The organism is Flavobacterium lindanitolerans, assembly GCF_002846575.1.
Classification (GTDB): Bacteria; Bacteroidota; Bacteroidia; order Flavobacteriales; family Flavobacteriaceae; genus Flavobacterium; species Flavobacterium lindanitolerans.
This window is the reverse complement of the sequence record NZ_PJND01000007.1, coordinates 1,670,807-1,728,477: the sequence shown is the minus strand read 5'-3', so window position 1 is coordinate 1,728,477 and position 57,671 is coordinate 1,670,807. Positions and strand designations below refer to the sequence as shown.

The window sequence follows — 57,671 nt, the reverse complement described above, 5'->3', positions numbered from 1 at the left end:
TCCAAAGAAATTCAAAATACATTTCGGCTTCCAATACTTCTGTAAAAATCAGAGATTCCTATAATTATATGTTCTATGGCGAAAAAGGAAGTTTTACGATTAAAGGTTACGACAAAAACAAAAAGCCATTTCAAAAAAAGATTGATAGAATTGACAGAACAGGCGGGTTATGGTTTGAAAATGGAATTCCTGACAATAGCTTAGTACGTTATGATGAAACTGCAAAAAAAGTAATCTACTCAGCTATCAATAAGGACAATATAGGCTACATTGACTTTTCTTTTTTCGAAACTTCAGAAGTTGACAGCATTATGAAGGCTATGAAAAATACAAAAGGAATAGTGTTTGACCTGAGAGGATACAGTACAAACGGCGGAGTTGTAAAAACTTTCAACTATCTTTTTCCGGAACCTAAATGGTTTGGCATTCTGACAAAGCCCGATTTTAGCAAACCAGGAAGATTCTGTTGGCAGGATTACATCATCACGGAAGATTATAAATACATTGGCAAGGAAAATCCTGATTATTATAAAGGTCATGTCGTTATCCTTATTAATGAAAATACGCAGAGCCTTTTTGAAATGTGGTCTATGATTTTCAAAACAGCACCACATATTACCGTTATAGGAAGCCAGACAGCCGGAGCCGACGGTAACGAAACTACTATTCCTTTAGTGAATGGCGAAAAAATGATTTTTTCTGGCGTAGGAATCTTTTATCCGGATAGAAAAGAAACGCAGAGAATAGGAATTGTTCCTGACATTAAAGTAAAACCAAACATTTCTGACCTTCAAAATAAGCGGGACCCACTTATCGAAAAAGGCTTTGAAGTAATACTTAAAAAATAAATTGATTATCTGAAACCCTATTAAAAGTAAACTCCAGCTTTGCGTCTCTGTGCCTTTGCCAGCAACTATTTCACGCAAAGACGCGGAGCCGCAAAATTTCTAATAATAAAATATTATATAACTAATTATCAAAATGATATAACATTTCTGTGATGGTGTTATAGTAACTTTACAATACAGAAATCGCACAAAAAGAATCAAATCTTTATTTGATTTTGAGTTCATTTTTTAATCTGTAGTAATCAGGAATAATTTGGAAAATTCAGTAAAATGAATTTAAAATAAACAAATTTACCATTACATAATAAGACCAAAAAAATGATCCAAGGACTGTTTCATTAGCTTTATCAACCCGATAGCTTTTGAAACAGTCTCTTTTTTAGCCTATCCAGTTTTTAAAATCATTAACCCGTTCCCGGCTAACAATTACTTCATCTTCCTTATAGGTTGGAAGGATTAATTTCAGTCTTGAATTGCTGTATACTACAATATCCTTGATTGTTTTCATAGGAACAATGAATTTGCGGCTCACGCGGAAAAAGTCTTTAGGATCCAATTCGGTTTCAAGCTGCTCCAGAGTTCCTTCCAGAAGATAATCCCTGTTGTCTGTCGTATGCAGATAAGTACCTTTATTTTCACTGTAAAAACATTCTACCTCATCAATATTAATCATTTTCAGATGTTGTCCGGTTTTAATCGTAAAGCGTTTCTTGTAGTTTTTGGTATCCGGACTGACAAGCATTTTTTTTATCATTTCCAAATCCAGAGACATGGATTCTGCTTTTGGTTGTCGGGATTTGAATTTATTGATGGCTGCTTCCAAATCATCTTCATCAATAGGCTTCAACAGATAATCGATACTGTTTAATTTGAATGCTCTTAATGCATATTCATCATAAGCAGTTGTAAAAATAATGGCACTTTTTATATCAATAGCATCAAAAATTTCAAATGATAGTCCATCAGAAAGCTGGATATCTAAAAAAATCAAATCCGGGTGCGGGTTGTCCTGAAACCAGTTAATTGCTTCTTCTACCGAATGAAGCATCGTACTTGTTTCTATATCCAATTTTTGAAGCTTTCTCTGCAGCAATCTTGCTGACGGTTTTTCGTCTTCGATAATTAGGGTTGTCATATTCTTGATTGCGGTTAATTTTAAGTTTTTAATTAAGGGCTATTCCCATTTTGAGTTTTTTTCTCTTTCCATGATTTCGTTGATTTTCTTTTCTTCCCAATCTCCTCCTAAAAAGATGTTCTTTCCAAAAACAGAAGCAGCATGAACAGCCAACCCAAATCCCCAAAAGAAAGCTACTGAAAAAGTAGAAAACTTAAAAAACTCCTCTCCTGGTTTGAGGTCAAAATAGTGTCGCGAAATAAGAAATAAATTCACCAACACATAAGCAATCAAATGCTTATAAAATCCTAAGATTGATTTAACACGTTTCTGCGCGCGTTCCAATCTTCGTTGTTCTTGTTCAGTTAGATTTTCCATTTTCTTATTTGATATTTTGTTGGTAATAGTCCTGTTTTCTTTTTTCCTTTTCAATAATCTCTTTTATTTTTTTCTCTTCCCAATTTTTTCCCAAAAAAGGATTGTATCCGAATGCGGCCATTCCGTGGCATAAAAGCCCTGTACCCCAGCCCAACATTGAAAACCAGAACCATTGAAATTCAGGAGTAAAAACCAGATTGATGATAATCAATATAGGAATGATGATGCAATACATCGTGAGGTTGTAATAAAATCCCCTGATTTCTTTTGCTCTTTTTTTGGCTCTTTCATAAGCCATTTTTTCAGAATTAAAATTTTCCATGACCATTTGGGTTATTATTACTGCCATTTGTCTTGCTTGTCTTTTTCCATCAGTTCTCTGATTTTCTTCTCTTCCCAATCACTGCCTAAAAACGGCATATAGTTAAAAACGGTCATTCCGTGTACTGCTACTCCTATTCCCCATCCAATTGCAGGATAAAGAAACCATAGGTGGCTGGGTGATGTTATCAAATTCAACGCTGCCAATCCAATATTTACTACGATATAAGAGGTCAGGTTGCCATAAAACCCTTTAATATCTTCTACCTTTTTTTGCGCTTTACGATAAGTGCTTTCTTGTGTATTATAATCTGTTTCCATAATTGCTATTTGTTTGGTGAGCATTGGCAGTTCCACTCTGAAATGTTTTTCTGTCTGCTCAATTCTTACTTTCCTGTTGGTTATAATTGAATACCGGTCAACGATATTCTGCAGTCCTACTCCTTTTCTGTCTTGCAGGACTTCTTTTTTCTGATAATCATTTTCAATAATCAGATAATCACCTTTTTCATAAATCCTGATATGCAAAGGCTTTGTTTCACTGGCAATGTTGTGTTTTACCGTATTTTCCAGTAGAAGCTGTAACGACAGCGGAACTACTTTTGCATCCGGATTTTTAACCGATTCCGGCAGTTCATAAAACACGCTGTTTTCAAATCGCATTTTCAGGAGATTCATGTAGGTTTTGGCAAACGAAAGCTCTTCTTCCACGCTTACCAACTCCTTATCTTTTTGCTCCAAAACATAACGGTAGATTTTAGACAGCGACGTTGTGAACTTTTGTGCATTGTCCTGGTTTTCTTCAATCAGCGATGTCAATACGTTCAGGCTGTTGAACAGGAAATGCGGGTCAATCTGGTTCTTTAATGTCTCAAACTTTGCAGAGGCTGTTCCGGCAATAATCTTCTGTTCCTTAACTTTATTTTCCTGAGATTTCTTGTAGAAATAAATCAAATGGAAAGCCAGAGTCACGACCATGGTTATCATCAGACAGACAACATAGAACCTATGGTTTTCATTGGCAATAAATTCTGAATAACTCCTTTGCTCCAGAACCAATGCAATGAACAATCTTATGATAAAAATTCCAATAACAGTAAGAACAACACTTCCAAGAATACTAAGGGTAAATCTGTATCTTTTGTATTTCTTCCACTCTATTCTATTGTTCATAAAATCAAAATAGGTAGAATTGATAGCGGTTAGTACAATACCATATAGAAAGTAATACCCCATTTCCTTAAACAAAGAAGCATCTATCTTAAAACTTCTTCCAAACATGGCTTCAAGCACAAACATTATTGCTATGATGGCACAACTAACAACAAAACCTGTTACGATAGTCTTAAAAAAATATTTGATAGCTTTTTGCATGGAAGAAGTGATTGGTAATTATTATTTCTTTTTATTGCACTCTTTCTGAGCTTCTAAGGCTCTGTCTAATCCCCAGCTTGGGTGAAAAGGAGTTTCCGGTTTAAATTTAGCAAAAAGTTCTATTGCTTTGTCAATCTCCGCGCACATTGGTTTGGTGTCATTCCCGAAATAACGCGCTCCTCCAATTTCAAATTCTGCTTTTGAAAATAATGCTCTTGGGTTTTCCGGAGCTATCGCCAAAGCTTTATTATAAATTTCTACTGTCTTGGCTGAAAGTTTCATTCCGTTTGTCATTGGGTCAGACACAATCCAGGCTGTATTAATCATTGCCTGTAGTACTAACAATTCCGGATTTTCAGGATTTTTATCCAGTTCTATATTCAATGCTTCCTGAGCTTTCCCTAACAACGCAGCTACCTTATCTTTATCTTTTGTCTGAAAAGCCGCTGTCGTATTGACCATTGACACATAATAATTTGGAAGCCAGTTGTTTTTTTCTGCAGATGCTATCCTTTCAAACATAGCCGATGCTTCTGTAGTTTTTCCTTCGCCCCAAAGCGCAAAAGCTTTCTGCATTCCTTGTTCATATTGTGTTTGTGCGCCTACTAAAGAAGTCACAAAAAAAACGAGAGTAATGATACATTTTGTCATAATTGAAAAATTTTTAGGTTGGTATTATTTTTTTGATGATTGAAACGTTTATTATTCTGATACAAATTTGCTTCGGAATTTTATCTTTTAAAAAAGAGACTTACTGAGTTGTTGAATTTTAGGGATGAATTGTTTTTTTTAAGTGGCTAAGGTTCTAAAGTACTGAGGTACTAAGGTTTTGAGATGTGAAGGTAAATGTTTGGTTCTTTTCCTTAGGACCTTAGCATCTTTTAAACAAACCTTTTTTCGAAGTATTAACACCTAGCCCTCAAAAACAATCCTCAGCCACTTAGCGCCTTAGAACCTTAGCAACTTTTAAACTACTCTTTTTCAAAAGTACTCACATCTACATTCCCAAAACAAACCTCAGCAACTTAGAACCTTAGCCACTTAGCAACTCTCTATAAATTCTTCAACTGATTATCTTTCTTATTGTCACTTATCGTCCAGAAAAAGCCAACAAATATGAAGCGGTCTGCCGGTTGTCCTATAGATCTGCGTTGGAATTGGCCGCTGGCATCAGGATTGTTTGCATACTGGTATCCGAAGACATTATCTGTTCCCAAAACGTTTGAAACTGAGAAATAAAGTATTTTTTGTTGTGAAACCAAATAAGCCCAACTCAGACTCAGGTTGTTATAAGACTTTGTTTTTCCGTTCATAAAACTGGTTTCGTTAGGATTATTATAAGGTCTTCCTGAATTAAAGCTATGAGTTAATCCAATTTGAGACCTCAGGCTGTTTATCCAATATTTTGTAACTACAGAAAACGAATGGTCTGCCACGAAACTTGGAGTCACTTCTTTTGGATAATTTTTAAAATCTCTTTCCGTATCGATATAAGAATAAGAAAACCAGTACTCCAGATTCTTAAATGTTGTATTATCTCTCCAATACAGGTCGATTCCTTTTGCAAAACCTTTTCCGTTATTATTAAATTGAGAGTCAAACTGAACTGTTTGAGTATCATATTTTACCAGATCTCGGTATTGCTTAAAATAAGCTTCGGCGCGGAATATTCTCCCGGTCTTGCTGTATTCATAATTCAATATATAGTGTGCCGTTTTCTCACTTTCGAATTGGTTGGAATATTTCAGGTATTCCTGTCTTGGTGATTGTACAAAATCTCCATAAGCAAAAGACAGCTGTCCGTTATCACTTACCTTGTAACCCAAAGAAAATCTTGGTGAAAGGTTAGACTCCTGTAATAAATCGGTATACGAAAAACGGAAACCGGCTTTAGCTGCAAATCTTTTTGAGAAAAAAACATTCGTTTCTGCATAGGCCGCTGCAATATTATTGTCATATCCTGAAGAAAAGGTGCTTCCTGCATTTTGGGCATAATCTTCATCAAATTTAGTCGTGAAATAATCAGCCCCAGCGGTCAATTTTATTCTTTCGGTAATATTTTTACCAATTTTTATCTTCATATGCGTAGCATGTTCGGCATTTTTCACATCATCCAAAGCTATTCCTATCTTATTCTGCGAATAGCCATAGCTAATTCCTGTAGTCAGTTGATAGTTGCTTCCAAAATATCCTTTATAAGAAGAATTCATATAGAAATTATTATTTCGTACATCTACCCTGATTTTTTCAGGACGGTTAATATCTTCCTGGTTCAGGTCAAAATCTGCCGCATCAAAAGCCATGTAGGTCTTCAGGGTTCCATTATTAAAATGATAGCGGTAAACCAACTCTCCTGAAATGGACTGATAGGCCCTGTTCCAATCTACAGCTTGTGGAACCGCTGCCTGATAAGGTGCCAGATTAGCATAGGAAGCATTTACGCTTAAAGAACTCTTTTCCCATTTTTGCGTATTTCCCAATCCTAAACCAACAGTCATCAATGAAATTTCTGTCTTTTCCTGGTCTGGGTCTTCGATTGTATTCAACAACAAAACACTTGACAATGCTTCTCCATATTCTGCACTGTAACCTCCCGTTGAAAAGGCAATACCGCTAAAAAGAAAAGGAGAAAATCGCCCTCGTGTAGGCAGGTTGTTTGTTGTTGCGCCATAAGGTTGTGAAACGCGAAGCCCGTCAACATACGTCTGCGTCTCATCGGCCTCGCCTCCTCTTACAAAAAGACGGCCGTCTTCTCCAACAGTCTGCGCTCCCGGCAAAGTAAGCAATGCTCCAACAATATCACCAGCAGCACCTGCCGTCGTAACAATGTCCAAAGGTTTTAAAACTGAAGTTCTTGCTTTATCGCCCGACTCAAATGTTCCGGCAGTAATCACAACGGCATCAAGCGTATTAACCGATTCTTTTAATTTGACAGTTCTGTTTTTAAAATCTTCAACTACTATTTCCTGATTATAGGTTTCAAAAGTTAAAAAGGTAACCACAAGATTTTGCTTTCCGGTTACAGTAGTCTGAAAACTGAAATTCCCCTGTTCATCTGAAGAATCCCCGTCATAGGTTCCTTCAATAAAAACATTGGCTCCCGTAACAGGACGCCCCTTTTCATCAGTGACTTTTCCTGAAATAGTTTGCTGCGCAAAAGTTGCGGCAGATAAAATAAGAAACAGTAGTGTAAAAATATTTTTCATTGATTAGGTGTTTTTGATGGAGCAAAGTTGCATTTGGAAAACTTTCTTTCATAATAAAGATTACCGAATTGTAATTTTTCATGGATGAATTGCAATGCTATCACAAAAACCTTCCTCATGTAATTTTGTTTTTATACTTTTAATTAGAATTAATACCGTATCACTTATGAAAATTCCGCAGCAATATCTTCCCGTAATGCCTTATCTGATACTGAATAAGGCCAATGACTTTTTAGAATTTTCCAAAACCGTATTGGGAGCCAAAGAACAGCTTATTGTTCCCGGAAAAAACAATTCCGTTATGCATGGCGAAATCAGGATTCAGGATGCCGTTGTAATGTTTGCCCAGGCCAATGACACCTGGCATCAGAAAACATGCGGTATGTTTTTATTCATTGAAAAAATTGACGACGTTTTTAATCTCGCCATACAGAAAGGTTCCAAAATTCTTAAAAATCCGGGACAGGAAGAATACGGTTATACTGCCGGATTTGAAGACCCGTTTGGAAACCAATGGTGGATTACAGAACCTTTAAGAGAATAATCTATATGCTAAAAATCAACAAAGTACACCACATTGCTATAATCTGTTCTGATTATGAAGTATCAAAACATTTTTATACCAAAATCCTGGGTTTTGAAATCATAGCCGAAGCCTATCGCAGCGAAAGGGATTCCTACAAGCTGGATTTGGCACTGAATGGTAATTATTCAATAGAACTTTTTTCATTTCCCAACCCGCCTGGCCGTGTTTCGCGTCCGGAAGCCTGCGGATTACGGCATTTGGCTTTTGAAGTAGACGACATCCAAAAAACAAGGCATTATTTGGTTGAAAACAACCTCAACCCTGAACCACTGCGAACTGACGAATTCACCAACAAGCGTTTTACATTTATTGCAGACCCTGATAATCTGCCTATTGAATTTTATGAAGCTTAAAAAACAGTTGCTGATTTAAGGGCGTATATCAAAAATTCCAAGAAAGCAAAATCTAAAAATCGGAATTTAAATTTTACCTTTGGCGTTTCAAAAATACATTTAGATTATGGTTTATAAATTTAGGGTAATACTCGATGCGGAAGAAGATGTTTTCAGAGATATTGCCATTCAGGACAATGACACTTTAGAAGACCTGCACAATGCTATTGTCAATGCCTTTGGCTTTGACGGCATGGAAGTAGCATCATTTTATACCAGTGACGACCAATGGAATCAGGATGAAGAAATTCCGATGTTTGATACAGGAGATGTACCGGGCGAACAAAAAGTAATGTCTGATTTTGAGCTTTCTGAAGTTTTAGACGAAGAAAGAACAAAAATCATCTATGTTTATGACTTTATCAACATGTGGACTTTCTTTGTAGAGCTGGCTGCAATTGAAGAGCATGTTCCGGGACAGGTGTATCCGGATGTATTATTCTCACACGGAATAGTGCCTCTTGAAGCTCCGGACAAAGATTTTAGCGACTCAGCTGTAAATGAATTTGACTATGACGAGGACGAGTTTGACGAAGACGACCTGGATATGTTTGATGGAGGAGATAATTTTGAGGATTACGGATTTGAGGAGAATTGGAATTGATCTGAGGTGCTAAGGCACTAAGTCGCTAAGGTTCTAAGTTTTTTTTGGAGTAGATAAGGTTTTAAGGTTTTGTTTGCGGATTGAATTATATTTGAGGAAATCTTAAAATATATGCGCCATGAACACTTTTAGAAACTTACTCATCTGGCAAAAATCAATGGCTTTAGTAACCGAAATTTATAATGCTACTAAATCATTTCCAAAAGAAGAAGCATTTGGTCTCACATCGCAAATCAGAAAATGTGCCATTTCAATTCCAAGCAACATAGCGGAGGGATTTGGCAGAGATAGTAATAAAGACTATCTCCGTTTTCTAAACATTTCAATCAGTTCTCTTTTTGAACTACAAACACAATTAGAAATAGCCAAGAATATCAGCTATTTTACAACGGAACAATTTAACAAACAGTACGAAGACAGCAGGGAAGTTGAGAGAATGCTCATCGCTTTTATAAATAAAATAAAAGAACGTCAATAACCTCAGCAACTTAGCGACTTAGTACCTTTTTACCTTAGCAACTTAAAAAAATGATCAACTTATTTAACACCCACATCGAAACCCTTTCTGTTCACAGAGTTGGAAACAAAAGCCGTAACGAAGCCTTCTTTTTGTCTGAATCGCCTTATGGGCTGAACGACGAGATCATGCCTTTGCTAAAAGAGTTTTTCTTCAAATCATTTAGGGAAAAAGAAGAGAACTATTTCCAGTTTGCACACGATGTAGATTTGGAATATAACGAAATGTACAACTTTGCCAACGAGATTTTTGCCAATCCGGGTAGTGTGCATGAAGTTTCAAAAAAAATAACAAAACATCTTTTTGAGCAATCGAACCATCCGCACATCAAAAACGGAGAGGTTTATGTTGCTTACCTTACCAACCTGAGCATTGACAACAATCAGGTAGATGCAGTAGGCGTTTTCAAAAGCGAATTGCAGTCTGACTTCCTGCAATTTGAAGAGAACGGGAGCAATCTGGAAATGATATTGCAACACGGTATCAACCTGAATAAGCTGGACAAAGGATGCCTTATTTTTAACCACAAAAAAGAAGAAGGATATAAAATCCTGACGGTAGACAGCAACCGATATGATGCGCGCTACTGGTTAGAGCATTTCCTTTCTGTTGACGCTTTCCAGGATGAAAACTTCATCACTAAAAAATATTTAAAATTCTGTCAGGACTTTGCCAAAGATGTAGTATTACCGGCTGAAGACAAAAAAGAAGAAGTAATGTTCATGAACCGCTCCGTGAACTATTTCGCGAAAAACGACGATTTCGTAGAACAAAACTTCCTGAATGAGGTAATTGACAATCCGGACCTTATGTCGGAATTCAAAAACTACAAGGTCGACAAAGGAGAAAAATACAGCATTGAAGACGTGACTACCTTCCCTATTGCGAATGCGGCAGTTTCGGATGCAAGAAAAAAAATCAAGAATGTCATCAATCTGGATACAAACATCCAAATCAAATTGGATTTCATTAATCCTGAAAGTGCTGAAAAGTTTGTAGAAAAAGGATGGGATGAAGAAAAGCAGATGTACTACTATCTGGTTTATTTTAACAAAGAACAGAAATCATAAACCTATCGAAATACTTAAAAAAATCCCCTTCCGGGGATTTTTTTATTTCTTATACTTCCGGATAACAGTTTAGTTTACGCACTCTAACATCTTGTTTACAAAATACATACATTATGCATTTCATCGATTATTTTTGCCGTTAATCGGATAAATTAGTATGTTTATCGTCCCTAACAAACATAACCTACAATGAATCCAAACATCGCCCGCCACAATGTGCTTTTCGAAAAAGCCTTTTGTCGTTTTTTTGGTCATAAGTTTAAGACCACACGAAAAATAACCGACCACTTCAAAGAATTTGAATGCAAAGTGTGCCACCGCTGTGCGACCAATGACATATTAGGCAACAAAATTCATCTTTCTGAAGAAATGAAAGATATCAATAAGGCACTCAATCAGCTTTATGAAAGAAGGCAAATAGCCTTGTAAGCTTACAAAAACAAGTCCGAAAAGAGTTTTAATTTTCTTGTAACAAATTGTTGCCAGGTTCGTCTTACTATAAAACCAAACCTTTATCTATTTTGGAAACCATACTAAAAATTGAAAATCTTTATAAAAACTTCGGACTGGTCAAAGCCGTTAAAAATGTTTCCCTTGAAATCAAAAAAGGAAATGTTTATGGAATTTTAGGTCCGAATGGAAGTGGAAAATCAACCACCCTCGGAATTGTTCTCAATGTTGTCAATAAAACCTCCGGAACCTACAGCTGGTTTGGCGGAGAAATGGAAACCCATGAGGCCCTGAAAAAAGTAGGCGCCATTATCGAAAGGCCTAATTTTTATCCTTACATGACTGCCGAGCAAAACCTTAAGCTCGTTTGTAAGATTAAAGGAACTGATTATTCCAAAATAAACGAAAAACTTGAAATCGTTGGCCTTCTTGACAGGAAAGACAGCAAATTCAGAACTTTCTCGTTAGGAATGAAACAGAGATTGGCTATAGCTTCGGCTTTGCTCAATGACCCGGAAATTCTAATTCTGGACGAACCAACCAACGGTCTCGACCCGCAGGGAATTCGTCAAATCAGAGATATTATCAAAGTAATTGCAGCACAGGGAACCACCATACTTCTTGCCTCTCACCTTTTGGATGAAGTCGAAAAAGTGTGCAGTCACGTATTGGTATTGCGAAAAGGCGAAATCTTATATTCCGGAACTGTTGACGGAATGAATTCTCACGATGGTTTCTTCGAATTGCTGTCAGACAACCTTCAGGAATTAAAAACGGTGCTGGAACAACATCCGTCTATTGAAAAAGTTGAGGAAGAAGAAGGACGCATCATTGCCTATCCAAAAAATCAGCTAAATGCGGCAGAACTGAATAAATTCCTCTTTGAAAGGAATATAACGCTGAGCCATCTTGTAAAACGCAAGCATAGTCTGGAAGAGCAATTCCTGCAACTGACAAACAACAAATAACAATCCTGAAACCAATCCGAACCGGAGTCTGACATGACGCCCGGACAAAACATACAACCAATGAAACGATTACTATCTATAGAGCTCCAAAAAATTTGGCAGAATAAGGCAAGCAGAGTATTGACCCTTACTTATTTCATTCTGCTTTCGTTTATTGCCCTGATTGCTTCCATCAATTTCAGCTTTTTGGGAATTAACTTCCGTATTGCCGACCAGGGAATTTTCAATTTTCCGTATATATGGCATTTCAACACCTACATTGCCGCCATCCTTAAATTTTTCCTTGCCGTTGTAATTGTTTCAATGATGGCAAACGAATATACCTATGGAACGCTCAAACAGAATCTTATAGACGGACTGAGCAAAAAAGAATTCATACAGTCAAAATTGATAACCGTTGCACTTTTCGCATTGGGCTCTACAATTTTTATTTTCATCATGTCGATGATATTAGGGCTGTGCTTTTCTTCTTATGACGAAGCTGCCATTATCTTTTCCGACCTGGAATATTTTTTGGCCTATTTCATAAAACTTGTGGCCTTCTTCTCGTTCTGTCTTTTTCTGGGCGTATTGGTAAAACGTTCTGCTTTTGCATTAGGTTTCCTGCTTGTATGGTTTTTTGCAGAAAAAATCTTTTACGGACTTCTGAGATGGTTGGTATTTACGAGTACGGAACAGGTAGATAAAGTTGCCGCTTTCCTTCCGTTAGAATCGATGTCAAATCTTATAAAAGAACCTTTTACACGTTTCAAGGCTTATAAGGCTATTGAAAATCAGGTCTCTGGCGGTGTAGCTGCAAAAGATTACAGTGTGCACTGGTATGAAATTGTTATTGTTGTCATTTGGACGGTTATTTTTATGTTAATGTCGTATAAAATTCTTCAAAAACGAGATTTATAGTATCTTTGCCGATACTATGAAAATGACGAAAGCCCACATTTTTTTCTTATTGGCAATTTGCGTTCCTTTTTTAGCCAGAGCGCAATATATTACAGTTAATGACACTTATACAAAAGAACAATTAGTCAGGGATGTCCTCATCAACAACACCTGTGCCAGTGTTTCAAATATCTCCGTTTTAGGCGGGAATTTCGCATCCGGAGAACAAAGCTATGGTTATTTTAATGCAGGAACGAGCAGTTTCCCATTTGCAAACGGAATCATACTAAGCACAGGAAGAGCTGTGGCCGCACAAGGTCCTAACAGCAGCCTGTTAGATGACGGACGCGGAATGGACTGGCCGGGCGATTCTGATTTGGAAGCTGCCCTGGAAATAAACAACTCTGTTAACGCTACCGTACTTGAATTTGACTTTATACCTCTCGGCAACAAAATAAGCTTTGACTACATTCTTTCTTCAGAAGAATATCATGATAATGCACCATGCCGCTATTCGGACGGATTTGCATTCCTGCTTAAAGAAGTTGGCGGCACCGGAGAATATAAAAACCTGGCTGTTATTCCAGGCACTACAATACCCGTTAAGGTAACCTCTGTACGTCCGGCAATTGGCGGAAACGGAGGTTGTGATGCTCAAAACGAAGAATATTTTGGCGGATTCAACGGATATGAACACCCAACTAATTTCAACGGACAGACTGTTATCATGACAGCCCAATCGGATGTAACGCCAGGCGTTCGCTATCATATAAAATTAGTTGTGGCTGATGAAGGCAATTACAGATATGACTCGGCTATTTTCTTAGGTGGAGGAAGTTTTAAGATAGAAACGGATTTAGGTAATGACCGATTGCTGGCAAATGGAAATCCGTTGTGTAAGGACGAAACCCTAACATTGAATGCGACTAACGCCAATGCCATACGTTATGAATGGTATAAAAACAGCATATTACAACCGGAAACAACTCCTACTTATCAGGTCATTGAAGCCGGCACTTATTCTGTACGCGTTGAACTTGCGGGAGGCTGTTTCTCAAATGGTGAAATAAAAATTGAATATTCACCTGTGCCAACAGTATCCAATGCTGTTTTAGTACAATGTGACGAAGATAACGATGGTCTTGCTTTGTTTAACCTCAACCAGGCAAACGCTCAGATTGTAGCAGCCGATCCTACATTAACTGATCCGGTTTATTTCAGGACCAATGCGGAAGCAGCATCGGATTCCAACCCGATTACCAACATTACCAATTTCGAAAATACACAGCCAATTGTTTATGCCCGCGTAGAAAACCAGTACGGCTGTTATGCTATTGCAGAAGTAACATTAAATGTTTCCAATAATAATATTGCCGACCCTCAGGATTTGAAAAAATGCGACACCGATGCCAATCCTTCAGACGGTCTTTCGGTTTTTAACCTGCGTGACAGGGAAGCAGATATTCTGATTAATCTGCCGGCAGGAAATGTGAACTATTACACTTCCTATGCAGATGCGTTATCAGGACTCAATCCGATTCCTACTCCTGAAGCATTTCCTAATACGGTTCCGTTTACACAGCGTATCTATGCAAAATTAAGCTCGGGTATTGATTGTTATGGAATTGCCGAATTTAATGTACGTGTCAATTATTTCGGCAACAGCCTGGATGATGTTGAAGTTACTATTTGCAGCGGCAGTTCTGTATTGTTAAATGCGGGAAGCGGCTTTTCAAGCTACAGCTGGAACACTCCAAATCACGAAACAACGCAAACCATTAGGGTTAATGCGGCGGGAACCTATACCGTTACTGTTACCAATGCTGACGGTTGCGAAGGCACAAAAAAATTCATTGTTACGGCTTCCAGTATTGCAACAGTAGAAACCATCCGAATAAGAGATTTCCAGGGAGGAAATAACACTGCAACTGTTGTGCTTACGTCAAACAGCATTGGAACCTACCAATATTCTCTTGACGGAATTACTTTTCAGGATTCGCCAACATTTACGAATCTGGCTCCCGGCCGTTATAACGTCATTATAAAAGAAGCAGACTGTGGTACTATTACCCATGAATTTTACATCATGGATTATCCTAAATTCTTTACCCCGAATAATGACGGAACCAATGATTACTGGAGAATTCCATACCTACAATATCAGCCTAATGCTACAGTTGCCATTTTTGACCGTTATGGCAAGCTCATTTACTTTTTCAAAGGAGGGCAACCGGGTTGGGATGGCAAGCTGAACGGGCACGATTTACCGGCAAACGACTATTGGTTTAAAATAATATTGCAAGACAACAGAGAAATCAGGGGACACTTCTCACTTTTGAGATAATTTTCTATCTTTGAGAGCTAATCGGCTCAATATGAGGTCAAAATTACTGGTATTATTTCTGTTCTTATCCATAAGTTGCTTCCCCCAGGGCGAAGCATCGAACTGGTTTTTTGGCAACAGAGCCGGTATCCGGTTTAATAGTGACAATACAATAACCACCCTTTCTACTTTTCCAAATCCAATCAGAATCGTTACTGACGAAGGATGCAGTTCTTTTTCTGACCTTAACGGCAATCTCCTGTTATATACAGACGGCCGTACTGTTTGGGACAGAAACCATGTTATCATGCCAAATGGAGATTATGCAGCGGGTACAGGATTGTTTGGAGACCCTTCCAGTACGCAATCAGGCATTATAATACCCAATCCTGCCAATCCCAATCTTTATTATATTTTTACGGTAGACGAGCCGCACCATCAGAATGCGGCGGCCTATCCCAATCAATTTTCAGGAGTATATGAAGCGGGAGGAGGCACAATTCCGGATGGAGATGACGGTTTCAACAACGGTCTTAACTATTCTGTTGTTGACATGTCACTTACCGGAGCAAACGGAAGTATTGGGAATGTGACAACAAGAAACGTTCATCTGGTTACTTATAACCCCGACCCTGCCGGTGAAGAAATCAAATATAAATGTTCTGAAAAAATAACGGCTGTCCAGATACGAAACGGAGGCGGTTACTGGGTCATCACCCATTTCATAGACAAGTTTTATGCTTTTAAGATTGACCCTTCAGGTGTTAGCACCACTCCTGTGATTTCGCAACTTAACCCTGTAGTTCCTATTTCGGGTTACAGAAGAAATGCGATTGGACAAATTAAGGTTTCTCCCAACGGAAAAAAAATTGCTGTCGCCCATGTTCAGATTACTGAAACACATGTAGGTCCTCAAACCGGCGGTGCTCTTTATCTCTATGATTTTGATAACAGTACCGGAATTGTTTCTAACGGTCAGGCAATAGTAACTGATGCCAGCTGCTATGGAGTTGAATTTTCTGCCGAAACTAAAAAGCTTTACCTGTCGGCAGAAAACGGAGTAATGCAGTTCAATCTCGAAGCTGCATCCATTCCAAATTCAGGACAATTTATTTCCAGAAAAAGTTTTTCGGCACTTCAACTGGGTCCTGACAAGAAAATTTATAAAGCCAACATCAACACCGGATTTGAAGATGCTTTTCTGGACGTTATCAACAATCCGGAAGAAGACGGAATAGCCTGCAATTATCAAAATGCCGCAATTAGTCTGGACCAGGGAATATCCCGATTCGGACTACCTCCGTTCATTACTTCCGTATTCAGCACAAACATCCTTGCCAAAAATCTTTGTGCAGGTCAGGCTACAGAATTTGAAGTAAGTGCCAATGGTTTCGTTCAAAGTGTGGTATGGGATTTTGGTGACGGCAGTGCCTTTAGTACTGTTTCTGAACCATCTCATGTCTTTCCCGGTCCCGGAAATTATACTGTTTGGGCAACTGCTGTTGTAGAAGGAAGAACTATCCGAAGCAGTAAAAACATACAGATTAATCCGCTTCCAACAGCATTTCCTTCCAGCCTGACACAATGCAGCCCGACAGCAGCTGACACCAATATTCTTTTTAAACTTTCCGAAGCTTCGCAAAATATTACCGGAGGCAATACAAATTTAAGTGTCTCTTTTTTCCTGTCTTCCCAGGCGGCGAATGACAATGCCAATCCATTGCCTAATTCCTACCCTAACATCTCCAACCCGCAACGGGTTTTTGCCCGGGTAACAGACAATACGACCGGATGCTTTGTGACAACAACACTAGACCTAACTGTAAACGCTGTAATAAATGCTCCCTTGCTACTTGAAAAATGTGATGAGCTGAACGGTGAGGACGGAATTTCTGATTTCACACTCACTGATGTAGTGATTCCCGGAATTTCTCCGACAGCCACTACTTCCTACTATGCCAGTATTGATGATGCGCTGCTTGAACAAAATGCACTACCTACAGCCTATAGAAATACAGTACGTGACAGACAGACAATTTATGCCCGGATAGAAGAGAACAATGAATGCGATGGCCTTTTCCCTATTCATCTTGTCGTAAATCCGTTGCCACAACTCAGAACAGAAGACACAGACTATGTCTGTACCAACCTGCCTAATCGTTACATTACTTTAAACCCGGGTTTGTTACAGGGCACTATCTCTGATTATACTTATGAATGGTCAACTACACCAATACAAACCACACCTACAATAAGAGTTAATCAGGTGGGAACCTATACCGTTAAAGTAACAACTGCCAAAGGCTGTTCCAAAACCAGAACTATCACTGTCCTGCCATCCAATAATGCTACTATTGCGGATGTAGTAATTGTTGACCTGGTACAAAACAACACCGTAACCGTACTGCTGTCACCGGAAAGCATTGGAAGTTACCAATACAGCCTTGACCTGCCAAACGGTCCTTTTCAGGATTCTAATCATTTTGAAAATGTAAGCCCTGGTTTTCATACTGTATATGTCTATGATACGCGCGGATGCGGAATTGTCAAAAAAGACATTTCCGTACTATACATACCTAATTACTTTACTCCAAATGGCGATGGTTACAATGACACCTGGAATATTATTGGAATAAATTCCGTATTCTATTCTAATGCCAAAATTTACATCTTCGATCGATTTGGCAAACTTCTCGCAGATGTTGATCCCAAAGGTGCCGGTTGGGACGGAAATTATAACAATCATCCCGCTCTATCAACAGATTACTGGTATTTGGTACTTTTAAACAAAGAAAGAACCGTGAGGGGGCACTTTTCTTTAAAAAGATAACAATTCGTTTAAAAAATATGATAAATTTGGGCAAATATCCTTAAACGAATGATACTTAAAAAATTCCTCCTTGCGCTCCTGTTCTTTTTTACCGTAACCAAGGCCTTTTCTCAGAACGACTGTACCGATGCCATTGTGGTATGTGGAAATACGGGATTTCAAGGTCTTAGTGCTACAGGAATCGGGATTCAGGAATTGGGATTTGGAAACAACTGCAGCAGTGAGGAAAATAACAGTATCTGGTTAAAGTTGTCAATTGACACCGGAGGAACACTCGGTTTTATTCTCACTCCGGAAAACAGCAACATTAATGTAGATTTCGATTTTTTCATATTTGGCCCTAATGTTAGCTGCGGCAGTTTAGGGCAAGCCATCCGCTGTTCAACTACAAACCCGCAAGCTGCCAATGCAACAGACAATCTCACCGGTCTTAAAGATGATGAAGTTGACACTACTGAAGGACCCGGAGCACTTGGTAACAGTTTCGTACAATCTTTAACAGTTAATAATGGTGAAAGCTATTTTCTGGTTATTGACAGGCCTGTAGGTTCAAGTAATTTTTCACTAACCTGGACAGGAACGGCTACATTTAATCAACCTCCAACATTCCAAATGCCTACAGGAGTTGCCCTTGATATGGAAAATTGCGACAATGACGGTACTATTGATAATTCTACCTCTTTCAATCTCGATTTAAACACCAGCACCATTATTGGAACCCAAACCTCTGTAGCTGTTACATATCATACCAGCCTTAATGATGTATTAACGGGAGAAAGTCCAATAACACCATCCAATGATTTCAGAAATACAGTAAACCCGCAGCCTATTTTTGCCCGAATCACCAATACTGTAACCGGTTGTTTTTCAACATCGGAATTTTCGGTTGAAGTAATCAATTCGGTTGTCATTCCAAACAATCAGTTTGCAATTTGCGACGATAACCTTGATGGTGATGACCAGAATGGGCAAGCGACTTTTATTATGAGTGATGTCACGAATGGCATAATTGCCAATTCAAATCCTGTCGGAACTACAGTAGATTATTATTCCAGTTTTGCCAATGCCATGGCTAATACCGGAGCTTACGGACCTACTTATTACAACATGATTCCTAATGAGGAACCTGTATTCATCAAAGTCACTAATCCGAATGGCTGTTTCAGAATAGAGGAAATCAAACTTATCGTAAATCCGCTTCCTGCCAAAGTCAGTGGCACTTTGGTTCAATGTGATACAGGCTTAACTCCGGACGGATTGACTTTATTCAATCTCAACGAAGCAGTCCCATCCCTAACCGGGAACGATGCCAATCTTGGTGTAACATTTTTCAGGACAGGCACAACGACACCGCTTCCTACTGCCTATAACAATATATCAAATCCCGAAACCCTTGATGTAAAAATCACCAACCTCACGACCGGATGTTTTAGCTGGGGAACCCTCGATTTAAATGTAAATGTTATTAACAGAACGGTTACTATTGCTCCGCAATGTGACCTGTCAGAAACAGGTATTATGCCTTTTGACCTTGGAACAACCGACCTTGTATTGTCTCCAACCGAAACCGCGCATTTTTATCCTAACCTCAACGATGCCTTACTGGAACAGAATGAAATTACCAATACCGGCAATTATCCAAACGCCACGCCTTACAATGCTACCATTTATGTGCGTATTGAAGATTCCAACAGTTGTTCGGGGATTTCACCAATTCAATTGGTCGTTAACCGTCTGCCTCAAATCGAAGTACAGGACACTGACTATGTCTGTACCAATCTGCCTAATCGCTACACTACTTTAGATGCAGGATTATTGCAAGGCTCCGTAACTGATTATACGTATGAATGGTCAACAACTCCCATACAAACCACATCTTCCATAAGGGTTAATGAAGCAGGAACCTATACCGTCAAAGTCACAAATGCCAATGGCTGTTCCAAAACCAGAACCATAGAAGTACTGCCATCCAATAATGCTACTATTGCCGACATAGTGATAGTCGATTTAACACAGAATAATACCGTAACTGTAATCCTTGACCCTACAAGCATTGGCGGCTACCAATACAGCCTTGACCTGCCAAACGGACCTTTCCAGGATTCCAATTATTTTGAAAATGTAGCTCCTGGCGTACATACTGTTTATGTATACGACACCCATGGCTGCGGCATTGTATCAAAGAAAATTTCCGTACTGAAAATCCCGGCCTTTTTTACGCCTAACGCAGACGGCACTAATGACACGTGGGACATCATCGGTATTAGCCCGAACTTCTTTGCCAATTCCAAAATCTATATTTTTGACCGTTTTGGAAAGCTTCTTGCTGATGTGGACCCGAAAGGTACCGGATGGGATGGAAACTTTAATGGACATCCACTACCTGCCAATGATTATTGGTATCTGGTAAAACTGGAAACCGGCAGAACCATACGCGGACATTTTAGTTTATTGCGATAATAAACTATAAACTTTACTAATTTCAGACGAAAAAGGAATGAAGTCAGTCATTATAAAACCAAAAAACGAACTGCTGAAAAAATATGTTCAGTATTTTTTGTTTTTCAAAAAGTCCGACAACCAGTCCTTGAACTATACTACCTTTCCCAACAATAATTTATGTCTGGCAATTTATAAGCATAGTGCGGTCAGATACATAAATGACTCCAAAACAAACAGCTGTAGTATTACAGAAGGCAATAAAAATTTTACAAGCAGATTTTACGGATTCCATAAAATGCCTTTCAATGTCAATATAAATGGCTGTCTTGACCAGATTTGTATTATTTTCTACCCGTCTGCTTTAAGAGCTTTCACAAAAGATTCTTATGCTGACCTGATGACTTTTGATGATGCTTTTGAAGAAATTTTTACCCACAAAAATTCTTTCACTTTGGAACAGATTTTTGAACAGGACGATTTCACAAAAAGAGCCGGACAATTAGAACTTTTACTTCTCAAAAACTTAAAAAACGAGTTACCTGAAAAATTGAAAGAGGCACTACATTACATATCGAAATACAGCCACAACGAAAACTTCAACATCGAAACACTATCCAAAAAACTGGAAATAAGTGACACAACCCTATTCCGATTGTTTAAAAACCATCTGGGGCAAAACGCAAAATCCTATTTAAAAACCATACGTTTCAGGAACACATTGGACGGAATCCTAAACCAGCAAAACAATCTGACAACAATTGCCCACTTTAATCAGTATTATGACCAGGCCCATTTTATCAATGATTTCAAAACCTTTTCGGGCTATTCACCAAAACAGCTCATCGATAAGGTTTCGGTACAGCAAAACGACCTGACCTGGATATACAATAAAAAATAACAGTGAATGATTTTTACAATTTTTGAAGACACCGGTTTTATTTCTTTGTGTCAAAATATGTAGAATCATGAAAAAAACCCTATCCCTCCTTTTAATCTGCCTTTGCATTGCCTGTGCCACTAATCACAAAAACGCCATATCACATTCGGCAATTATTGAAGGTACTCCTATGTTAACCTATGAACAGCTTTTAGAAGACCACGACTCCTTAGTATCCTACATCAATCAGGTAAGCCCGATTGTCTATTTCAATGAAGAAGTAAGAGGAATCGATTTTAATCTTCATGCCAGAGAACTAAGAAAGCAAATCCAGCCCCGGACTACAATTCCGGAATACCTGCAAATTGTAGAAAAAACACTTAATTCTGCTCAGGACGGCCATTCAAACATGTTAGGAAGCTGGCACCTCGACATCCTGAAAAACAATTGGATACCAAAAGGGGTTGTAACAGGAATTGATACCAGTTCCATCCAATACGGTTATAAATATGATGATTATGTCAACAAGCAATTCTACACAAAGCTAAATCTGGAACTGGTCTATACTTCAGGTCAATATTACAATCTATTGCCGTTCTCTTATTCCGATAAAAAATATCCGGCCTCAATGAAACTCATAAGCTGCAACGGAACCGATATTCATGACTATGTAAAAACCCGTATTGAACAATCATCTCCTTTACGATGGGACCGGGAGAATGACAGGGTTTACCATGAAAAATTCTACAAACCGTCAGAAAATTATAAAAAAGGCATTTTGAAACTGGTCTTTTTAGACAAGGATAACAAGAAATACAACCTGAACATCAAAAAAAATGACACGGTCACTTTCTTACAAGAAAAGAATTCGGTGTACGGTTATAACGATGAAAAAACACCAATAATTACCCATTATTTTGAAAAAGAAAAAATCTTCTATGCTAAGCTGCCAATGATGGTCGAAGCTTATGGTGACACTCTTAGCGAGCGTTTAAGGCCAATAATTGCTAAAAATAAAGTCAATGCTATTGTACTCGATATCCGAGGAAATCCCGGAGGAAGTGACAATACTTACAGCAACTTTCTGAAAAAAGTAGTTAAAGATACCTTGGGGCAAAACGTAATGGTTGGCAGAAATTTCAGTCCTTATAACCAAAAGTATTTTAACATCAATAAAGATTCTGTGCAGAACAGGACTACGCATACTTTTAAGATAAATGCCGCTACCTTAAAAAAGCCGAAAATGTATTATATCACCTATCCAAATTTTAAATTTGTAGTTCCTGATTCTTTAAATTTTTCTTTTGAAGGCAAAATCTATGTCTTGCAGGACCGATTTATTTATTCCTCTGCCAGCAACCTTTCAAACCTGGCCAAAAACAATGAGCAGCTCATAAGTATAGGAGAAACGCCCGATTTACTTGGCGGTCTTCAAACAAATCCGACAGTGCTTCAATTGCCGCATAGTAAAATCATATTCAGAATAGAATCTCAAATTGATTTTACGGGTTGCAAAACGCCAAAAGACATCTTTCAGAACAATGTAGAATATCCTGTAAGCTATTCCATAAAAGAACTCTATTCCCGTATCACAACTAAAGAGGACATCTTTGGCAAACAGTTTTTATTAAACAACGACCCTATGTTCCAAAAAGCAGTGGAACTTGAAAAAACGCGTAGGCAAGAGTAACAACATATCATCCTATAATGAACATGCCTGGAAATATTATAATTTTTCCGGGCATGTTCCAATTATACAATTTTCTTATTCCTTTTATAGGTAATTTTATCTTTTGAAGGCAGTAGGCAAAAATCGAAAATCATCAATCAAAAATCATCAATTATCAATCAAATCACATGAAAAAAACAATCTTTCAGGCATTATTCCTGATGCTTTGCGCAATCAAGGCTTTTTCGCAAACCGACAATGTTGAATTACAAAAAATGGCCGACGACGACCAGAATTCCAGAATGAAATCCGATATCAACTGGATGATTTTAAACAAGGAAGACAGCTTGCGTCGTGTCCGCGTTTTTGAATTACTAAAAGAAAACAAAGTACAAACGGCTAAAGATTACTTCAATTCAGGAGTCGTTTTCCAGCACGGAAATGACACCATTGCTTCCGGCATGGCAGTAAAAACTTTTAAAAAAGCTTTAGAACTTGATCCGTCACTCAACAGATGGTGGTATGCCGCAGCCGTAGACAGAGATCTTATGAGAAAAGGAGAACCGCAGATTTATGGAACACAGTTTACAAAAAACAAGTCCACAAACGGCAAATGGGTACGCTATAAAATAGACCCAACCAAAGTAACCGACGAAGAACGCCAATATTACGCTGTAGAAACTTTAGCGCAACAAATCGAAAAAGAAAGGAAGATGAATTTAAAAACCATTTCCTCTTATTACAATTCCGGCAATTTGGCAGACAAGACAATTAAATTAATAAAACAGGAATTCAAAAAAGGGACAAAATCAGAATATGATATTTCTGAAGAAGCGGTCAACGAATTTGGCTACAACCTGCTCAACCAAAACAAGAACGAAGAAGCCCTGAAAGTTTTCAAACTAAACACAGAACTTTATCCAAATGGTTACAACACCTATGACAGCTATGGTGAATGCCTGATGAAATTGGGGCAAAAAGAAAAAGCCATAAAAGCTTATAAAAAATCGCTGGCACTAAATCCGGAAAACGGTAATGCAAAACAAATAATAAACGAAAATAAATAATAAAAAAGCCTGTCCGATTTGGACAGGCTTTTTTATTATTTCCAAATCTTTAGAAATGTCTCACCAGGCTGTTAGCCTGTAATGCAAACTTTAGGTAGATTCGTCTCTGATTTCAGATAAAAACCAGGAGTTTCCAAAAAGCGAAAATATATAGGATATGTAAATTCCGTTATCATACCCTACCCTTTTGTATATAATTTTAGTATCTGTCTTTTCTATCTTAAAAGTAAACCTGTCTGTTTTTTTATTCATAGCCAAAGTATCCGCAGTAAAATCAGTATACGCACTTTCCGTTTCCTTAGCATAACGCACAGATAAGTCTTCGTCTATATCTTCATAATAGGCTATTTTCAAAGGATATTTAGTTCTTTCTTTTTGAAAGACACTATCTTTAGAAAACCGTTCGAAAAAAGCATCAAAGTTCTCAATTTCAGCAGTTCCATTTTCTGCTTGCTTTTCTGTTTTTGATTCCGGAATCTTGTGGATTTCCGGTGCCTGTTTCTGCTTGCAGGAAAGAAAACCACAGATTAATAGGAGTCTTATACAAACACAACTAATCTTTTTGCCCATTTTTATACTTTAAGAAACAAAGATATTGATTTATTAATCTGGGGCTAATCCCGAAAAAACCTAATCTTCTCTTAATTTTTCAACCTCAACTATTTTCATTTGAAAAAACTTTTATCTTAGCAAATGCACTATCATGGTAGTGTATCATCATCAATCAAAAAACTTATCGAATGAAAAAAATCATCACCCTGCTTCTTGTTTTGGCAACAAGCACATCCTCCGTTTTCGCACAACAACCCGTAGAATTTAAGCTAAGCTGCTCAGAACCTTATGCCGTTTATGACTTTATTACCAAAATATCAGACAACTATCCTGATAACGAATTAAAGTCTATTTTTTCAAATTCAAAATACAATACCGAGGCGTTTAAAAAACAGATTGCAGACTTTGAACAGTTGCCAATTGATTATACCTATGCTTTTACGCAATATCCATCTCCTCTAAAAACAGGACTGATGTCACGCGATATGTTGGAAAGAAATCTGGCTATCAGTCAAACAATTGCCGATTTCAGGAACAAATCCTTAGGCCTTATACCCAACGAGTACTTATCTGTATTTTCTGAAACCCTGGAAAATTTCCTGCCCATATACCGCGAGCTTGTTTTTGAACCCAACAAAACAGCCTTTGAAGTCCAGAAAAACAACCTGCAGAACTATATCAAAAACAATCAGTTTTCCAACTTTTTCCAGACAGGACTCACTTTCTATAACACCAACTGGGACAAAAACATTCCGTTTGAACTCAACCTTCTTCCTTCTTTAGACAAAGGCAATCTGGGAGCAAGAGCTTTTATTAATGTTGCTGTTTGTGAAGCTCCTTTGGATTTAAAAGACCATGTTTCCTTTTTTAGCGTTGCCATGCACGAAATATACCATATTGTTTATGACAATCAGTCGTTGCAAATGAAAGAAAATATCCAAAAATGGTTTAACGAAACCAAATCACCTAACAGCCAATATGCCTTATTGCTAATGAATGAAGTATTGGCTACCGCATTAGGCAATGGCTATGTAATTGAGCAAATCAATAAAAAGGCAGATGATGGCGAATGGTATGCCAATAAATATGTATCTGAAATGGCAAAAGCAATTTATCCGGTACTGAAAAAATATATTGAAGACAAAAAACCAATGGATGAAGCATTTGTAAAAGCCTATGTAAACACTTATGATACTCAGTTTCCACAGTGGAATAATGAACTTTCACACCTATTTGCTTACCGTTACATTGTTGCCGATACTCCTAGCGACTGGACTTATTTCAGAAGAAATTTCCGTAAATATTCGAATAACAGAATGGGGGCTCCGGTTAGCGCCACCGAAGTGGAAAAAACAATGGCTATGCCTATAACAAAAGTAGTTGTCATTTCGCAAAACCATGAACAAAAACTCAACCTGCTAAAAGACTACTTCGACATACTTAAAAACAAAAAACTAAATCCGAAGGCTGAATTTATTGAAATTTTTAACCTTCCGGACAATACCAAACTGTTTATCATCAACCGCCATAAATCAACGGTAGAAGACATGATGAATAAACGTTTTCCAAACAAACTTATCAAATAATAATGGAGAATATTCAACTAAAAAAGGTCACCTTAAATGATATCGACCAATTGCAAAAAATTGGTCGGCAGACTTTTTTCGAAACTTTTGCCGAAAGCAATACCGAGGAAAATATGAAGGAGTATCTTGAGAAAAGTTTTTCAACCGAAAAACTACATTCGGAACTCAGCAATACCAACTCGGAATTTTATTTTGCGTTGGAAGAAGATACCGTTATCGGATATCTGAAAATTAACTTCGGAGCATCGCAAACCGAATTAAAAGATGACAAGGCACTTGAAATTGAAAGGATTTATGTGCTTAAAGAATTTCATGGAAAGAAAGTCGGCCAACTGCTCTATGAAAAAGCAATACAGATAGCAAAAGAAACAAAAGCCGATTATGTCTGGCTTGGCGTATGGGAAGAAAACCATCGGGCTCTTGCTTTCTATAAAAAGAACGGCTTTGTCGAATTTGACAAACATATTTTTAGATTAGGCAATGACGAACAGACGGATATAATGATGAAATTGCAGTTAAAGCTTTAGTTAAAAGGACATGCGAAAAATGTTTACTTTTAATCGTTTTTTCATGTGGACTTTGCGACTTAGCGTCTTTGCGGGCAATTTTCACGCAAAGACGCTAAGTCGCAGAGCAAAATTGCTTTAAAACATATTTTGATATAGCTCCCAGCATCGATAATAACTAAAATAATGGATACCATATTGCTTTATGACTCCACAAACTATCTGATTTCATTTATATAGAATTATGTTTCGGATGTCTAATGACAACAGGATAACATTAGGCAGATTTATACAGAAATTAAACATGATAAAAGGTCTTTTTGACAAAACGGATAAAATATGAAATTACAGAAACTGAGTTCTAGTTTAATAGTTGTTATCATCACAATTTTTATTTCCTCTTGTGATGGTTACAAAAATGTGAGCGGAATAATTATTGACAAACAGACTCGTGAGCCAATTGAAAAAGTCATGCTGAGAGAAATTGGTAAGCATGATACGATATACACAGATGCTAAAGGTTTTTTTGAAATTCATTACATGAGCGGTTTTGTTTTTTCTTCCAATAATACAGAATTGATAGTTCAAAAAAAGGGATACCGTACAGATACTATTAAAATAGAAAATGGAAAAAACAAAACTATAGAATTGATTCTTAATTAAAGCTTCTACAAAAATGCCATTTACTTTTTCTCATCCGGCTATAGTTTTACCAATGACATTTCTAAACAGAAAATGGTTTTCATTGACAGGGCTTGTAATTGGAAGTATGACTCCTGATTTTGAATATTTTTTAAGGATGAAAACCTCTAGCAACTACAGTCATACAATAGCAGGTGTTTTTTGGTTTGATTTGCCTTTAGGAATTATATTGAGTTTTATTTTTCATAATATTGTCCGCAATAACTTATTCGATAATTTGCCTGTTCCATTAAGATTAAGGATTTCAACTTTCAAACAGTTTGACTGGAATAAATACTTTCAGAAAAACTGGTTAATCGTAATAATTTCTATTTTGATTGGTGCCTTTTCGCATATTTTCTGGGATGGATTTACACATCAGCATGCCTATTTTGTTGAAAAAATTCCATCACTACAAAATACCATTAGGCTATTTGAAATGCAAATACCTTACTGGAAGGTTTTGCAACATTTAAGTACCTTTATTGGTGCCCTGATAATTCTTTTTGCAATACTCAGGCTACCAAAAGATACAAAAGCATTCAAACCATTAAACAGGAGATACTGGATTGTTTCAATGTGTTTGACGTTGGCAATTGTTTTTATTAGACTTTTTTGTGGATTGGATTATAAATTATACGGACATTTAATCGTGACTATTATTTCAGCTTGGTTTATTTCGTTGATATTAACTCCTATTTTAATTAGAAAACACAATTCGCCTAATATATAATTACAACTACTTAGTTTCTTATTATAAAATCCCAACCAGTAAATGAAAAAAATTACTGAAATATTAAACCAAGAAAATGAAGAAGAAATTATCCTTCAAATTGGAGAAATTATATGGCATAAATTGGATTACAATTATGAAAACATTTCCAATCTGAGTGAAGTTGAAAAAACGTTTGTATTTGTTGATATTTTGGAGGGGCAAGTAAATAATGGCGGATTTGACCAATTCTTTTTTAATAGTTCAGGCGATTACACATATGAGGTATTAAAAGCATATGAAAATATTGGTGCTTATAAAACCGCTAAATTAATCTATGAAGCAATTCGAATTTTTCCACAAAATCCAATATCAAAAGATACACAAACAAGGAGAGAAATAATGAAAAGTCTTAACGAGGGAATTTCTGAAAAATGGGACCAACTCGATGATAAGTTTTATGAATATGAAGATAATATTATAAAACTTCTTGTTGAGTATTTTAAAGAGAACAACAAACAATTTTAGTAAAATCTTCTAAAGTTATAAACAATGAGAAAACTTCTTTTTTCAATCTTACTTGTAATAAATCTAACCAACACCTTTGGACAAAACCTAAATGAAGAAAAATATAGATTTGCAAAAGAAGTCTTTAACTCAAGCAAATACAAAAAAGGCAATTATCCAAGATTTCAAGAAAACATTCAACTCGTTGCAGATAACAGTTATCAATTTGGAGAAAAAATTATAACTGTTTCAATTGAAAATAAAAGCTATGAAATACTTTTTAAAAAGGGAATATTTAATCCTGATATAATTGTTGGAAAAGAGACGGTAAAGAAAAGTAAGTCCCAACTTGATTCATTAACAAGTGACCAAAAAATAATTTATAACTTCATTCGAAATGATAGTTTATCAATTTGTTGTTTTGAAGAACTTGAAGAGTTGAATCCAAATCCTCAAACTAAACGCTTTAAATTTTGGTTAATTCAAATTGGTGTAATCAATCCTACTGAATATTATATTGAATTCCATAATAAAAAAGCAACCAAAAAAACTTCAATTGAAGAATTTATTGAAAATGCTAAAATGACGTTTTATCATAAAGGAACCATCATAATATAAACTGTTAAAGTCAAGTGCTGCGTATTATCTTCTTGCACAAACTCAAAATAATCTCTTACTTTACTTAAAAAATACAGCTCCCGATATGAAAAAAGCGGCAATCACACGGCTGAATATCCTCCAAAAAGCTTTTGAGCTGATATATGAAAAAGGATACCTGACTACCAGTATTGATGAAATTCTGGCCACAACCGCTGTCACCAAAGGAGCTTTTTACTACCATTTCAAAAACAAAGACGAAATGGGTATTGCCATCATCAACGAATTACTAAAACCATCATTTAAGGCTACTTTCCTAACTCCACTACAATCAGGCGGCGATACCATCCAGACTATCTATGACATGATGCGTGAGATACTTATGGACAATGAAATTCTTAAAGTTGAATATGGCTGTCCGGCCTCTAATCTTACCCAGGAAATGGCTCCCTGGAACGCTGAATTTACAAAAGCACTAAACGACCTGTCGTTAGAATGGAAAGATGCTATTATTGGCTGTATCGAAAATGGTAAAAAAGAAGGAAATATACGACCGGAAGTAAAAGCAGAGCAGGTTGCTATTTTTATCATGTCTGGCTATTGGGGCATCCGGAATATAGGCAAACTCAGCAATAGCAAATCGGTCTATCTTGTCTATCTACAACAGTTAAAAGACTATCTCGAAACCTTGCGTTAATTTTTTTATCTAAAAACATACTAATTAGTATGTTTTTTATTTACTTTTGTTCGCATCAAACAAAATAGTCTTTCACAGCTATGTATCAAACCCTTACTTTTCTGCATTCTACATTGCGTTGGCTTGTTTTAATCAGCCTGATAGTTGCTCTTTATAAAGCTTATCGCGGTTATTTTCTAAAAACTGCATTTACAAAAAAAGACAATGCCATCAGACACTGGACTGCTACCATAGCACATCTCCAGCTAATGATTGGGATGACATTATATTTTCAAAGTCCTATAATCAAGTACTTTCTCAAAAATTTCAGTGCTGCTAAAGAAAATTTCGATTTATTATTTTTTGGTCTCATACACAGCACTCTTATGCTAATAGCCGTAATTATTATTACCATCGGTTCGGCTATGGCAAAAAGAAAAACTCTGGATAATGAAAAATTTAAGACTATGCTTATCTGGTATGGCTTAGCCCTATTCCTGATTTTCATTGCCATACCCTGGCCATTCTCACCTTTCGCAAACCGACCTTATTTCAGATAATATGCTTACACTACTAAAAACTCCTATCGGACGCCTCCGGCTTCTTGGCTATGTCGAAGGCCTTTCCCTGCTCGTACTTCTTTTTATAGCCGTACCCTTAAAATATGCAACGGAAAATCCTTCGCTTTCAAAAATAATAGGACCCACCCACGGTGCCTTGTTCCTGCTCTTTATAATAAACACCCTAAGCGTTGGAGTCGAGCAGCAATGGCAGTTCAGAAAAACGACCTACAAAGTCCTATTGGCGTGTATTATTCCTTTTGGCACCTTTTATATAGACCGTAAAATCCTAAGAAAAATATGAAACGGATAATTATTATTGTTGGTGTATTGCTTCTAATCTATATCGGATATCGTATTTACAGAATTTACACTTTAGACAAAGGATTGGACAAGTTATTATCTGAAGGAGCCATTATTCTCGACGTACGCACAGAAAATGAATATAAGATGGGCCATATCGAAGGTTCGCTCAATATATCCTTAGGTGAAATCCGTAATCGCTATACTGAACTCGACACTGCAAAAACCTATATCACCGTATGCTCGCATGGTCTTCGCAGTGTCAAGGCCGAAAATATCCTGAAAGAAAAAGGATTTAAGAAAGTATATAACGGAGGTGCGTGGAATGATTTACAGGAAAGTGTTTTTTTTAGGCACTAAGGCATTAAGATTCTGAGGTTCTGAGTCCTAAGTTAATCTGTTTTGTCTTAAAAGTGACAGCACTAAAAGATGCTTATTTCAATTCTTTTTATTTGGGTATTGTGACTTTAAAATCTGTTCAACTACCCGAATAAGTGCTAAAAATAAAAGCTACTGGCGAAGTTAGCTGATTATAACAAATAAAAAGTCAATTCATTACTTATCTTTGTTATACCCCGACAGCAAATAAACCATAAAACGTTTTATGAAAACAAGAAAAATCTGGGCCAATCTGGGTGTTGAAGATTTAGAACGCACAACTGAATTCTATACTCAAATAGGCTTTCAACCAAATGGAGTTTCTAAAGAACTGACCAGTTTTTTGGTTGGCGATGACAATTTTATCATCCATTTCTTTTTAAAGGAAATCCTTAAATCCAATACCAAAATAGAATTAACCGACCCAAAACAGGGCAACGAAATAATATTTACCCTTTCTGCCGAAAGCAAAGAAGAAGTAAACCAATGGCAGGAAGCAGTTAAAAGTGCAGGCGGGACAATTATTTCCGAAGCAGAAGAATTTGGAAAAGGATATTATGGGTTTGTTTTCTCTGACCCTGACGAACATAAATTCAATTTGTTTTATATGTAAAGAGTCAACTGCCCATATAATCCTACAATAAATATTTATATTTGGTGCAAACATCAATCAGAATGCACATCAAAATCAAAACTCTCATTTTTTGCCTACTGGCGGTTTCTTCGCTTTACGCCCAAAAAGCCAAAATAGAATACCTGCCTGACTTGCCGTATGACAAATACGAAATCCAAAACAAAAAGGACACACTTACATTCTATCTTTCTGTAACAGCTTCAAAAGAAAAATTACCTTTGGTGGTATATGTTCAGGGCTCTGGCAAAAACTCACTGTTTGCCATGAGAAATGGAAAAGTAGTTCCTACCAACGGACACAGCTCATGGTATACAGTCGCGCAGGAAAAATTTAAGGTACTGATTATTGAAAAACCGGGTGTAAAATATCTTCAAGACGGGTCTAAAAATTTTGATAAAAAATTTTCTTTAGAAAACTGGAGCAATACTATCACAAATGCCATCAATTACGTCCTTAAGAAGGAATACATTGACAATCGCAAAATACTCATTGCCGGACATTCTGAAGGAGGCATTGTTGTTTCGAGAGTAGCTGCCCTGATGAAAGATACCGTTAGTCATGTTGCCATATTAGCCGGAGAAGGTCCGTCGCAATTGTATAGCCTGTATAAATTTGCAGAAGACGGCACTTTTTTTAATACCGAAGAACATAATATGCCGTTACCGGAACAACGTATCGATTACGTAAAAAACACATGGAACGATATACTCTCTGACCCCAACAATACCACTAAAAATTTCTGGGGATTCTCCTATCTCCGATGGTCGAGTATGTTAAAAACTTCGGTTATTGACGAACTGGAAAAATACAACGGAAAAATACTCCTGTTGCAAGGAACAGCAGACAAGGCCGTTTATCCTGAATCGGCAACAATAGCCTATACTACATTACTCTCCAAAGGAAAAAATATACGTTTGGAACTTATAAACAATGCCGACCATTCCTTTAATATATCAGACCAGCCCCAAACAGATGGCTGGAGAATGGTTATTGAAAAAACACTCCAATGGTTCAACCAATAAACAGAAAAAAATTACATACCTTTAAAACTACTCCAATCAAAACCAATAACCAATGAAAAAAGTAATTTTAGACCTGGCCGTAACACTCGACGGATTTATTGAAGGACCAAACGGAGAAATCGATTGGTGCATTATGGATGAAGATATGGATTTTGACGGCTTCCTTGACAGCATAGATACCATATTCTACGGAAGAGCGAGTTATGATGTCTGGGGCAACTATCAGCCGGAAGAAGGAGCCGGTATTGCAGAACAAAAACTATGGCAGGGTGTCCATTCAAAAAACAAATTTGTTTTCTCCGGTCAGAAACGGCAAGACCCAAACGCCACCTTTATCAGTTCTGACATAGTTGAAAAAGTAGCCGAAATCAAGCAACAGGACGGAAAAGATATCTGGCTGTATGGTGGTGCCGGACTTATCAAAACCTTCATACAGTCAGGGCTTATCGATATTTACAGGATATCCGTACATCCGGTGGCTTTAGGTAGCGGTAAACCTTTATTTGAAGACCTCAAACAACGGGTAGAATTGAAACTTCTCAAAACCAACACTTTTCAGTCTGGCGTCGTACAGCTAATCTACGAACCGGTTCGGTAGTATAAAACAATCATCATCAAAAAATCAAATGAAACGGATAACCACTATTGCAACGGCTCTATTACTGGCAACTCTTTTTTCCTGTGAACAAAAGCCAAAAACACCTATACCAACAGAAAATTCGCAAAAGACTGTTGAAAAACCGCAGGAAATAGCCGTCAATTTGCAACCAACCCTGGACAGCCTGAAAAAGATAATCGGTAACAAATGGGTAAAGCAAAATCCTGTGCTTGAACCCACCCAACCTTCTTTCTTTACGAAGGAAAATGAAAACAGTTATTTTATTTGTCCACTGCAAATTAGTGGCCTGGACATTCCTTTTGTTTGGGACGACAATTTCGCTCTGGTTGATTTCCTGCTTGCCCAAAACAGCAACACAACCTTAAAAAAAGGAGTCAAAGCCGACAAAGATTATAAAGGCACCAAAATAATATGGAATCAAACAATTGACGGACTTATCTGGCTGGACAATAGAACCTATAAGTCGGCAATAACTGACTGGTATGTGATTGAAGATACAGATTGTCCGGGAACAATCTCTTTTCCAAGCGTATCTTTTCAAAAAATCAACACTGTTACTGAAAGCAGCGTAGTTAATCCGAACGGTTTGGCCATTATTCCGTATAGGGAAAACAGCAAGATTAAAAGCAGTGAAGCAGAAATAAAGAACAAAAACGGGAAAACAATTCAGGGAACAGGTTATGACATCAATGGTGACAGTATTCCTGATATTTTCACCTATATTGAAACAGTAGAAGAAATGGCTGTTTATAAAAGATTATACATCAACGTTAACGGACAATGGAAATGCAAATGGGTTCATCTGGACGAAGAATGTATATAAGAGCAAAATACTCAAAAGGGTTAGACAACTATCATAAAAAAAGCCATTCTTTTCAGAATGGCTTTTGTATATCAGGAAAACGGATTAGAATTTAAAACGTTTTCTGTCATTTTCATTTAAGTAAATCTTTCTCAAACGTAAAGATTTTGGCGTAACCTCAACATACTCATCTTTCTGGATGTATTCAAGCGCCTCTTCTAATGAGAACTTGATAGCCGGAACGATTCTTGTCTTTTCGTCCGCTCCTGAAGAACGAACGTTAGAAAGTTTTTTCGTTTTAGTTACGTTTACAGTCATATCATCGCTACGTGTATTCTCGCCAATTACCTGACCTTCATAGATATCTTCGTTTGGATCTACAAAGAATTTACCTCGGTCCTGTAATTTATCGATAGAATAAGGAATTGCCTTACCATTTTCCATAGAAATCAATGAACCGTTATTTCTTCCCGGAATCTCTCCTTTGTATGGCTCATAACCTATGAAACGGTGTGCCATGATGGCCTCACCTGCTGTAGCTGTCAATAGCTGGTTACGCAAACCGATGATTCCACGTGAAGGAATATTAAATTTCACAACCATCCTGTCTCCTTTTCCTTCCATAGAAAGCATTTCGCCTTTACGTACAGACACAAATTCTACTGCTCTTCCTGAAAGATTTTCCGGAAGGTCGATTGTCAATTCTTCAATAGGCTCGCATTTCACACCATCAACCTCTTTAATGATTACCTGAGGCTGACCAATCTGTAATTCATAACCTTCTCTTCTCATTGTTTCAATAAGAACTGACAAGTGAAGAACTCCACGACCAAAAACCATGAACTTATCAGCAGAATCAGTCTCACCAACACGCATTGCAAGGTTTTTCTCCAACTCTTTTGTCAAACGCTCACGAATATGTCTTGAAGTTACGAACTTACCTTCTTTTCCAAAGAAAGGAGAATCGTTAATCGTAAATAACATACTCATCGTAGGTTCATCGATAGCAATAGTCTGTAATGCTTCCGGATTTTCAAAATCGGCAATGGTATCACCAATTTCAAAACCTTCAACACCAACAATTGCACAAATATCACCTGCTACTACCTGCTCCACTTTTTTACGGCCAAGTCCTTCAAAAGTGTGAAGTTCCTTGATACGTGATTTTATAACTTTACCATCTCTTTTTACCAAAGAAATAGGCATTCCTTCTTTCAATATCCCTCTTTCAAGACGTCCAATAGCAATACGTCCTGTAAAAGATGAAAAGTCTAAAGATGTAATCAACATTTGTGGTGTTCCTTCAGAAACTTTTGGAGCAGGAACATGCTGGATAACCATATCCAAAAGAGGCTCAATATTTTGAGTCTGTTGTTTCCAATCCTCAGACATCCAGTTGTTTTTTGCAGAACCATAAACCGTTGGGAAATCCAATTGCTCTTCAGTAGCACCAAGTTCAAACATCAGGTCAAAAACTTTTTCGTGTACTTCCTCAGGAGTACAGTTTTCCTTGTCTACTTTATTGATTACCACGCAAGGTTTCAATCCAAGATCGATTGCTTTTTGCAACACGAAACGCGTTTGCGGCATAGGACCTTCAAAAGCATCTACCAAAAGGCAAACACCATCGGCCATATTCAGGACACGCTCAACCTCGCCTCCAAAATCCGCGTGACCCGGAGTATCGATAATATTGATTTTTGTTCCTTTGTAAACAACAGAAACGTTTTTAGAAGTAATCGTAATACCTCTCTCACGCTCCAAATCGTTATTGTCAAGAATCAGGTCTCCCGTATTTTCGTTTTCGCGGAAAAGCTGGCAATGGTACATAATTTTATCAACCAAAGTAGTCTTACCGTGATCGACGTGGGCAATAATTGCAATGTTTCTGATAGATTCCATCTGATTTTTTTTGAAGGTGCAAATTTACACATTATTTTGACATAAAAAATGTTTTTTCCTATGGACTTAACTTATTCATAATAAGCCAGTAACTCAGGATTCCATAATTAGCACCTAACCCAATTTTTTAACATAAATAATCTGAACAAAAAGAGTTTTACCTTTATCTTTACAATGAAGAACATACCCCATGTACAAACCTTCCAATAAAATAATCTCCATCTATCTTGTGATTGGAATCCTATGGATTTTAGTCAGTGACCGCTCATTTGCCTATTTTGGTTTTAATGGCGACAGCATTCTCTTCCAAACGCTTAAAGGAATTGGTTTTATTGTAGCCTCGGGAGCTCTCTTCTGGGTAATGCTCAGGAGATATGAAAACAAAAACCAGAAATACCTCAACAGGCTAAAAAACATTACAGAAGAACTTACCCTTTCCAATAACAGATATACCGTAGTAACCAAAGCAACCAACAATATTATCTGGGACTGGGACTTTAAGAAAGGCAGGGTTATCTGGGGTGAATCGCTTACAAGAATCTTTGGCTATCCGGAACTTGAAAACCACAGTACCTGGTGGACTAACAAAATTCATCCGGAAGACAAAGAACGGGTTGCAAAAAGATTCGACAAGTTTATCGAAACTTCAAATAAAGAAAAATGGTCAGACGAATACCGCATCATTACAGAATCCGGAGACATCCGGTATATATATGACCGGGGATATATCCTATTCAACAAAAAAGGGAAACCCCTCCGCATGATAGGTTCTCTGGAAGACATTACAGAAAGGAAAATCAATGAAGAGCAACTCAAACAGCTTAATCTTCAACTTAACAAAAGAATGGAAGAGCTTGCTGTTTCCAATGCCGAGCTGGAACAATTTGCCTATATTGCTTCACACGACCTGCAGGAGCCTTTACGCATGATAACAAGATTTTTATCAGAAATCCAAAGAAAATACAATGACAAACTGGATGACAAAGGCAAAGAATACATTCATTATGCCGTTGACGGTTCTCACAGGATGCGCAATCTTATACTTGACCTTCTGGAGTATTCCAGAGTTGGGAAATTCGACCAGACCATCGAAACAATCGACCTCAATACGCTAATTGAAGAAGTTGTCAATTATCACGAAACTTTTATAAAAGAAAGCAAGGCAATTATAAAATGGAGCCATCTGCCTACTATCCAAAACCGTAAAACACCAATACAGCTTGTTTTTCAGAACCTAATCAGCAATGCCCTAAAATACCACAGCGAATCAGAGCCACCATTAATAGAAATAACATATCAGGATTTGGATAACCGCTGGCTTTTTCTGGTTAAGGATAACGGAATTGGGATAGACCCTATGTTCAGTGAAAAAATATTCGTCATTTTCCAACGGCTTCATGCCAAACATGAATATTCAGGAACCGGGATTGGTTTGGCAATCTGTAAAAAAATCATAGAAGCCCAAGGTGGAAAAATCTGGGTAGAATCAGAAGAAGGTCAGGGCAGCACATTTTATTTTACTGTAAGCAAATAAGTGAATAGTTTTATTATATTTGTTAAATTCTAATCTGTGCCCAATGGAATCAATTGTTATTTTACTGATTGAAGACAATGAAGGCGATATCCTGCTAACAAGAGAAGCCCTGGGCTATGGCAGTATACGAAAAGAAATCTCAGTCGTAAAAGATGGATGGGAGGCTATACAGTTTTTAGAAAAAAAGGGAGCTTATAAAAATGCTATAATGCCAGACCTCATCCTTCTGGATATAAACCTCCCAAAACTAAACGGCCATGAAGTTTTGGCCAGAATTAAATCGAATCCCCAAATTCAACATATACCTGTAATTATGCTAACCACATCGTCATCTGAAAGCGACATACTGAAGAGCTATCAAAACCACGTAAATTGCTTTATAACAAAACCCATCGAAGCCGATAATTTTTTGGAGACGGTAGCCGCAATTGAAGAGTTCTGGCTATCAATGGTTCAACTGCCTAAAAAATAGTAACCGATGACGTTTCAAAAAGAAGGTATTCACTTTTTAATAATCGAAGACAATCAGGGCGACCTGGTGCTGATTAAAGATTATATAAGAGAAGAATTCCGTCATCCCGTTTTTTATGAGGCCAGGAATCTCAAAGAAGCCCGGAACATTCTGAATACGGAAGAAAAAATAGATATTATTTTTCTGGACCTGATTCTTCCCGACGGAGAAGGCGAACGGCTTTTGAATGAAATCATCCCCATATCGAGAGACATTCCGATAATCATACTAACCGGATTTTCTGACAAGGAATTCAGCATCAAGTCACTTTCGTATGGAGTTTCCGACTACCTGCAGAAAGAAGACCTGAACGCTTCTTTGCTTTTCAAAACGATACTCTACAATATCGAACGCAAGAAAATAGCACAGAAGCTGAGCGATTCAGAAAAAAAATACAAAGATATTTTTCAATACAGTCCGCTGCCAAAACTAGTCTATGACATTGAAACGCTACATGTTTTGGATGCCAATGATGCCGCTATAAGAAAATACGGCTATACCAGAGAAGAATTCCTAAATCTGAAAGCTTCCACCCTTGTAGCCAAAGATGACACTGAAAAAGCCATGGCTTTAGTAAAATCACTTAGGGAAAATGGAAAATTTGTGGAAATGTCTTTCAAACATACCACAAAAAATAGCGAAACAATTGATGTCATTACCCAAGGCAATGAAATTAATTTCAATGGAAAAAGAGCCCGACTTGTATTAGTAACAGACGTTACAGAAAGACTTAAAACCGAAAAAGAGAATGAACTGAACGAACAAAGGTTCAAAGCCCTGGTTCAGGACGGTTCAGAACTGATTTCCATTCTTGACACTGATGGCGTATTTACTTATATCAGCCCGAATGTTCAGACCAATTACGGAATAAATCCGGATGATTACATCGGTCTCAATGCCTTCGACCAGCTTCACCCGGACGAAAAGGAAATTTTCAAACAGGAATTTTCCAGATTAAAAACAGAAAAACGCATTGCCACCCGGCCGTTCCGATACATTGGTATAAACGACAATTGGCGATGGCTCGAAGCCAATGTCATCGACATGAGAGACAATGCCGCAGTTAACGGAATTGTACTCAATGCGCGTGATGTAACCGAAAGGATTGAAAACGAACTTAAAATCAAGGAAAGCAACCTTCGCTATGAAGCTATCGCAAAGGCAACAAGTGATGCGATATATGAATTCGATGCTGAAACAAAGAAAATATACATTGCAGGCTCCAATTACAAAAAAATATTCGGATTTGATTTTAAAGACCAGCAGTATCTGGATTTGGATTTTTGGGTATCCCGGCTGCATCCTGACGAAAGAGAGGAAGTCAGGGAAAAAATTGCCGCTATAAAAGAAGATTCTTCAGGTTCGCACCATGAAATAGAATACCGTTTCCGCAAACAGGATGACACCTATGCCCATGTTTTGGACCGCTTTGACCTGATATGGGAAGATGGCAAACAGGTTAAAAAAATAGGTGCCCTTCAGGATATTACAACACGCAGGTTCCAGGAAACCATACTTGCATTTGAAAAAGACACCTACAGGCTTAATGCGGAACCCAACAAATCATTAAAGGACGTTTTGGAGAAAGTAATCCAAAACATCGAAACTTTGATGCCGGATGCCTTATGCTCCATTATTGAAATCAAAAACCATAAGATAAAACACTTTGTAGGCAATTCGCTTCCAAAAGGTTATATCGAATCTATAAACGATATTGATTCGAAAAAAAGTATCTTTAAAAACGAAAGTGCTTTTATTTCCGATATTGAAAAAGAACCACTCTGCAAAAATTTTGCTCCGGCTGCCATAGCCAATGGTCTAAAATCCTGTTGGTCGATCCCGATTAGAAAAACAGACGGTTCCAGTCTGGCCAGTTTCGTAACCTATTACAAAACCAACAGAGAGCCTAATCCTAATGAAATCTATCTGCTCGACCGCATTGCCAATCTGGTAGGCGTAGTGATTGAAAACAGACGGGCCGGCGAAGAATTAAAAGAAGCCATAGACCGCTATGACATTGTTGCCAAAGCAACCAGTGACACCATTTGGGATTGGAAAATTCAGGAAGATGATTTTCAATGGAACAAAGGAATCCGCAGTGTTTTTGGATACAAAAAAGAAGATGTTGGCGATACATCAAAATGGTGGTTTGACAGAATACATCCGGAAGACAGCCTTAGAGTATCGGTTAAACTATACAATTTTCTTGAGAAAAAAGTTGAAAAATGGCAGGATGAATACCGTTTCAAATGTATTGACGGTACCTACAAACACGTTTTTGACCGAGGCTTCCTGATTAAAAACAGCAATGGTAAACCAATACGAATGATTGGTTCCATGCAGGATGTCACCAAGCAGAAAGAGGAAGAACAGCGACTAAAGCTTCTGGAAACTGTTATTACACAGGCCAAAGATGCGGTCATCATTACAGACAATGATACTTCTGAAACTTCTATTCCAAAAATTATCTTTGCCAATCAGGCATTTGCAGAAATGTCCGGCTACAAGGCATCTGAAGTCATTGGAAAATCACCATTACTCTTCAGAGGTAAAAATTCTGACGAATCGGAATTGAAAAAACTGGTTACGGCTATCAAAAATGAAGAGGAAACACAGATTGAAACCATTAGCTACAAAAAGAATGGTGAAGAATACTGGGTCAGCTTTTCCATGATTCCAATTACAAACAAAGAAGGACAGCTTTCACACTGGATTTCGATACAGCGGGACATTACCCTTCTGAAAAGACAGGAAAAAGAACGGGAACAGCTCATCCGTGAATTAACACAAAACAATAAGGATTTAAAACAGTTCTCTTATATAACATCACACAATCTCAGGGCGCCGTTATCCAACCTAACCGGGCTTTTGAACCTGATTGAAGATATTCCTATAGAAAATGACGACCTGAAACTCATACTCAATGGCTTTACAAAGTCTACCCATCTTCTAAACGAAACCATAAATGACCTTGTCAAAGTTGTTATTATCAAAGACAATCCGTCTATCCAGAAAGAAGAAGTTCTTTTCAGTGAAGTATTCGAAACTGTTTTTGACCAGCTAAGCTATCTTATAAACCTGCACCAGCCAATCCTGAAAATCAATCTTGAAAACGACTCGCTTTCAAACATGAACAAGGCTTATCTGGAAAGCATCATGTTGAATTTGCTTACAAATGCCATAAAATATAGGAATCCTGCAAAAAAATTAAAAATAACTATCACTACAAAGGAGAAAGTTGATAAGACAATTCTTACCTTTGAGGACAACGGAATAGGAATCGATATTGAACGAAATAAAGACAAGATTTTCGGGCTATACCAAAGATTCCATAATTATCCGGACAGTAAAGGACTCGGGTTATATCTTGTCAAATCTCAAGTTGAAACGATGGGCGGAACAATTGATGTTCAAAGCCAGGTAAATAAAGGAACTAAGTTTACATTAACATTCAAAAAGGAATAAAATGCTACATAAAATCTTATGTGTGGATGATGATCCAATTACTCTAATGCTTTATAAGATGGTAATTGCCAAAGCGTCTTTTACAGAAGAAATAATTACTGCAAAAAATGGCCAGGAGGCTATGGACTATTATGAAAAGCTTAAAGCTAATAATGAAACCCATTGTCCTGAACTTATCTTTTTAGACCTGAACATGCCGGTTATGGGTGGTTGGGAATTTCTCGACAATTTTACTAAAAAGGAGTATCAGGAATTCAATACAAAAACAAAGGTTATTGTACTTTCATCTACTATTGACCCGACAGATATTGAAAAATCAAAGACCTATCCCATTGTAATCGACTTCTTGTCTAAGCCCATTACAAAAGAAATGCTGGAAGACCTCAAAGACAAATTATAAAAAAAGCTCTCAAAATTGAGAGCTTTTTTATTTTGGTAATTTTAAAACTTGGTCCATATCTCGTTAGTGACTCGAAATACGAATATAAAAAAAGCCCTCTGATGAGGGCATTTTATATTTTAGCGATTCAGCACCTGATTAAAGAGCAGAAACGTGTTTAGTCAATTTAGATTTTAAATTGGCAGCTTTATTATTGTGGATAATATTTTTCTTAGCCAATTTATCAATCATAGAAATAACACCTGATAGTTTTGCAGCAGCATCAGATTTATCAGTAGCCAAACGCAAAGCTTTGATCGCATTACGAGTAGTTTTGTGTTGGTATCTGTTTAATACTCTTTTCTTTTCGTTACTTCTGATTCTTTTTAGAGCTGACTTATGATTTGCCATTTTCTTCCTTTTTTTCTTTAAATGTTTTTTTGTAGTCCGTAGGGGAATCGAACCCCTGTTACCAGGATGAAAACCTGGCGTCCTAACCCCTAGACGAACGGACCTTGAATCCTTCTAAGTTAGTTTATACTTTCAATAAACTTTGAACTTGTAGCCCGTGGGGGAATCGAACCCCCCTTACCAGGATGAAAACCTGGCGTCCTAACCGATAGACGAACGGGCCTTGCTTCTCTAATGCGGATGCAAAAATACAACTATTTTTTATTCGCACAATAGCTACCTCAATTTTTTTTTATTTTTTTTAGTATGCCTTTGCGAAAAGCACTCTTCCAACAGAAGGTTTTCCAGTAAACACGCAGCTTCCGGACTCTTCTACTCTATCCAAAGCAATACACCTGATTGTTGCTTTAGTAAGGTCTTTGATTTTCTCTTCTGTCTCAGGAGTTCCATCCCAATGAGCCGCAATAAAACCTCCTTTATTCTCTAAAACATCTTTAAACTCATCAAAGGAATTTACTTCGGTGATATGTGTATCCCTGTATTCCAATGCCTTACTAAACAAACTATCCTGAATTTCTTCCAACAGGCCGTTAATATGGCTTACTATATTATCCTTTAAAACGACTTCTTTAGACAAAGTATCTCTTCTTGCCACCTCAAAAGTTCCGTTCTCCAAATCTTTCGGACCAACTGCTACCCTAACAGGAACACCTTTTAATTCCCATTCCGCAAATTTAAATCCTGGCTTCTGGGTCGTCCTGTCATCGAACTTGACAGAAATTCTTAGTTTTCGCAATTGTGACACTAATGTATTTGCAGCTTCAGTTATGGCTGCAAATTCTTCATCCGTTTTGTAGATAGGAACAATCACGACTTGAATTGGCGCCAGATTTGGAGGCAAAACCAATCCGTTATCATCAGAATGCGTCATAACCAAAGCTCCCATCAGACGTGTCGAAACACCCCAGGAAGTTCCCCAAACATGCTCTTGCTTTCCTTCTGCATTGGCAAATTTAACATCAAAAGCTTTCGCAAAATTTTGCCCTAAGAAATGGGATGTACCGGCCTGCAGGGCCTTTCCGTCCTGCATCAAGGCTTCTATACAATAGGTTTCTACTGCTCCGGCAAAGCGCTCCGTTTCCGTCTTTACTCCTTTGATTACAGGAATGGCCATAAAATTCTGTACAAAATCAGCATACACATTCATCATTTGTTCTGATTCTGCTATCGCTTCGCTTTGTGTCGCATGAGCCGTATGTCCTTCCTGCCATAAAAATTCGGCCGTCCTCAAAAACAAACGGGTTCTCATTTCCCAGCGCACTACGTTTGCCCACTGGTTAATCAGAAGTGGCAAATCTCTATAAGACTGTACCCACCCTTTATAAGTAGACCAGATAATAGCCTCGCTCGTTGGACGGACAATCAATTCCTCTTCCAGCCTGGCATTAGGATCCACCATTAATTTCCCCGGTTTATCCGGATCATTTTTTAATCTATAATGAGTAACGATTGCGCATTCTTTAGCAAAACCTTCTGCATTTTTCTCTTCAGCCTCAAACATGCTTTTGGGTACAAATAGCGGGAAATAAGCATTCTGATGTCCGGTTTCTTTGAACATTCTGTCTAACTCCGCCTGCATCTTTTCCCAGATGGCATAACCGTATGGTTTGATAACCATACAGCCTCTAACCCCTGAATTTTCGGCTAAATCTGCTTTTACTACCAGTTCATTATACCATTTGGAATAATCTTCTGATCTTTTTGTAAGGTTCTTACTCATATTGAATAGTTTGGCACAAATATTGTTTAACTTTATTTAACTAGATAATTCAGCAAAACTAATTATTTTTGTATTGTCTTTTGTATTGTCCAACAATAAAATTGCTCTAGATATGAAAACTTATTACATTTCCCCAAAATCAGCATCCCTTTATTCATTAATCGGATTGCTGGCAATTCTTATGACTTCATGTGGGTCATACCAGAATTCATCTTATTATGATTCCGATGGAGTTTACAACAATAACGAAAGAAGATCTAACACTACTGCAAACAATGAAAGTAGCAACGGCTACAGAGAATATTTCAGATCGCTTCAGGATGATCCTGAAATCTTTACCGATTCAAACAATTATGCATCACACCGGCTTATAACGATACTACTTATGTAGCTACTGCAGCATCCTATCCTGCCTGGGGAAGCAACTCTGATAATGTAACTGTAAACATTTACGACAATAGTTGGGGCTGGAATAATTGGTACGGACCAGGCTGGGGCTGGGGTCTTGGCTGGGGAGGCTGGTATGGCGGTTGGGGCTGGAATAGCTGGTACGGATCAAGTTGGGGTCTTGGCTGGGGCTGGGGCTGGAACAATTGGTACTATCCTTATTACGGCGGTTGGAACCACTGGCATGGAGGTCACTACTACAATAACTACGCTTATGCCAACGGAAGAAGAAGCTACTACGCCAACAACAGCTTTGGAAGAAACAATTATTACAGAAGCAATTCTGCAACAAGAAGCTACAGAAGCAATAATGCATACAACACTTCGAGAAGAGGGGAAGGAACTTATTATTCCAACCGAAATTCAACAAGATATAACACAACCGGAACCCGTAGCAACAGTACTACAAATTCAAGAGACTATAATTCAAGCTCAAGAGATTATAACACAACACGAAACAGTTATAATACCACAAGAAATAACAGCAACAATTACAGTACTCCAAACCGAAGCAATTCTACAAGAAGCCAAAATGTGGCACCATCAAGACCATCATACAGCAGCCCTAGCTCAAGCGGCGGCGGAAGATCATCAGGTGGAGGTTCCTATGGCGGCGGCGGAAGATCTGGCGGCGGTGGCGGCGGACGAAGAGGATAACACTTAATTTAATGATACAGAATGCCTATGTCTAAACGTAAAAGTTATAGCATAGGTATTTTTTTGAACCCCTAAGAAAAAAATTAACCCTATGAAAAAGTATTTTTTATTTATGATTGCGGGATTTGCTTTAAGTGCTCAGGCACAAGAAGTTTCCGATGCCATGAGGTATGCTCAGGACAACCTGACCGGTACGGCCCGCTTTAGAGGGATGAGTGGTGCTTTTGGTGCTCTTGGAGGCGATTTTTCGGCAATTAGCGTTAATCCAGCCGGAAGTGCAGTTTTTACGACCAATCAGATTGCCATAACACTTAGCAACTACAGCATCAGTAACAAGTCACGCTATTTTGGCACCACCACTAAAGAAAGAGACAATAGTTTTGACCTGAACCAATTGGGAGCTATCTGGGTTTTCGAAAACGAAGATGCTTCAAGCAATTGGAAAAAATTTACAGTTGCGGCGAACTATGAAAATGTTTCCAATTTCGACAATCAGTTTCATGCTGCCGGATTTAATCCTACGAACTCCGTGTCGCAGTATTTCTCAAGCCATGCCAACGGAATTCCGTTAGGTGATATTACCAATTTGCCTTTTGAAGCACTAACATACAGAGAACAGCAGGCTTATTTCGGCTATTACGGCTACCTCATCAATCCTGCTACCAATACCGACAACAATACGGTTTATACTCCAAATGCACCTGTTGGCGGCAATTATTTCCAGGAGAATTTTATTGAGACTAGCGGATATAACGGAAAGCTTTCCTTTAATGGAGGAGTGCAATACACAGACCGGTTTTATTTTGGTCTTAGCCTGAATTCACATTTCACAGACTATACCCGCGTAACCAACTTCTATGAAGATTATTTGGATACGCCTGGCAATAATCCAAATTCAGGACCTCAGGCTTTGCGTTTCCGAAATGAATTATACACTTACGGTAACGGATTTTCATTCCAGGTTGGAGCCATTGCTAAAGTAACTCCTGAATTCCGCATTGGACTTGCCTATGAATCACCTACCTGGTTTCGTCTGAATGAAGAGTTACGCCAGAATCTGGTCGTAGACTGTCCGGACTGCGGAACCCGCAACCCTGTAATTGTCGATCCGAATATAACCATGATTTATCCGTCATATCGTTTACAAACGCCTGGAAAATACACAGGAAGCTTAGCCTATGTTTTTGGAAAATATGGACTAATCAGTGTAGATTACGCCATGAAAGATTACAGTAATATCCGCTTCAGACCAAGCAACGACTACCGCCAAACAAATGCACAATTAGAATCACTGCTTGACGTAACATCTGAAGTACGCATTGGTGCTGAGGCAAAAGCAAAACAATGGAGTTTCAGAGGCGGTTACCGTTTTGAGCAAAGCCCTTATAAAAATGGAAAAACAGTTGGAGATCTGCAAGGATTTTCAGCAGGTCTTGGCTATAATTTTGGAGGAACAAGGCTGGACGCGGCATATTCTTATGCCAAAAGAGACATACAGCAGACTTTCTTTTCACAAGGACTTGTTGACCCGACCACAGTCAAAACTGTCAGCAACAATGTAACACTTACATTATTGATGGATTTATAAAAATATATCTTTTACACATAAAAAAGCCTCTGCAAATGCAGAGGCTTTTTTATTAAAACTCATAATCTTTTTTATACGATTTCTTTTCCTGAAGGAATTCGAGTTTGTTTCCTTCCGTCCTGAATTTTGTACGGATAGACCTCCTGCCCTTCTCTATATCCGAAACAAAACTGAAAAAATGCAGATGTGGTCCGGATGACCAGCCAATATTGCCACTAAGTCCGATTTTATCTCCTCTTTTAACAACATCTCCTTTTTTGACCAAAGAACCTTTGGTGTCAATGTGCGTATATTCCGCCATTGTTCCATCTTCGTGATAAATCACGATATAATTATTAAATTCCGCACAGTCTTTCGACATACAGGTTTCCGTATTGCTATCCTGAACATCAACAACAATACCATCTCTGGCAGCCGTAATTTCAGTACCGACAGGCATGATGAAATCAAGGGCAAATTCACCCTGATGTGAAATCTTGCCATTATACCCCTGTCCAATACTATATTCTTCTCCTTCTTTATATGGCAGACTATACGGGAAATCGATATCATATTTCCTTAGATTGATATCACCCAGGAAAAATGAGCTCTGGTATTTAAAATTAAATTCCTTTTTAAGATTAATTACTGAAATTTCCATCAGCACAAATCTTTTTGCCTTTGCCGGAACCAGTACATAAGGCGCTTTAAGGCTGCTTTTCATATTAAGAAGCTCTGTCCGTATCAAGACAGAAACCGGACAAAACTCATTATTGTCAGCAAAAACTACCGTCTTTCCTTCAATAAACTCCCTATATACCTTAACATCCCGTTGCTGTGCCAAAAGCATCAAAGGAGCCAGCAACAAAAAGAACATTCCTATTTTCTTCATAAAAACCATCATAAAATATAAAAACGCAATATATCAAAACTAATACCGATATAAAACGGCTTTCTTCTGAATCTATTTTACATCCAACTATTTTTCTTACTATAAAGTCAACCTCATAAAATTTACCCAACCATAGTGCTACTATTCATAAAAAGCTTAATTTTGCACTCCAATTTACAATTCTATGAGAACCAAGTCATTAAAGAAAAACAAAATCAATGTAATTACATTGGGATGTTCCAAAAACGTGTATGACAGCGAAGTGCTGATGGGTCAGCTCCGTGCCAGCGGCAAAGACGTAACCCACGAAGCCCCTGCCCATGAAGAAGGAAATATCATTGTAATCAACACTTGCGGTTTTATTGATAATGCAAAGGAAGAATCTGTAAACATGATCCTTAACTATGTTGACAAAAAAGAGCAAGGCCTTGTTGACAAGGTGTTTGTGACCGGATGTCTTTCAGAACGTTACAAACCGGATTTGATTAAGGAAATACCAAACGTAGACCAATATTTTGGAACTACAGAACTACCGGGCCTTTTAAAAGCCTTAGGTGCCGACTACAGACATGAGTTATTGGGCGAGCGTCTTACAACAACGCCTAAAAATTATGCTTATCTTAAAATTGCCGAAGGATGCGACCGTCCTTGCAGTTTCTGCGCCATTCCATTAATGCGTGGCAAACACGTTTCACAGCCCATTGAAAAATTGGTAAACGAAGCAAAAGGACTGGCCAAAAACGGAGTAAAGGAACTGATACTTATTGCCCAGGATTTGACCTACTATGGTCTTGATTTATACAAAAAGAGAAATCTGGCTGAGCTACTGGAAAATTTAGCTGCAGTTGAAGGCATTGAATGGATTCGTCTGCATTATGCTTTCCCAACAGGTTTCCCTATGGATGTTCTGGAACTGATGAAAAGAGAGCCAAAGATTTGCAACTATCTTGACATCCCGCTTCAGCATATATCCGACAACATTTTAAAATCAATGCGTCGCGGAACAACTCAGGCCAAAACGACAAAACTCATCGAAGATTTCCGTAACACAGTGCCTGGAATGACTATCAGAACGACCCTGATTGTAGGATATCCGGGAGAAACCGAAGAAGACTTCCAAATTTTGAAAAACTGGGTTGAAGAAATGCGATTTGAGAGATTGGGTTGTTTTACGTATTCTCACGAAGAAAACACACATGCCTATCTACTGGAAGACGATGTTCCTGCCGAAGTAAAACAACAGCGTGCGAACGAAATCATGGAACTCCAGTCTCAGATTTCATGGGAATTAAACCAGGAAAAAATCGGACAGGTTTTCCGTTGTATCATTGACCGCAAGGAAGGCAACCATTTTGTTGGAAGAACAGAATTTGACAGCCCGGACGTTGATAACGAGGTTCTGATTGATGCTTCTAAAGCCTACTTAAAAACCGGAGAATTCGTAAATGTAAGAATTACTGATGCTGCCGAATTTGATTTGTATGGTGAAGCTGTTTTATAATTTAAGACAAACCTTTTGAAATAAAAAGCCCTGGCTCCTGCCGGGGCTTCACATTATTATTCGAATTTATTTCAGAAAATAAACCTGATAAGGATAACGTTCGTAAATCACATTATCTTCGTTGATGGTGAAGCCATTTCTATAATCGGTTATGGCTTTTTGCATTAACTTCTCCGCTTCATTATTCCTTCCCAACTTAATCAGACATAAAGCTTTATAATATTCCGCATCGGAAAACTCCCGGTAAGTTCCAATTGAGATATCAAATTGTGCTATGGCCTCCTCATATTTACCCAGCTCATACTTCGCTATACCCATATAAAACACATCCAAAAAATGTGGTTCAACACTACTTGTAGCAAGGTGGGCTTCCCTATCCGCCTCGAGTATCTGTTCCGCCTCTGCAAATCTTCCCAACTGTAAGCAAGAAAGCGCTATATAAAAATCATACGTATGGTCCATGACATAGGAATTGCCGCTAAGCTTCTTGGCGGCTTTAAAATCCTCAATTGCTTCGACATAACGTTTGCCAAAAATACATTTCATAAACGCTCTGTAATCCATATATAATTTGGGGTTCAGCGCAACTGCTTTGTCTAAAAAAGGCATCGCATATTCATATTTACCTTGTTTAAAAAGAGGCATTGCTTTTTGTTGCCAGGCATAGGCAGAGAGCGGATAATCCTTTACTATCTTATCCATTTCTGCCTGATAGTCTTGTGAAAAATGAAATAGCTTTCGGGCTTCATCAATACGTTTCTCTACAATTTCTTCCTCTGTTTGTGCCATGGCAGTAAAACCTACTACAAAAAGCAACGATATAAAAACAGTTTTCATAGGCGAAGTTTGATTGGTTATTTGCACAAATGTATCATTATATATAAGAGACTGAGTTAATGAAAACTACTTCTTTGTTAACAGAACGTTAATGCCAAAATCGCAGTTATAATAAATCTAAAAAACTGAATAACAGACAAATATTTTGTAATTTTAGTACGTCGCTTGAAAAACTTATAGGCCATGACTTCGAATAAATATACAGTGGTTTCGTATATAGAAGGCTTTAGGACTTACGACCACAAAAAAATTCTTTCATGTCTTGCAGAAGATATTGTCTGGGATATGCCCGGATTTTTTCACCTGATTGGAAAAGAAGCTTTTGACAAAGAAATTGAAAAAAACCATTTTATAGAAAATCCTGAAATTGAAATCATCAGTCTCACCGAAGAAAACGATACTGTTGTAGTTGAAGGGAAGATCAAATGTAACTTCAGGTCTGGTGACCTGCTTAATGCGGCATTTTGTGATGTCTTCCAAATGGAAAACGGAAAGATTAAAAAACTGACAAGCTATCAAATGACCCGATAACACAAAAAAGTCCGCAAGTAGTCAACACAGCGGACTTTTAAAAATCAGTAACTATTACAAAGTTATTTCGTATCAGGCTGATATTCCAGAATATCTGCCGGCTGGCAATCTAAGGCTTTACATATAGCTTCCAGTGTACTAAATCGGACAGCTTTGGCTTTCCCTGTTTTTAGGATGGAAAGATTCGACAGTGTTATGTCTACCTTTTCAGAAAGCTCATTGAGCGACATTTTTCGCTTTGCCATCATTACATCTAAGTTTACTATTATCGACATAAGCTATATTGTTAGATCATTTTCAGTTTGGATTTCGATACCTCTTTTAAAAATTTGTGCTATAATCAAAAGAATTATCCCCATAAACAACCACACATCAGAACCGTCAAAGTGCATATCGTCTAAACCAGGCATAAAAACACCTTCCAGAATCAGTCCCTTAGTGTATTTCATTCCCCAGGCAGAAAAAAAACCTATTCCTAAAGCCAGATAAGATATTAGCGAAATGAAACGTCCCATTGCATGGTTGAAAGGTTGTGCCATATCCAACTTATTCTCATACAGAATCTTTACGATCAAATAAAACATCAGTGCTTTCAGTACAGCCACAATAATAATTTGTGACATTATTACCACATAATGATGAGAACCGTATTTGTACAAATCAGACAAATCAATCAGCATCCATAAACGTTTAATTTCTGTAGCATCAAGCGTGAGTGTCATAATAGCATTAACTATAAGAGCACCCGCTTCAAAACATAATCCGAGAAATATGATCCAGGATAAGACATGTAATACCTGAAGGATTAGCTTAGTACCAATTTTAATTTCCATATCGTTTGATTTTTAATGATTACCTGACAAATATATTTATTTTTATTGAAAAACAATAAATTTATAATGAAAAATATAAAATATTTTTTGAACATGGATTAATTTATATTGATAAAGAATATATACTACCCTATACTTCCTAAAAATTCAGACATTTTTTTAATTATTTTTATACTTAGTATTATTTACTATTTTAATATGACTTTTTTCACTATTGAAACAGAAAGGCTCCTTTTAAGAAAAATTGATCCTGAAGCCTACCAATATATTTATGAGTATTTTTCCGAAAAAGAACTCTCTGAATTTTTAGGCATCAATACTCCTGAAAAACTGCAGAAAGAAAAAGAAAAATTCAAAAAGGGAATTACCACATACAACAAGTCAATGCTTTTATTTCAATTACTCGACAAAAAAACAATAAGGTTATTGGCGGATGCGGCTATCATACCTGGTATTGGACCATGCCCGTGCCGAAATTGGATATACATTTACAGATGACAATTTCAAAAGAATGGGTTTAATGAGCGAAGCATTGCAACCTGTTCTTGACTATGGTTTTGATAAAATGCAGCTCCATAGAGTTGAAGCATTTATAAGTCCAACCAACAATGCGTCGATACAACTTGTCAAAAAATTTGGCTTTGTAAAAGAAGGTGTTATGAGACAACATTATCAAAAAGAAGGACAATTTGAAAATTCAGAAATCTATTCGTTGTTAAAAGAAGAACATCAAAAAAGATAATACAAAACTTTATTGGGATTTTCATAACTTTATATAAAAAACCATGGAAATCAACTGGATAACAATAGGAATTGTAGTTTTGATTGGCTTGATTTTAATTGTATTTCTCATTAAGCGAAATTTGAAAGACCAAAAAAAGGTAGAAAAATTTTTCAATGAAGAATACAAGGCAAAACCAGAAGATGAGTCAGAAGTCAATGATAATGACCGTTGAACGGTTTACATCCTGTTAAAATATATCATTTCATTATACTTTGGCTTAAAAAATGAGTAAGTTTGGAACTCAAATTTTTAATTTATGAAAACCGGATTATTTTTTATCGCTATATTTTTCCTAATGCTTTGTCCAGAAACTGCTTCGGCTCAATACTACAATCCATACGGAGGTGGTGTCGACAGGTCTATAGGTTCTGAAGTAAGACAAAACAAACCTAAAAAAAACAGCAATGAAAAAGTAGACATGGGAGAAAACTGGGCTACATATCTTGATAAGGAAATAAAACTGGACGGCTTACAATTTGCTGCCGTAAAAGCAATTATAAACGACAACAAAAACAGCATTGAGGAAATTTCCAAAAGCAATCTGCATGTTCAGGAAAAAAAAGATAAAATGCGTGAAATAATGGACAAGATTGACGTAGAAATTTTAAAATTGTTATCCAAAGACCAGGCAGCCAAATATTTAAAAATGAAAGAAGATAGCGAAAAGAAAGCTATGACCAACTAAAGCACCAGCAAGCCCTGTTCCTTCAATGAATTGATGGACTTACTATACCAAAACAGTTCAAAATCTTCGAACCCCGAGTTTTCATAATCCGTTTTAATCTCCTGATAGGTGTACGTTTTCAGGTTTGAAACCGCGATTTTCTCCAATATAGCTCCCAACCATATTCCCTGTTCTTTTCCCACAGAAATGGCAAAAGCTTCTTTTTTAGTATGAAAATCAAGAGAAGCCATTTCCCATGAATTTCTTTTTTTAGATTTAGTATAGGTTGAAATCACAGGCCTGTTACCTAACCAAATCACTTTTGCCGTTGGTTTGGCGAAACTGTTTTCATCTTCATGTATGGCATTATAGATATAGTCGCCTGGAATTTTGGTTCGGGGTACTTTAAAATCAAACCAGTCCTGAAGCGGAAAATCAAAACAGATACCGTGCATATAGTTGAAGAGCGATTTCTTTAAGCCATAACTAAAGGCATCATGGTCTGTTCCTGTTTTATCAATATGTACAATATCGTTGTTAGCAAAGCTACCCAAAACTTCTGTCTCCTTTAGTACGCCAAATTTTTCAGGATACATTCCCACAGGACTATGAGCCGTCATCGCAAATTGGTGCCAAAAACCGGATTGCAAAACCCCCATTTCAAATAACTGGCGTACCATTTCCAGGGAGTCAATTGTTTCCTGGGCCGTTTGTGTTGGAAAACCATACATCAGATAAGCATGTACCATTATTCCCGCTTCCGTAAAATTTCGTGTCACCCGTGCAACCTGTGCTACAGTAACACCTTTTTGAATTAGCTCCAACAGCCTGTCTGAAGCTACTTCCAAACCGCCTGAAACAGCAATGCAGCCTGAGGCCTTTAACAAAAGGCACAAATCACGGGTAAAACTCTTTTCAAAACGGATATTCGTCCACCAGGTAACCGCCAATTTTCTGCGTAAAATTTCCAATGCAAGAGCCCGCATCAATGCCGGAGGTGCAGCTTCGTCAACAAAATGAAAACCATTCTGCCCTGTTTGCGCAATAAGCTCCTCCATTCTGTCGCAAAGTAACCTGGCCGCCACCGGCTCATATACTTTTATATAATCCAGTGAAATATCACAAAACGTACATTTACCCCAATAGCATCCATGCGCCATAGTAAGCTTATTCCAACGCCCGTCACTCCACATACGGTGCATGGGGTTGACAATTTCAATAACCGAAATATAACTATCTAAGAGCAGGTCTGAATAATCAGGTGTTCCCACTTCCGATTGCTTGTAATCTTTTTTGGAAGAATTATTCTTATAGGCAATTTTTCCGTCAACCAAAAGAAATGTCCTCTTCCATGAATCATATTCAGGATTTTCAATATTCAGAATAAGCTCTTCAATAGGAGCTTCGCCGTCATCGAGAGTGATATAATCGAAAAATTCCATCACCCTGATATCAGACAAAGAGCGTAATTCCGTGTTTGGAAATCCACCACCCATGGCAATCTTGGTATCGGGATACTGTTTTTTGATAAACTGGGCGCTTTTAAAGGCACTGTATAAATTTCCCGGAAAAGGAACTGAAAAGCAGACCAGCTTTGGTTGCAATTCTTTCATTTTCCTATCCAAATTTCCGAGTAATAGTCTATCAATATAAGTAGGCTCCCTATGCAGCATGTCGTAAAGCGCATCAAAAGAATTGGCAGAACGTCCCATTCTCTCTGCATAGCGGCTAAATCCAAAATTTTCATCGACACATTCAACGATAAAATCAGAAATATCTTCAAGGTAGAGAGTCGCCAAATGTTTAGCCTTGTCCTGAGTTCCCATAGTTCCGAAAGCCCAGTCCAATTCTTCAAGCTGTAAAAACCGGGAAGCTTCGGGAAGAAAATCTTCCTGACAAATCAGATGCGACAGGGTTGGGTTTTTGCCTTGCAGGAAAAGCATGACCGAATCGATTGTCTTAATATACTCCTCCCGTAATGCCAGAATCCGTTTTGCATTATCCGATTTATCCGTTGCTTTTTCAGCTTCCGAAAACAGGTCGGTTAATCCTTTTCTGGAAAATAATTCTAATATAACCTCAATGCCCAAATCAGCCTGAAAAGAAGAAATGTTCTTTGTGTTCAAAAAACCTTTAATATAGGCCGTTGCCGGATACGGTGTATTCAGCTGAGTAAAAGGTGGCGTAATTAGAAAAACGGTCGGATTCAAAACAGGTTATATTAAGTCGCAAAAATATTGCTTATTTATGAAAGTGCCTGTATAAAACGAAAAAACTCCCGTTTGGGAGTTTTATAAATTATTCTTTCGTGAAAAATTCATCCAGTGCTTCTTCGCGGATGGCCTGTTCTTCCTTATAGAGGTTTTTCAGGTATTTCTGCATACCAAAAAACATAATTATCAACAGGAACAGTATAGTAGCTAAATAGTATGCAGTACCCATACCTATGGAAATCATTCCGCCTCCCATTCCTTCTGCCATAGAAGTAACAGCATTCAGTTCATCGGAACTTTTGATTATCATTCCAAAAAAGAGCAATACTAAGAACCCAAGAGAAGAAATAACAATATGAAGCAGGCCTTTACGTCTGATTTTGACAAAACTGAAAATCAATCCTGCTATGGCCATAAAAAATGGAATCCCCATCATGACCATCATAACTATTCTGCTACTTTTTTCCTCAGCTGTTTCTTCAGGAAACAAACTCTCCTCTTTTATCGGATCTCCATCCTCATCAACGTCTAGGGAATCCAAATCGGTTTCAGCTGCACTAAACAAGTTTTTTCCTAATTGGTTTTCCATCATTCTAGAAAACTCATTTTTTTTCGTCTTTTCTTTTATATCCGTTCCTACTACATAATCAAAACCTGTAACAGAAACCAATTCTGTTGTGCCACATTTGATTGTTATAAAAGGAAAGAAAAAACAGATTAATATTACCGTGTAACTTGGAATAGGAAGTAAGTCAGAAATGATTTTAAGTGCTCTCATATAAGGTTTAATCTTTTATTTATATTTCCTTCCAAACTTAGCACTTCTTGTTAAATTTAAGAAATTTTTAAGCCGATTTTTTATACGTTTTTAGTATTCGGATAGTTTAACAAATGAAAAAAGATGTGAAAAAATTTTCTCACACAAACACAAAACTAGGGGAATTTATTGGAAACATAAAAACGTCATTCTTAAGCAGGAATATAAAAGGCCGCCCTATTTGGCAGCCTTTTTTAAAATTAATTTGATTTCTTTTTGGCTTTCATTTTTATCAATTCCATCTTACCCTTGATTCTTTTTTCAACATCCCGAATCACAGACTCAGAATCATAATGAATTGAATACAGCTTTGCATTTCTGATTTCTTTCATTGCTTTTTTGAATTTATGCTGTACTTCAAAAAGTATGGCCTTCTTTACAAAAATATCGGCTTTACTTATGCCTTTGATTGTAAGTGCAAAATCAATTAATCGCATCGCTTCTTCATAATCTTCATTTAAGATAAGCGTCTGTATATAATAAGGATAAACCTCAAGTGCATGAATATTAATTGTAAAAGCCTCTTCAAAATAATTTTTAGCGGCTTCATAATTCAGCAATTGCTCCGCCTGGATTCTTCCATAAAGACAAAGCACCATTGTATTTTTAGCATCATAGGAAAAAGCGTAATCCAATGACTCAATGGTTTCTTCGAGTGAATAGGGATAGCTATCTAAAGCCTGAAATACATATTTATCAATTGTTTTCATTTCTTAAATCTGTTTTTAATTTTCTGCGGGTTCCTTTATAGCTTTTCTCAATTTTATTCTTCTTGAAATCGGTTCCGGCAAATACCCTTATCGGGTTTCCGCGTTGTATATTCAGTTGGTTTTCCCATTGTTTGCCTACCTGTTCCTTGAGCTGCTGCAAATTTTCGCTTTCTAGTTTTTTAAATAATCTTTCTGTTGCCAGTTTTTTGTTTTGGTGCTGTGACCGGCTGTCCATCGCAACCGCAGTAATTCCTGTTGGCAAATGTGTCGCCCTGACAGCAGAACTCACCTTGTTCACATGTTGTCCACCGGCTCCTGAACTTCTCATTGCCTGATATTGGATTTCGTTTTCTGAAATCGTCTGGCTTTTTTGGTTTTCGATTTCAAAAATCCCAATAAACCAGTTTTTACGCTTGTGCATCTTCCTGAACTGGCTTTGGCCTATCCATTGGATAGTTCCAACCCAGGAGGCTACAAACATTGACACGTCTTTTCCTTTTACAGAAACTGTAGCGGTTTCAACTGTTCCATTTTCAGAACCTGCCTGGCGTTGCAATAAAACAGCTTCAAGCTGTAGCTCCTGTGCTTCTGCCAACACTTTTTTAAGCACCTGGGCAACTACCCAAGTGCATTCTGCAGGCCCACGGCCCGCTGTTATCTGAATTATCTTTTCCATTTTTTTACTTTTTTATCGGTCCATCCTGACAATTTTTGGAGTGAAAGTTCCCAGTATTTCTACCAACTCGCTTTGGTTTTCCATTACTTTCGTAATGTCTTTGTAAGCCATAGGAGCTTCGTCAATATTGCCACCAATAAGTGTAACTTCATTTGCTTTCAGCACTCTGTTGATTTCGCTTTGTGTGAAAGTACCTTTGCACTTTGCCCTTGAAAACAATCTCCCGGCTCCATGTGAAGCTGAATTTAAGCTTTCAGCATTTCCTTTTCCTCTCACAATATAGCCCGGTACTGTCATTGAACCCGGAATAATCCCCAATTGTCCTTCTGCAGCCGGAGTCGCCCCTTTTCTATGGACAATGCACTCCTTGCCATCTACCATCTCCTTCCATGCAAAATTGTGATGGTTTTCAATGGTTACTACCACTCTTTTTCCGAGTATTTTGGCAATTCTTCTGTGAATATCGTCATGGCAGGCTTTGGCATAATCACCCGCCAGATTCATTGCGAG

General features: G+C 37.6%; 60 protein-coding genes and 2 tRNA genes (2 of these 62 running past the window's edge). 41 read left to right on the top strand and 21 right to left on the bottom strand.

All coding sequences use genetic code 11. The features are described from left to right. On the top strand, nt 1–848 hold the 3' portion of the coding sequence (locus tag B0G92_RS07580; protein WP_101471653.1) for a S41 family peptidase. 850 nt of this gene lie to the left of the window's left edge; 848 of the gene's 1,698 nt are visible here — the last part of the coding sequence; the start codon falls outside the window, past its left edge; it ends in the stop codon at nt 846–848. Nucleotides 849–1,227: 379 nt separating this feature from the next. Here the strand turns inward: B0G92_RS07580 and B0G92_RS07575 are convergent, their stop codons facing one another. From B0G92_RS07575 to B0G92_RS07550, 6 genes are all read right to left on the bottom strand, one after another. After that, entirely contained in the window at nt 1,228–1,983 is a 756-nt protein-coding gene (locus B0G92_RS07575; RefSeq protein WP_101471652.1) for a LytR/AlgR family response regulator transcription factor, read from the bottom strand. Nucleotides 1,984–2,022: 39 nt separating this feature from the next. Then, nucleotides 2,023–2,340: a 2TM domain-containing protein gene (locus B0G92_RS07570; RefSeq protein WP_101472051.1), complete on the bottom strand. Its 318-nt coding sequence runs from the start codon at nt 2,338–2,340 to the stop codon at nt 2,023–2,025. Between the two features lie 4 nt (nt 2,341–2,344). Continuing rightward, a complete protein-coding gene (locus tag B0G92_RS07565; protein WP_235498583.1) occupies nt 2,345–2,689 on the bottom strand; it encodes a 2TM domain-containing protein in 345 nt (114 codons plus the stop codon). Continuing rightward, a complete protein-coding gene (locus B0G92_RS07560; RefSeq protein ID WP_245867736.1) occupies nt 2,680–4,035 on the bottom strand; it encodes a 2TM domain-containing protein in 1,356 nt (451 codons plus the stop codon). Before B0G92_RS07560 ends, B0G92_RS07565 begins: the two co-directional genes overlap by 10 nt. Nucleotides 4,036–4,056: 21 nt before the next feature. Continuing rightward, a complete protein-coding gene (locus tag B0G92_RS07555; RefSeq protein ID WP_101471650.1) occupies nt 4,057–4,686 on the bottom strand; it encodes a tetratricopeptide repeat protein in 630 nt (209 codons plus the stop codon). A 401-nt stretch (nt 4,687–5,087) separates the two neighbouring features. Continuing rightward, the gene (locus tag B0G92_RS07550; RefSeq protein ID WP_101471649.1) at nt 5,088–7,241 is read right to left on the bottom strand and encodes a TonB-dependent receptor; all 2,154 of its coding nucleotides are present in this window, start codon (nt 7,239–7,241) and stop codon (nt 5,088–5,090) included. A 166-nt stretch (nt 7,242–7,407) separates the two neighbouring features. Here B0G92_RS07550 and B0G92_RS07545 point away from each other — a divergent pair, with 166 nt between their 5' ends. The 14 genes from B0G92_RS07545 (at nt 7,408) to B0G92_RS07480 (ending at nt 23,915) form a co-directional block, all read left to right on the top strand. Then, nucleotides 7,408–7,785 carry a VOC family protein gene (locus B0G92_RS07545; RefSeq protein WP_101471648.1) on the top strand — a complete coding sequence of 126 codons (378 nt, stop codon included), beginning with the start codon at nt 7,408–7,410 and terminating at the stop codon, nt 7,783–7,785. Nucleotides 7,786–7,790: 5 nt separating this feature from the next. Then, the gene (gloA2, locus tag B0G92_RS07540; RefSeq protein WP_056071408.1) at nt 7,791–8,180 is read left to right on the top strand and encodes an SMU1112c/YaeR family gloxylase I-like metalloprotein; all 390 of its coding nucleotides are present in this window, start codon (nt 7,791–7,793) and stop codon (nt 8,178–8,180) included. Nucleotides 8,181–8,286: 106 nt separating this feature from the next. Beyond that, the gene (locus B0G92_RS07535; RefSeq protein WP_056070049.1) at nt 8,287–8,823 is read left to right on the top strand and encodes an IS1096 element passenger TnpR family protein; all 537 of its coding nucleotides are present in this window, start codon (nt 8,287–8,289) and stop codon (nt 8,821–8,823) included. A 118-nt stretch (nt 8,824–8,941) separates the two neighbouring features. Next, nucleotides 8,942–9,301 (top strand): four helix bundle protein, encoded by a 360-nt coding sequence (locus B0G92_RS07530; protein WP_101471647.1) that lies wholly within the window; start codon nt 8,942–8,944, stop codon nt 9,299–9,301. Nucleotides 9,302–9,351: 50 nt separating this feature from the next. Further along, nucleotides 9,352–10,410, top strand: a complete 1,059-nt coding sequence (locus B0G92_RS07525; protein ID WP_101471646.1) for a nucleoid-associated protein — start codon at nt 9,352–9,354, stop codon at nt 10,408–10,410. Between the two features lie 189 nt (nt 10,411–10,599). Continuing rightward, entirely contained in the window at nt 10,600–10,839 is a 240-nt protein-coding gene (locus B0G92_RS07520) for a hypothetical protein (RefSeq protein WP_056070040.1), read from the top strand. A 92-nt stretch (nt 10,840–10,931) separates the two neighbouring features. Further along, the gene (locus tag B0G92_RS07515; protein ID WP_101472050.1) at nt 10,932–11,828 is read left to right on the top strand and encodes an ABC transporter ATP-binding protein; all 897 of its coding nucleotides are present in this window, start codon (nt 10,932–10,934) and stop codon (nt 11,826–11,828) included. A gap of 60 nt (nt 11,829–11,888) precedes the next feature. Then, nucleotides 11,889–12,728: an ABC transporter permease subunit gene (locus B0G92_RS07510; RefSeq protein WP_056070037.1), complete on the top strand. Its 840-nt coding sequence runs from the start codon at nt 11,889–11,891 to the stop codon at nt 12,726–12,728. Nucleotides 12,729–12,750: 22 nt separating this feature from the next. After that, the gene (locus B0G92_RS07505; protein ID WP_180326414.1) at nt 12,751–15,051 is read left to right on the top strand and encodes a T9SS type B sorting domain-containing protein; all 2,301 of its coding nucleotides are present in this window, start codon (nt 12,751–12,753) and stop codon (nt 15,049–15,051) included. A 31-nt stretch (nt 15,052–15,082) separates the two neighbouring features. After that, the gene (locus tag B0G92_RS07500; protein WP_101471644.1) at nt 15,083–17,860 is read left to right on the top strand and encodes a T9SS type B sorting domain-containing protein; all 2,778 of its coding nucleotides are present in this window, start codon (nt 15,083–15,085) and stop codon (nt 17,858–17,860) included. A gap of 48 nt (nt 17,861–17,908) precedes the next feature. Next, the gene (locus B0G92_RS07495) at nt 17,909–20,320 is read left to right on the top strand and encodes a T9SS type B sorting domain-containing protein (protein WP_101471643.1); all 2,412 of its coding nucleotides are present in this window, start codon (nt 17,909–17,911) and stop codon (nt 20,318–20,320) included. 37 nt (nt 20,321–20,357) lie between these two features. After that, complete coding sequence (locus B0G92_RS07490; RefSeq protein ID WP_101471642.1) at nt 20,358–21,200, top strand: helix-turn-helix domain-containing protein; 843 nt, start codon at nt 20,358–20,360, stop codon at nt 21,198–21,200. Nucleotides 21,201–21,267: 67 nt separating this feature from the next. Then, complete coding sequence (locus tag B0G92_RS07485) at nt 21,268–22,869, top strand: S41 family peptidase (protein WP_101471641.1); 1,602 nt, start codon at nt 21,268–21,270, stop codon at nt 22,867–22,869. Between the two features lie 167 nt (nt 22,870–23,036). Then, nucleotides 23,037–23,915 (top strand): tetratricopeptide repeat protein, encoded by an 879-nt coding sequence (locus B0G92_RS07480; RefSeq protein ID WP_101471640.1) that lies wholly within the window; start codon nt 23,037–23,039, stop codon nt 23,913–23,915. A gap of 90 nt (nt 23,916–24,005) precedes the next feature. Here the strand turns inward: B0G92_RS07480 and B0G92_RS07475 are convergent, their stop codons facing one another. After that, on the bottom strand, nt 24,006–24,485 hold the full coding sequence (locus B0G92_RS07475; protein ID WP_101471639.1) for a DUF4348 domain-containing protein: 480 nt from the start codon (nt 24,483–24,485) through the stop codon (nt 24,006–24,008). A 170-nt stretch (nt 24,486–24,655) separates the two neighbouring features. Here B0G92_RS07475 and B0G92_RS07470 point away from each other — a divergent pair, with 170 nt between their 5' ends. From B0G92_RS07470 to B0G92_RS07405, 14 genes are all read left to right on the top strand, one after another. Further along, nucleotides 24,656–26,053, top strand: coding sequence for a hypothetical protein (locus B0G92_RS07470; RefSeq protein ID WP_101471638.1), 1,398 nt, complete (start codon nt 24,656–24,658; stop codon nt 26,051–26,053). Between the two features lie 2 nt (nt 26,054–26,055). Continuing rightward, entirely contained in the window at nt 26,056–26,580 is a 525-nt protein-coding gene (locus B0G92_RS07465; RefSeq protein ID WP_101471637.1) for a GNAT family N-acetyltransferase, read from the top strand. Between the two features lie 318 nt (nt 26,581–26,898). Next, nucleotides 26,899–27,222, top strand: coding sequence for a carboxypeptidase-like regulatory domain-containing protein (locus B0G92_RS07460; RefSeq protein WP_101471636.1), 324 nt, complete (start codon nt 26,899–26,901; stop codon nt 27,220–27,222). 13 nt (nt 27,223–27,235) lie between these two features. After that, complete coding sequence (locus B0G92_RS07455) at nt 27,236–27,973, top strand: DUF4184 family protein (protein ID WP_101471635.1); 738 nt, start codon at nt 27,236–27,238, stop codon at nt 27,971–27,973. A gap of 42 nt (nt 27,974–28,015) precedes the next feature. After that, nucleotides 28,016–28,480, top strand: coding sequence for a DMP19 family protein (locus tag B0G92_RS07450; RefSeq protein WP_101471634.1), 465 nt, complete (start codon nt 28,016–28,018; stop codon nt 28,478–28,480). A gap of 24 nt (nt 28,481–28,504) precedes the next feature. Continuing rightward, nucleotides 28,505–29,077, top strand: a complete 573-nt coding sequence (locus B0G92_RS07445) for a hypothetical protein (RefSeq protein ID WP_101471633.1) — start codon at nt 28,505–28,507, stop codon at nt 29,075–29,077. Nucleotides 29,078–29,162: 85 nt separating this feature from the next. Next, nucleotides 29,163–29,753, top strand: coding sequence for a TetR/AcrR family transcriptional regulator (locus B0G92_RS07440; RefSeq protein ID WP_101471632.1), 591 nt, complete (start codon nt 29,163–29,165; stop codon nt 29,751–29,753). A gap of 80 nt (nt 29,754–29,833) precedes the next feature. Further along, complete coding sequence (locus B0G92_RS07435) at nt 29,834–30,292, top strand: hypothetical protein (RefSeq protein ID WP_101471631.1); 459 nt, start codon at nt 29,834–29,836, stop codon at nt 30,290–30,292. A gap of 1 nt (nt 30,293) precedes the next feature. Continuing rightward, nucleotides 30,294–30,596 carry a DUF3817 domain-containing protein gene (locus B0G92_RS07430; protein WP_101471630.1) on the top strand — a complete coding sequence of 101 codons (303 nt, stop codon included), beginning with the start codon at nt 30,294–30,296 and terminating at the stop codon, nt 30,594–30,596. Further along, nucleotides 30,593–30,955, top strand: a complete 363-nt coding sequence (locus B0G92_RS07425) for a rhodanese-like domain-containing protein (RefSeq protein WP_056069992.1) — start codon at nt 30,593–30,595, stop codon at nt 30,953–30,955. The genes B0G92_RS07430 and B0G92_RS07425 overlap by 4 nt, the downstream gene beginning before the upstream one ends. A 244-nt stretch (nt 30,956–31,199) precedes the next feature. Further along, nucleotides 31,200–31,586 (top strand): VOC family protein, encoded by a 387-nt coding sequence (locus B0G92_RS07420; RefSeq protein ID WP_101471629.1) that lies wholly within the window; start codon nt 31,200–31,202, stop codon nt 31,584–31,586. 62 nt (nt 31,587–31,648) lie between these two features. Then, a complete protein-coding gene (locus B0G92_RS07415) occupies nt 31,649–32,629 on the top strand; it encodes an alpha/beta hydrolase family protein (RefSeq protein WP_101471628.1) in 981 nt (326 codons plus the stop codon). A gap of 52 nt (nt 32,630–32,681) precedes the next feature. Further along, nucleotides 32,682–33,227 (top strand): dihydrofolate reductase family protein, encoded by a 546-nt coding sequence (locus tag B0G92_RS07410; RefSeq protein WP_101471627.1) that lies wholly within the window; start codon nt 32,682–32,684, stop codon nt 33,225–33,227. Nucleotides 33,228–33,255: 28 nt separating this feature from the next. Then, nucleotides 33,256–34,071: a hypothetical protein gene (locus B0G92_RS07405; protein ID WP_101471626.1), complete on the top strand. Its 816-nt coding sequence runs from the start codon at nt 33,256–33,258 to the stop codon at nt 34,069–34,071. An 84-nt stretch (nt 34,072–34,155) separates the two neighbouring features. On the opposite strand, the gene typA is transcribed toward B0G92_RS07405, so the two are convergent. Further along, nucleotides 34,156–35,952: a translational GTPase TypA gene (gene typA, locus B0G92_RS07400; protein ID WP_056069986.1), complete on the bottom strand. Its 1,797-nt coding sequence runs from the start codon at nt 35,950–35,952 to the stop codon at nt 34,156–34,158. A 190-nt stretch (nt 35,953–36,142) separates the two neighbouring features. Between typA and B0G92_RS07395 the strand changes: the two genes are divergently transcribed. Genes B0G92_RS07395 through B0G92_RS07380 form a run of 4 tightly spaced genes read left to right on the top strand, consistent with a single transcriptional unit; the run spans nt 36,143 to nt 41,862 of the window. After that, a complete protein-coding gene (locus B0G92_RS07395) occupies nt 36,143–37,486 on the top strand; it encodes a sensor histidine kinase (protein ID WP_101471625.1) in 1,344 nt (447 codons plus the stop codon). 43 nt (nt 37,487–37,529) lie between these two features. Then, nucleotides 37,530–37,958 carry a response regulator gene (locus tag B0G92_RS07390; RefSeq protein ID WP_056069980.1) on the top strand — a complete coding sequence of 143 codons (429 nt, stop codon included), beginning with the start codon at nt 37,530–37,532 and terminating at the stop codon, nt 37,956–37,958. Between the two features lie 6 nt (nt 37,959–37,964). Further along, entirely contained in the window at nt 37,965–41,462 is a 3,498-nt protein-coding gene (locus B0G92_RS07385; RefSeq protein WP_101471624.1) for a PAS domain S-box protein, read from the top strand. 1 nt (nt 41,463) lies between these two features. Continuing rightward, entirely contained in the window at nt 41,464–41,862 is a 399-nt protein-coding gene (locus B0G92_RS07380; protein WP_056069976.1) for a response regulator, read from the top strand. Nucleotides 41,863–42,000: 138 nt separating this feature from the next. On the opposite strand, the gene rpsT is transcribed toward B0G92_RS07380, so the two are convergent. The 4 genes from rpsT to proS form a co-directional block, all read right to left on the bottom strand. Continuing rightward, a complete protein-coding gene (gene rpsT, locus B0G92_RS07375) occupies nt 42,001–42,252 on the bottom strand; it encodes a 30S ribosomal protein S20 (protein ID WP_056071401.1) in 252 nt (83 codons plus the stop codon). A 32-nt stretch (nt 42,253–42,284) separates the two neighbouring features. Then, nucleotides 42,285–42,356, bottom strand: a tRNA-Glu gene (locus B0G92_RS07370). A 47-nt stretch (nt 42,357–42,403) separates the two neighbouring features. After that, nucleotides 42,404–42,475: transfer RNA gene (locus B0G92_RS07365), tRNA-Glu, on the bottom strand. A gap of 78 nt (nt 42,476–42,553) precedes the next feature. Further along, nucleotides 42,554–44,032 carry a proline--tRNA ligase gene (gene proS, locus B0G92_RS07360; protein ID WP_101471623.1) on the bottom strand — a complete coding sequence of 493 codons (1,479 nt, stop codon included), beginning with the start codon at nt 44,030–44,032 and terminating at the stop codon, nt 42,554–42,556. A gap of 112 nt (nt 44,033–44,144) precedes the next feature. Between proS and B0G92_RS16770 the strand changes: the two genes are divergently transcribed. The 3 genes from B0G92_RS16770 to B0G92_RS07345 all read left to right on the top strand — a co-directional run bounded on the left by B0G92_RS16770 (nt 44,145) and on the right by B0G92_RS07345 (nt 46,724). Then, nucleotides 44,145–44,423: a hypothetical protein gene (locus B0G92_RS16770; protein ID WP_101471622.1), complete on the top strand. Its 279-nt coding sequence runs from the start codon at nt 44,145–44,147 to the stop codon at nt 44,421–44,423. Nucleotides 44,424–44,693: 270 nt separating this feature from the next. Next, nucleotides 44,694–45,143, top strand: a complete 450-nt coding sequence (locus B0G92_RS16765; RefSeq protein WP_143395002.1) for a hypothetical protein — start codon at nt 44,694–44,696, stop codon at nt 45,141–45,143. Nucleotides 45,144–45,227: 84 nt separating this feature from the next. Continuing rightward, nucleotides 45,228–46,724, top strand: a complete 1,497-nt coding sequence (locus B0G92_RS07345) for an OmpP1/FadL family transporter (RefSeq protein ID WP_101471620.1) — start codon at nt 45,228–45,230, stop codon at nt 46,722–46,724. 52 nt (nt 46,725–46,776) lie between these two features. Here the strand turns inward: B0G92_RS07345 and B0G92_RS07340 are convergent, their stop codons facing one another. Continuing rightward, nucleotides 46,777–47,595, bottom strand: a complete 819-nt coding sequence (locus B0G92_RS07340; protein ID WP_157486139.1) for a M23 family metallopeptidase — start codon at nt 47,593–47,595, stop codon at nt 46,777–46,779. A gap of 184 nt (nt 47,596–47,779) precedes the next feature. Here B0G92_RS07340 and rimO point away from each other — a divergent pair, with 184 nt between their 5' ends. Beyond that, nucleotides 47,780–49,096 carry a 30S ribosomal protein S12 methylthiotransferase RimO gene (gene rimO / locus B0G92_RS07335; RefSeq protein ID WP_101471618.1) on the top strand — a complete coding sequence of 439 codons (1,317 nt, stop codon included), beginning with the start codon at nt 47,780–47,782 and terminating at the stop codon, nt 49,094–49,096. A gap of 66 nt (nt 49,097–49,162) precedes the next feature. Here rimO and B0G92_RS07330 read toward each other — a convergent pair whose 3' ends face one another. Next, complete coding sequence (locus B0G92_RS07330; protein WP_245867732.1) at nt 49,163–49,933, bottom strand: tetratricopeptide repeat protein; 771 nt, start codon at nt 49,931–49,933, stop codon at nt 49,163–49,165. Between the two features lie 183 nt (nt 49,934–50,116). Here B0G92_RS07330 and B0G92_RS07325 point away from each other — a divergent pair, with 183 nt between their 5' ends. Continuing rightward, a complete protein-coding gene (locus B0G92_RS07325) occupies nt 50,117–50,464 on the top strand; it encodes a nuclear transport factor 2 family protein (RefSeq protein ID WP_101471617.1) in 348 nt (115 codons plus the stop codon). Between the two features lie 62 nt (nt 50,465–50,526). Here the strand turns inward: B0G92_RS07325 and B0G92_RS07320 are convergent, their stop codons facing one another. Continuing rightward, nucleotides 50,527–50,739, bottom strand: a complete 213-nt coding sequence (locus B0G92_RS07320; RefSeq protein ID WP_101471616.1) for a helix-turn-helix domain-containing protein — start codon at nt 50,737–50,739, stop codon at nt 50,527–50,529. A 3-nt stretch (nt 50,740–50,742) separates the two neighbouring features. Beyond that, nucleotides 50,743–51,186 carry a DUF2975 domain-containing protein gene (locus B0G92_RS07315; RefSeq protein ID WP_245867730.1) on the bottom strand — a complete coding sequence of 148 codons (444 nt, stop codon included), beginning with the start codon at nt 51,184–51,186 and terminating at the stop codon, nt 50,743–50,745. A gap of 544 nt (nt 51,187–51,730) precedes the next feature. Between B0G92_RS07315 and B0G92_RS16760 the strand changes: the two genes are divergently transcribed. The 3 genes from B0G92_RS16760 (at nt 51,731) to B0G92_RS07305 (ending at nt 52,766) form a co-directional block, all read left to right on the top strand. Next, on the top strand, nt 51,731–52,039 hold the full coding sequence (locus B0G92_RS16760) for a GNAT family N-acetyltransferase (RefSeq protein WP_245867728.1): 309 nt from the start codon (nt 51,731–51,733) through the stop codon (nt 52,037–52,039). Between the two features lie 43 nt (nt 52,040–52,082). Then, on the top strand, nt 52,083–52,253 hold the full coding sequence (locus tag B0G92_RS16660; RefSeq protein ID WP_180326413.1) for a Z-ring associated ZapG family protein: 171 nt from the start codon (nt 52,083–52,085) through the stop codon (nt 52,251–52,253). Nucleotides 52,254–52,337: 84 nt separating this feature from the next. Then, complete coding sequence (locus tag B0G92_RS07305) at nt 52,338–52,766, top strand: hypothetical protein (RefSeq protein WP_056069946.1); 429 nt, start codon at nt 52,338–52,340, stop codon at nt 52,764–52,766. Here the strand turns inward: B0G92_RS07305 and B0G92_RS07300 are convergent. From B0G92_RS07300 to B0G92_RS07280, 5 genes are all read right to left on the bottom strand, one after another. Continuing rightward, on the bottom strand, nt 52,763–54,955 hold the full coding sequence (locus tag B0G92_RS07300; protein ID WP_101471614.1) for a B12-binding domain-containing radical SAM protein: 2,193 nt from the start codon (nt 54,953–54,955) through the stop codon (nt 52,763–52,765). The genes B0G92_RS07305 and B0G92_RS07300 overlap by 4 nt on opposite strands. Before the next feature lie 88 nt (nt 54,956–55,043). Beyond that, entirely contained in the window at nt 55,044–55,736 is a 693-nt protein-coding gene (locus tag B0G92_RS07295; protein WP_101471613.1) for a hypothetical protein, read from the bottom strand. A 239-nt stretch (nt 55,737–55,975) separates the two neighbouring features. After that, nucleotides 55,976–56,485, bottom strand: coding sequence for a tetratricopeptide repeat protein (locus tag B0G92_RS07290; RefSeq protein ID WP_101471612.1), 510 nt, complete (start codon nt 56,483–56,485; stop codon nt 55,976–55,978). Continuing rightward, nucleotides 56,472–57,161 (bottom strand): peptide chain release factor H, encoded by a 690-nt coding sequence (gene prfH, locus B0G92_RS07285; protein ID WP_101471611.1) that lies wholly within the window; start codon nt 57,159–57,161, stop codon nt 56,472–56,474. Before prfH ends, B0G92_RS07290 begins: the two co-directional genes overlap by 14 nt. A gap of 12 nt (nt 57,162–57,173) precedes the next feature. After that, nucleotides 57,174–57,671 carry the 3' portion of an RtcB family protein gene (locus B0G92_RS07280; protein ID WP_101471610.1) on the bottom strand. The gene runs 894 nt beyond the window's last position, so only the last 498 of its 1,392 coding nucleotides appear in the window; its start codon lies beyond the right edge, outside the window — the gene reads right to left on this strand; the stop codon is at nt 57,174–57,176.

Bases quoted from the DNA above. Each gene is read 5' to 3' on its own strand.
- B0G92_RS16760 (WP_245867728.1), top strand. From the start codon at position 51,731: ATGCGGCTATCATACCTGGTATTGGACCATGCCCGTGCCGAAATTGGA.
- B0G92_RS07395 (WP_101471625.1), top strand. From the start codon at position 36,143: ATGTACAAACCTTCCAATAAAATAATCTCCATCTATCTTGTGATTGGA.
- B0G92_RS07575 (WP_101471652.1), bottom strand. From the start codon at position 1,983: ATGACAACCCTAATTATCGAAGACGAAAAACCGTCAGCAAGATTGCTG.
- B0G92_RS07550 (WP_101471649.1), bottom strand. From the start codon at position 7,241: ATGAAAAATATTTTTACACTACTGTTTCTTATTTTATCTGCCGCAACT.
- B0G92_RS07480 (WP_101471640.1), top strand. From the start codon at position 23,037: ATGAAAAAAACAATCTTTCAGGCATTATTCCTGATGCTTTGCGCAATC.
- B0G92_RS07510 (WP_056070037.1), top strand. From the start codon at position 11,889: ATGAAACGATTACTATCTATAGAGCTCCAAAAAATTTGGCAGAATAAG.
- B0G92_RS07445 (WP_101471633.1), top strand. From the start codon at position 28,505: ATGAGAAAACTTCTTTTTTCAATCTTACTTGTAATAAATCTAACCAAC.
- B0G92_RS07560 (WP_245867736.1), bottom strand. From the start codon at position 4,035: ATGCAAAAAGCTATCAAATATTTTTTTAAGACTATCGTAACAGGTTTT.
- B0G92_RS07490 (WP_101471642.1), top strand. From the start codon at position 20,358: ATGAAGTCAGTCATTATAAAACCAAAAAACGAACTGCTGAAAAAATAT.
- rpsT (WP_056071401.1), bottom strand. From the start codon at position 42,252: ATGGCAAATCATAAGTCAGCTCTAAAAAGAATCAGAAGTAACGAAAAG.
- B0G92_RS07405 (WP_101471626.1), top strand. From the start codon at position 33,256: ATGAAACGGATAACCACTATTGCAACGGCTCTATTACTGGCAACTCTT.
- B0G92_RS07385 (WP_101471624.1), top strand. From the start codon at position 37,965: ATGACGTTTCAAAAAGAAGGTATTCACTTTTTAATAATCGAAGACAAT.
- B0G92_RS07500 (WP_101471644.1), top strand. From the start codon at position 15,083: ATGAGGTCAAAATTACTGGTATTATTTCTGTTCTTATCCATAAGTTGC.
- typA (WP_056069986.1), bottom strand. From the start codon at position 35,952: ATGGAATCTATCAGAAACATTGCAATTATTGCCCACGTCGATCACGGT.
- B0G92_RS07415 (WP_101471628.1), top strand. From the start codon at position 31,649: ATGCACATCAAAATCAAAACTCTCATTTTTTGCCTACTGGCGGTTTCT.
- B0G92_RS07430 (WP_101471630.1), top strand. From the start codon at position 30,294: ATGCTTACACTACTAAAAACTCCTATCGGACGCCTCCGGCTTCTTGGC.
- B0G92_RS07440 (WP_101471632.1), top strand. From the start codon at position 29,163: ATGAAAAAAGCGGCAATCACACGGCTGAATATCCTCCAAAAAGCTTTT.
- B0G92_RS07330 (WP_245867732.1), bottom strand. From the start codon at position 49,933: ATGAAAACTGTTTTTATATCGTTGCTTTTTGTAGTAGGTTTTACTGCC.
- B0G92_RS07545 (WP_101471648.1), top strand. From the start codon at position 7,408: ATGAAAATTCCGCAGCAATATCTTCCCGTAATGCCTTATCTGATACTG.
- B0G92_RS07320 (WP_101471616.1), bottom strand. From the start codon at position 50,739: ATGTCGATAATAGTAAACTTAGATGTAATGATGGCAAAGCGAAAAATG.
- gloA2 (WP_056071408.1), top strand. From the start codon at position 7,791: ATGCTAAAAATCAACAAAGTACACCACATTGCTATAATCTGTTCTGAT.
- B0G92_RS07425 (WP_056069992.1), top strand. From the start codon at position 30,593: ATGAAACGGATAATTATTATTGTTGGTGTATTGCTTCTAATCTATATC.
- B0G92_RS07290 (WP_101471612.1), bottom strand. From the start codon at position 56,485: ATGAAAACAATTGATAAATATGTATTTCAGGCTTTAGATAGCTATCCC.
- B0G92_RS07530 (WP_101471647.1), top strand. From the start codon at position 8,942: ATGAACACTTTTAGAAACTTACTCATCTGGCAAAAATCAATGGCTTTA.
- B0G92_RS07525 (WP_101471646.1), top strand. From the start codon at position 9,352: ATGATCAACTTATTTAACACCCACATCGAAACCCTTTCTGTTCACAGA.
- rimO (WP_101471618.1), top strand. From the start codon at position 47,780: ATGAGAACCAAGTCATTAAAGAAAAACAAAATCAATGTAATTACATTG.
- B0G92_RS07325 (WP_101471617.1), top strand. From the start codon at position 50,117: ATGACTTCGAATAAATATACAGTGGTTTCGTATATAGAAGGCTTTAGG.
- B0G92_RS07570 (WP_101472051.1), bottom strand. From the start codon at position 2,340: ATGGAAAATCTAACTGAACAAGAACAACGAAGATTGGAACGCGCGCAG.
- B0G92_RS16660 (WP_180326413.1), top strand. From the start codon at position 52,083: ATGGAAATCAACTGGATAACAATAGGAATTGTAGTTTTGATTGGCTTG.
- B0G92_RS07435 (WP_101471631.1), top strand. From the start codon at position 29,834: ATGTATCAAACCCTTACTTTTCTGCATTCTACATTGCGTTGGCTTGTT.
- B0G92_RS07505 (WP_180326414.1), top strand. From the start codon at position 12,751: ATGACGAAAGCCCACATTTTTTTCTTATTGGCAATTTGCGTTCCTTTT.
- B0G92_RS07520 (WP_056070040.1), top strand. From the start codon at position 10,600: ATGAATCCAAACATCGCCCGCCACAATGTGCTTTTCGAAAAAGCCTTT.
- B0G92_RS07305 (WP_056069946.1), top strand. From the start codon at position 52,338: ATGAAAACCGGATTATTTTTTATCGCTATATTTTTCCTAATGCTTTGT.
- B0G92_RS07470 (WP_101471638.1), top strand. From the start codon at position 24,656: ATGAAAAAAATCATCACCCTGCTTCTTGTTTTGGCAACAAGCACATCC.
- B0G92_RS07345 (WP_101471620.1), top strand. From the start codon at position 45,228: ATGAAAAAGTATTTTTTATTTATGATTGCGGGATTTGCTTTAAGTGCT.
- B0G92_RS07460 (WP_101471636.1), top strand. From the start codon at position 26,899: ATGAAATTACAGAAACTGAGTTCTAGTTTAATAGTTGTTATCATCACA.
- B0G92_RS07295 (WP_101471613.1), bottom strand. From the start codon at position 55,736: ATGAGAGCACTTAAAATCATTTCTGACTTACTTCCTATTCCAAGTTAC.
- B0G92_RS07340 (WP_157486139.1), bottom strand. From the start codon at position 47,595: ATGAAGAAAATAGGAATGTTCTTTTTGTTGCTGGCTCCTTTGATGCTT.
- B0G92_RS07495 (WP_101471643.1), top strand. From the start codon at position 17,909: ATGATACTTAAAAAATTCCTCCTTGCGCTCCTGTTCTTTTTTACCGTA.
- B0G92_RS07315 (WP_245867730.1), bottom strand. From the start codon at position 51,186: ATGACACTCACGCTTGATGCTACAGAAATTAAACGTTTATGGATGCTG.
- B0G92_RS07390 (WP_056069980.1), top strand. From the start codon at position 37,530: ATGGAATCAATTGTTATTTTACTGATTGAAGACAATGAAGGCGATATC.
- B0G92_RS07535 (WP_056070049.1), top strand. From the start codon at position 8,287: ATGGTTTATAAATTTAGGGTAATACTCGATGCGGAAGAAGATGTTTTC.
- B0G92_RS07565 (WP_235498583.1), bottom strand. From the start codon at position 2,689: ATGGCAGTAATAATAACCCAAATGGTCATGGAAAATTTTAATTCTGAA.
- B0G92_RS16765 (WP_143395002.1), top strand. From the start codon at position 44,694: ATGCCAACGGAAGAAGAAGCTACTACGCCAACAACAGCTTTGGAAGAA.
- B0G92_RS07450 (WP_101471634.1), top strand. From the start codon at position 28,016: ATGAAAAAAATTACTGAAATATTAAACCAAGAAAATGAAGAAGAAATT.
- B0G92_RS07555 (WP_101471650.1), bottom strand. From the start codon at position 4,686: ATGACAAAATGTATCATTACTCTCGTTTTTTTTGTGACTTCTTTAGTA.
- B0G92_RS07380 (WP_056069976.1), top strand. From the start codon at position 41,464: ATGCTACATAAAATCTTATGTGTGGATGATGATCCAATTACTCTAATG.
- B0G92_RS07455 (WP_101471635.1), top strand. From the start codon at position 27,236: ATGCCATTTACTTTTTCTCATCCGGCTATAGTTTTACCAATGACATTT.
- proS (WP_101471623.1), bottom strand. From the start codon at position 44,032: ATGAGTAAGAACCTTACAAAAAGATCAGAAGATTATTCCAAATGGTAT.
- B0G92_RS07475 (WP_101471639.1), bottom strand. From the start codon at position 24,485: ATGGGCAAAAAGATTAGTTGTGTTTGTATAAGACTCCTATTAATCTGT.
- prfH (WP_101471611.1), bottom strand. From the start codon at position 57,161: ATGGAAAAGATAATTCAGATAACAGCGGGCCGTGGGCCTGCAGAATGC.
- B0G92_RS07420 (WP_101471629.1), top strand. From the start codon at position 31,200: ATGAAAACAAGAAAAATCTGGGCCAATCTGGGTGTTGAAGATTTAGAA.
- B0G92_RS07465 (WP_101471637.1), top strand. From the start codon at position 26,056: ATGGAGAATATTCAACTAAAAAAGGTCACCTTAAATGATATCGACCAA.
- B0G92_RS16770 (WP_101471622.1), top strand. From the start codon at position 44,145: ATGAAAACTTATTACATTTCCCCAAAATCAGCATCCCTTTATTCATTA.
- B0G92_RS07485 (WP_101471641.1), top strand. From the start codon at position 21,268: ATGAAAAAAACCCTATCCCTCCTTTTAATCTGCCTTTGCATTGCCTGT.
- B0G92_RS07410 (WP_101471627.1), top strand. From the start codon at position 32,682: ATGAAAAAAGTAATTTTAGACCTGGCCGTAACACTCGACGGATTTATT.